Here is a 57,671-nt window from a genome sequence, read left to right on the forward strand (position 1 = left end):
CTCCGGGCGCGGTGTCCGCCAGCGCGCTGGACCGGACCGCAACCAACCGCGCGGCGTCCGGCGGACTCAGCACGCCCGCGACGACGGCGGCGGCGTATTCGCCCAGACTGTGGCCGATGACGCCGTCGGGCTCGATGCCGTAGTGACGCAGCGTCGCCGCGGTCGCGAGCGACACCGCGAACAGGGCGGGCTGTCCATAGCGCACGCGGTCGAGGTCGTGCCGCGCGGCGCGGCCGGTGACGATCTCGCGAATGTCGTAGTCCAGCAACGACCGCATCGCTTCGGCGCATTCGTCGATCCGGGCGGCGAACACGGGCTCGTCGCGGTAGAGCCCGGCCCCCATACCCGAATACTGAGCACCGGCGCCCGGAAACGCGAAGACGATGTCCGGGCGCTGCGACGGTACCCGTCCGGCGGCGACGGGCCGTGGCTGCGGATCATCGCCCGACAACAGTGCGGTGGCACGCCACCCGGACTCCGGATGTGGCCCCCGCGAAACCGTGTAGGCATGGTCGGCTCCGGTTTCGGCCGTCATATCGTCGGCCTGCGCGATCTGTTCCCGGCAACCGGCTTCCGTGACCGCCGAGACCAAGAGCAGTTGCGTGCGCGGATCGGGGTCGCTCGACTCGCTGCGCACGGGGGCTTGTTCCAGCACCACATGGCAATTGGCGCCGCCGATACCGAACGAGCTCACCCCGGCGATCCGGGTGCCGTCGCGTTCGGGCCAGTCCCGGGTGTGCTCGACGACCTCGAACAGGCCGCGGTGGCGCTCCAGATCCGGATGGGCCGGACGCGCGTGCAGCGTCGCCGGAATGCGCCGATAATGAAGGGCGAGTGCGGCTTTGATCAGCGAGGCGATACCTGCCGCGCTGTTGGTGTGGCCGATGTTGCTCTTGACCGATCCCAGCGCGATCGGCTGCGGAGCCGTTCGGTCGGCGAACACCGCGGCCAGCGCCGACAGCTCGATCTGATCACCCAGTGCGGTCGCCGTGCCGTGCGCCTCGATCAGGTCGACCGCGTCGATCCCGACATCGGCGACCGCCAGCGCCTCGGCGATCGCTCGCGCCTGCCCGGCCGCCGACGGCGCGGTGAATCCGGCCTTGCCGCCGCCGTCGTGGTTGACCGCGCTGCCGCGCACGATCGCGTAGACCGGATCGCCGTCGGCGAGCGCGTCCGCGAGCCGCCGCAGCACCACCACGCCCACGCCCTGACTGTGCACCATGCCGGTGCCGTCCGCGCCGAACGCCCGCGTGCGGCCGTCCGCGGAGAAGACCGCATCGGGCACATGCAGGTAACCGCGTCCTTGGGGCACGATCAACGACGCGCCCCCGGCGAGGGCGGCATCGCATTCCTCTGACAACAGCGCCTGGGCGGCGAGGTGTACCGCGACCAGCGAGGTCGCGCAGGCGGCCTGTACCGCCACCGCAGGGCCGGTGAGGTCGAGCCGGTAGGCGATCTGCTGCGGGAAATAGTCGGTGAGCGTGCCCGTCTCCGCCTGCAACCGGCCGATCGGATCCCGTTCGGCGTTCGAGCGATACGCGGCGAGGTTGTGTTCCAGATAGTCACTGCGCGAGGCCCCGGTGAAAACGCCGGCCGTGCCGAGGCCCGCGCCCGCGCGGTATCCCGCGTCGCCGAGCGCGTCCCAAGAGCATTCCAGCAGCAACCGCAGCTGTGGATCCATCAATTCGGCATCTCGTGCCGTGATGCCGAAATGCTCGGGTTCGAAACGGTCCTGGCCGTCGATGACCGCGCCGACGGGCACGTAATTGCGGTGCGCGCGCAGTTCGTCGGACACGCCGCGAGCGGCGAGCTCCGAGTCCTCGAACCGGGTGAGGCCTTCGCGGCCCGAGGCGATCAGGTCCCAGTAAGAGGCCAGATCCGGTGCGCCCGGAAACCGGCACGCCATTCCGATGACGGCGACGGCGTTGTCTTCGTTCACGATTCGATCTCCACTTCCGAGTCCACCGTCAGTTGTCCGCGCATCATTGCCAGCACCGGGCACGAGGACTCTACGAGCCGATGCAGGTCCCGATATCGGGCCGGTGCGTCCGGGCCGTCGATCCGGACCCGCACACCGATGCGCCCCGGCTGGGCCGCGTCCGTGAGCCCGAACACGGGACCGAGATCCACCTGGGCGGTAACGTCCACCGACAGCGAATGGATGGCGATGCCCAGCCGCGCCGCGTGGAAGCGGTAGGTGACCGCCTGACAGGTGCCCAGCGCGGCCAAGGCCGTTCCGATCGGGTCCGGACCTGCGTCACCGCCCCCGGCCGCCACGGGTTCGTCGACCACGAGGCTGTGGCGGCCGATGCGCACCCGCATCTCGGTCGGCGTGCCCGAGCGGTGTTCGGTACGCACGGTGAACCGCTGTCTGCGGTCGGTCGCGCGGCTCGCCGCGGACCGCAACCGGAATACCGTGTCAGCGAACGACATCCGCGAGCCTCGCTTTCGATCGATGCGCCCGCCGACGGCGTCCGCGCGCCGCGGCGCCGGTGAGATCGATCGGCACGGCACCGGATCGGGTCGCCGACGGGTCCGGTGCAGCGCGGTCGGCGATCCAGTCCGCCAGTCGCCGCACGGTGCCGAGCCGGAAGATGTCCGGGACCGTGAGCGCCGGGGTGAGATGCCGCAGTCTGCGATGGGCCCGAACCAGGGTCAGGGAGGTCGCGCCGAGATCGTGGAACGGAGTGGTCACCGCGATGCCGGGGCCGAGCAGATCGCTGAACACCTCGACGATCACTGCCTCCACGCGCGTACGGGCGGCCGTCGCGGTCGCGGCCGGGGCAGTGAGGACGAGTTCGGCCGCGTCGCCGAAGTGCGTTTCGGTGGTGAGCCCGGCGGCCGTGGCCGAGGCGTGCAGTCGGCCGATCCACTCCGCGGCGTGGTCCGTGGCGGCGCCATCGACGGGTTCCGCACGCAGCGTCAGCGTCAACCCGAGCGCTTCGGCGTGCCGCGCCGCGTGCAGCAGCCAGTCGTCGACCGGTGTCGGCGCCTGCTCCCGGTGCGGAGCTCCGGCCGGCGCGGCTGTGTCCTCGTCGGCCGCGACGACGGGTGATCGCAGCGGATATGTTGCTGGAGCGCGCTTTTCGGACCCGGGCCGATCATCGTCGGTAACGGTTGCCGCTCGACCGTCTTCGGCAGGTATCCAGGACGCCGCAGTGGTCGCGTCGCGACGGAACGGGTTCGGCAGCCGGGCATGGTCGACCTTGCCGTTGGACGTCAACGGCAAGGCGTCCAACGGCACCCACCGGGAAGGCACCATGTATTGCGGCAGGTGCCGCGCCGCGTGGTCGGCGAGTCCCGTGGTGTCGACCGGTGCGTCGCCGCCGGTGACGTACGCTACGAGCTGCGGCCGGTCATCCGCCCCCGGCACCGCCGCCGCCACACAGCGGCGCACGCCCGGATGCCGGGCCAGCACGGCCTCGATCTCGCCCAGTTCGATACGGTGGCCGCGCACCTTGACCTGCCGGTCGACGCGGCCGAGGAACTCGATGGTGCCATCGGGACGCCACTTGCCCAGGTCGCCGGTGCGATACAGCCGCAGGCCCAGCCGGTCGTGGCGGATGAAACGACGCGCGGTCTGCTCGTCGTCCCCGACATACCCACGCGCCAGACCGGCTCCTCCGATGTGCAGTTCACCGGGCACGCCGACCGGACAGGGCCGGCCCTCCTCGTCGAGCACGAGGAAGAACTGCGCGCGCAGCGCCGTGCCGTAGGGGATGCTGGTCCACTCGGGCCGCACCTGCCGGATCGGGTGGCAGATCGACCAGATGGCGGCCTCGGTCGCGCCGCCCAGACTGATGACGCGCACATGCTCGCCGATCACCGAGCGGAGCCGGTCGGGCAGCGACAGCGGAATCCAGTCACCGGACAACAGGAATACCCGCAACGAGCGCAGCCGCGCCGCGGCCGCCACATCCGCCTCGGCGTATTCGACGAGCATCTCGGCGAGCGCGGGCGCGGTGTTCCACACCGTGACCTGGTGCGCGGCGACGAGTTCGCACCAGTGCCCCGGGTCGCGCAGCCGCTCGGCTTCGGGCACGACCAGCGCCCCGCCCGCGCCGAGGACGCCGAAGATGTCGTACACGGACAGATCGAAACTCAGCGCCGAGAGGGCCAGGACCCGGTCGCTCGGGCCGACGCCGAAGCGGTCGTTAATGTCGTCGATGGTCGTGCGCGCGGCGCGATGTTCGATCGCGACGCCCTTCGGCTCACCGGTCGATCCGGAGGTGAAGATGACGTAGGCCAGAGCGTCGTCCGCGGCCGCGATCGGCTGATCCACCGTCACCGCGCCGGACGCGGCCTCCAGCGGATGCGCGGTGACGTTCCCGGGCAGTTCGACGCCGGGCGCGGCCACGGCATGGGTGATTCCGGCACGGCGACAGACCGAGGCGATCCTCGCCGCGGGCCACTCGGGCTCGACCGGCACGAATGCGGCTCCCGCCCAGAGCACTCCGTAGACGGCGACGATCTGTGCTGCCGACTTCGGGGCGAGGACCGCGACACGGTCGTCCGGACGGACCCCGGCCGCGATCAGCCGCCCGGCGAGCGCGCGCGCCCGCGCGGACACCTCGCCGTGCGTCAGCGTCTCCCGGCTGGACAGCACCGCCGCCGCCGCGGGCCGCGCCGCCGACTGCTCGCGTTGCGGGTCGATGAGCAGCCCGGCGCCGAGCCCGGGTGCGAGCGGCTGCGTCTGCTCGAAATGCGGATTCCAACCCAGGTCGACGGCTTCCCACGCCCGGTCGTCCTCCGCCAGGTGACGCAACAGGCGGGCATGGGCGCCGAGCATCCGGGCCACGAAGTCGGCCGGGAAGGCCGCTTCGACCGCGTCCCAGGCCAGCCGGAGCCCGCCCGCCTCGTCCCAGACGATGTGGTCGAGGGTCACCTGCGGCGTCTGCGACACGCCGAAGATCTCGTCGCCCAGCCACCCCGCCGCCGCACGGTCGGCCTGGCCCAGCCCGACGCCGCTGGTGAAGACCACCGGGTAGCGCGGGGCCAGGTCGGGGAACTGCTCGCGCTGGACCTCGACACCGCTGTAGGAACGGTGCTCCAGATCGGCCCAGAACCGCGCGTTCACGCGACGGGCGAAATCGGTGAAGCTGTGCCATGAATCCGGGTCCGGCGACGGCATCTCGACCAGCGCGGTAGTGCTGAAATCCCCGACCACCCCGTCGATATCCACGTTGTCGGGACGATCGAAGAGGGTCGCGTTGAGGCAGAACGCGTCGGTGGCGCCCCAGCGGGACAGGGTCAGACCGAAGGCGGCGAGCAGCACGGCGGTGGGACTGAGCCCACGCCGCGCCGCGTGGGCGGTGAGCGCCGACCAGTGAGCTGGACTCAGCCGTTCCTCATGGCGGCGGAAACGTGCGGTGCGAATCGTTTCCGGCGCGGCGGCGTAGGGCAACCGAGGACCGGGCGGCAGCGCGGCCAGTCGCTGTCGCCAGTACGCCTTGTCTCGCTCTCGTCGCTCTGTTTCGGCTGTGCGGCGTGCGCGCAGCACGCGAAGGAACGTGGTGGAAGGTTTGTGCACCGCGGCGCCGGGATCGGCGACGAACAGCCCCCACTCACGCATGAGCTGGATCCAGCTCGCCATGTCCAGCATCATGATGTCGAAGCCGACGAACAGCCGCATCGCACCGGACGGCAGGAGCGCGGCGTGGATGTCGAACAACGGTCCGGTCGTGGCATCGCGCACCTGATGCGACTTCTCCTGCCGCAGCCGCGCCAGTTCGGCGGCGGCGTCGCTTCCGGGATCCCGCAGATCGGTGATCCCGATGCGGTAGGGATCTCCCGCCGGTAGCACCCGTTGCCTGCCGTCGTCGGTGACGACGGCGCGCAGCATGTCGTGCCGCGCGACGACTTTGTGCCACGCCGCCTCGAGGGCGGCGACCTCCGACCACGCGTCCGCCGCCACGAGCCGCTCCGGATCGCGGTCGAACTCGAAGTAGTAGAACGTGGCCACCCCGCCCAGTGGCATCCCTTCCTCGCGGCCGACCCAGTAGGACGCCTGGATCGGAGTGAGCTCCTCCTCGTCGACGGCGTCGGGCACGTCGGCGGTCGACGGCTCCGGATCGGCACCGGGCGCGGGATCGTCTGGCCGGCCGCGATTCTCGACTTCGGCGGTCAGGGTTTCGATCGTGGCTCCGACGAAGGAGGCGAGCGGAACGCGGACTCCGGTGCGTTCGGCCAGGCGCACATGCAGACGGGCGGCGAGGAACGAATCCAATCCGAGCTCCTGCAACGGGCGCCGCGCCTCGATCTCGCGCGCGTCGATTCCCAGAACCGTTGCAGCGCAACGGCGAACTTCATCCACGGTGGTCGCCATCTCCAGCCCTTGCTCGGCAAATCCGACGCGCCTACACTAACCAGTAATGACAATCTTTTTCAACAATGCGTTGGACTGCTACCGGTTGCTGGGGCGGTCGGGACTGCGCGTATCACCGATGGCGTTGGGCACGTTGACCTTCGGATCCGCCTGGGGTTGGGGAGCGGACAAAGGGGAAGCCCGCCGAATCTTCGACGCGTATGTCACCCGCGGCGGCAACTTCTTCGACACCGCGGGCAACTACACCGGCGGCACCGCCGAGGAGTGGCTCGGCGAGTTCGCCGCGACCGACCGGGACACCCTCGTCCTCGCGACCAAGTACTCCGCGCTGCGGCGGCTCACCGACCCGAACTCCGGCGGCAACCATCGCAAGAACATGATCGCCTCGGTCGAGGCGAGCCTGCGCCGCCTGCACACCGACTACCTCGACCTGCTCTATCTGCACCTGTGGGACGACCTGACACCGGTCGAGGAAATCCTGCGCGCCATGGACGATCTGGTGCGCGCGGGCAAAGTGCTCTACGTCGGCATCTCGAACACCCCCGCCTGGCAGATCGCCCGCATGCAAACCATCGCCGATCTGCGCGGCTGGACACCGATGATCGCCGTTCAGCTCGAATACAACGTGGCCGAGCGCACCGCCGAGCACGACATGCTGCCGATGGCACGGGAACTCGGCCTCGGCGTCGTCGCCTGGTCGCCGCTGGCGGGTGGCGTCCTCACCGGCAAGTACACCCGCGCCGACCTGCCGTCGGAGGCACGCAAGCCGACGCTGGGCACCTCCCGCAAGGACCTGATCCTCGCCGGGGAGGGTCTCACCGAACGAAGCCTGGCCATAGCCGACTGCGTGCGCCGCGTCGCCCGAGAACTAGGCCGCTCACCGGCGCAGGTGGCCCTCGCGTGGACGCTGCGGCAACCCGATGTCACCGCGCCCGTTCTCGGCGCACGCACCCTCGTGCAACTCGAGGACAATCTCGGCGCGCTGACCGTCCAGTTCGACGACCACCATCTCGACCGGCTCCGGGAAGCATCCGCCATCACCGCCGGCTATCCGCACAACGTGCTCGCGCGCCCCATGGCGCGCCGGACCCTCGTCGGAGACATGCGCGTCGAAGCGCGCTCCAGGTCCTGACGCCGTGCACCGACACCCCCGAGGAAACGATCTTGGCTCTCTTCGACCTGTTCATCGACCGCCTGCTGCGCCGACCGCGAGGGCCGCTGGCCCGGCGGATGTGGCGGGACATGAAGTCCCACCACGACATCTTCCGGGACACGCTGGCGGCGCTGCACCTCACCGCCGACGACCGGCTTCTCGAAATCGGCTGTGGCGGTGGCACCTTCGCCGCACGAGCGCTGGAGTCGGGCTGCCGGGCGATTGCGGTGGACCACAGCGCCGACATGGTGGCACTCACAAAGTCGGCGAACGCGGATGCCGTGCGCGAGGGCCGGCTCGAGGTCGTCGAGGCGGCCGCCGAATCGTTGCCGCTGCCGGACCGGCACTTCACCTGCGCCACCGCGATGAACGTGCTGTTCTTCGTCTCCGTTCCCGCCACGCTCGCCGAACTGCATCGCGTGCTCGCGCCCGGCGGACGCCTCGTCCTGCACACCGTCGCACCCCAACCGCCGCGCTCGGTCATGCCCGCGCCGCTGACGGGACGCGTGCGCTTGCACTCCGACGCCGAACTCGTCGCCATGCTTGAGACGGCAGGCTTCCATCAGCCGCGCGTCGAGCGGGTCAACGACGCCTTCCAACTTCTCACGGCATCACGGCCCAGCTGAACAAACGCTTCAGCAGGCGTCGACCGATCCGTCCGCCACTGGCAGACAGCTTGGGTGCGAGGAGGTTGGGGCACTCTGGCCTGTCCATTGTGGGTCTCCTCGCCAGTTGTTGCTCGACTCTCCGACACGCGGTACCTACGACCAGGAACGATTTCCCTGACAGAGCTGAATGAACAACAGATGAATTTCGCGAGAGAACAGACGTCGTTGGTGCCGCAGCCGACCACCGCCACATGCCACGCCTGGCCGGTGTCGCCGGCACGGACATCGGTGAGTACGTCAGCTGAGGTCGCTCCACCGTGGGCGTAGTTCGCCGATTCGATATCGACTGATGGATATTGGGCTTGCAGCGCGACGGTGGTGGCGTGGGAGAAGCCGCGGTGGCGCCACTGGGTGATCTCGACCATGCTTCCGACCTGAGGGAGGTCTGCGGGGTCGACGAGGCGCGGATTGTGCGCTTCGTAGGCTTCGATCAGGCTGTCGCCCCACCACGCGATCCGCACCGATCCGCGCGGCCTGTCCGCGCAGCCGGATGATCCAGAAGACGGTGAAGTCCGGTGTCCTGCGTTCACAGTGCGGGCCTGCGGCGGGCGACTACCAGTGATTTCTCCGACATCGTCTCCTCGTGGGTGTGGTGGCCGACCGAGGGTCCATGGTAGGTCGGTCGGGACACCCCCGACACCAACTGCGGGGGACGAAGTGCGATTGCGGGGATTGTGCCGAACTCGCCTTGCCTCGCGCTGCGCAGCGGCATGATGTCTTCCGATTGGAAATCGAGGTAGGGGGCGATGAGTGAGCGGGTATTCCGAGGACGATCCGCGGCTGGTGTGACACCGCTGCAGGTGCAGGCGGCTCGTGCTCTGGATGAGCTCTGTCGAGGAGGTACACGACCTGCTGCGCCGAGTTGCCGACGGTAGCGCCATCCCCGCGGAGCGTGCTCGAGTGGCCCGGTGGGGGCACGCTGCGGTCAGCATCGTGCACTCGGTCCGCAACATCATTCGCAACAATGTCGGCGGCCGCGACGAAGACACCTTGCGCCAGATCTGCTGGGAACACCATGCAGCAAACGGCTGACCGGGTTGCCCACACCGACCTTCCGAAGTTGGCGACTTCATCGAAGGATCAGGCCAAGTTCTTCGAGCAGATGCTCGGCGACTTCGATGCCGGCGGTCCCGACGCCTACGCCTACTTCCGGATGCCGAGCACGTTCACCCACGCCAGCGCCTCGCTCATCGACCGATACCTCGACACGACGCTAATCCCGAGATCCCCTTCGTACTTCGGGTGGAGTCGAAGGACCCGTTTCCCCCGACCGTGTGCGTCAACCTGGTCGGCTGCTGCCTGGTGTGGGCGGGATCCGCGGCCCGCCACGTCCAGAAGGACCCACGCGAACGCCGTAACGAGCTCCGCGCCGCCGCGAACAAGCTCGGCACCGTCGCTGACATCAAACTGAACCACAAGGCCCACCTTCGGCCACGGCCCCGCTGACCCTGCGATGGCGCCGAGCCGCATACTGGCCGCGCGCCATCCACTAGCCCCTGAACACGACACCGCAGGCTCAGGCGTCACGACCGAACCTGCGGCGTTACGGCCAGTGCCCGAACTCGACGCTTCAGACCCCGACCTCACCCAGCACGCCGCAGCGACGACGCGAAGCGGCCCCGTTATCCGGGGCCAGCGAGGAGGTGGCCCATGGCGGCGACCGTGACCCGGATCCACCCGGATCCACACCACCGCGCCCCGCACTCTGCGCGGCTCGGCCAAGGCCTTCTTGCACACCCTCCAGGCCACTCACCCCATCATCGTCACTGCCGTCCTGCGCAGCGTCATCCGTCGCGCCGGTCGGGATGCCCTACGTGCACACTGGCCTGGCACCGACGACGGATTCACGACGCTCGCACGGGTCACCGGTGTCCCGCTTCATCGAAGTTGAGGCACCGCAGGGCTCAGACCTGCGGTGCCTCAACTTGAGTGAGACATGCGGAGTGTCGCTGTCTCATCCAACGTGAGGTGTAGCCGACTTTGTCGCTAAAGACGCGCAGTAGGTTGACCTGGCACCCCGATTCCGCAGTGGGGTGTTATCCGGGCAGTGTGATAGTGGGGGAGTACCCCGGAATGCCCAGGTGGTCGTACACGATGGTGGTTGGCAGTAGATTCCAGTCGTGCCCAAGGAACAGGGCGATGCCAGCGGGTGACGACACAAACAGGTGTACCCGTCCCGCGCGCATCTTTTTAGCTGCGGCCCGGACATGGTCGCGAGCACGCCTTACCCAGTCCGCAGACCATCCAGGCCCAGGCACCGACGTCTTGCTGGGGCCACCGGACGTGGACAGCGACAGGATTCGTCCGATCGGAATGCCCGAGGATTCGATGTAATCACAGACGTCATCTGTCGGGTCGTTTGTGAGAGCGATTGCAACCGCAAGATCAGAACCGTCGCCGACGTGGCGGTCGGCTACGACCTCGGCGGCGGCGGTTTCACGGCTGACATCGGTTGCCCATACGACATCTCGTTGGTCGGTCGATAGTACCCAGCCTCCGACATCTGGGAACGTCCGGCCCACGGCGAAGTACATTGGTAGCCGCATGTGTGCTGCAATGAAGAGCTTGCGACTCTTGAAGCCCTCGAGATCCTTCTTGGCGGCTTTCAACTTCGGCATGACCACGCCCTCCCAGGCAGCGGGGTCCAACAACTCCCGCCGCTGGAACGGGTCTACATCCGGGTAGAGTTCGATGATGTCGACCTCGGCGTTCGGTCGGTGGGGCAATGTTGCACGATCGATCGCGTGGATAGCGAGGACAAGCTCGCTACCTCGGGCGAGTAATCCCTTGGCGGCAACCTCAGCCCGGATATCGTTCGTCGTGCGAACGCCAGCGCCCGACGTGACCCACCCACGGACCATTTCGCGACCACGGGACACAGCGTCATCGTCATCACGAAGACCCGCGTTTCGCATCAGCACGGCCGTCCTTGAGGCCCACGAAGCGTCAGACTCGCCACGAACGAATTCGACCGCCCCGAGGAAATCCTTGAGCTCGTTCAGGGTCACCCGTAGATGTTTTGCCCAGGCAGCCAGCTGAACTCCGCCTTTGCTTCGCGGTGTAAGCGCGTCGAGCTTCGTCCGGGCGATCTTTTCGGTGAGATTGTCGATGAGCTTGAGGACGGGATCATTGTGGTCGTAATTCTTGTTCGACAGAAGCCGCAACACGAATGGCTCCCCCTTGGCGGTCACATCCACCCAGGTGCGATGGAAATGCTGTAGGGGGCTCTTGCCTTTCGGTGTTCGTGCCGTCACGAGCCAGTCGGCATCGATGACCGCTCCGCGGTCGACGCCGGACTTCACTTGAACATAGAGGTGCGGACGGCCTGAAGTTGTTGTCGAACGCACCACGATGTCGTCAAACGCGCCACCGTCTGCGTCCTCGATGCTGACTGACTCGACCTCCGGGTCGGTCAGTATGCGGCTGGCGTAGAACAAGCCGACGATGTGCTGATAGTCGTCTCCGCGGATGGCGGCGCCTCTGGCGGGAATCGTCGTCATGACGCGGCTCGATCATCGAACGGGGGCGTCGGCTTCAAGTCTTCGGCGGTGGCGAGCAACAGGTCTGCTGTGATCGCGGTGTCGGGGTAGGCCGCCAGTATGACCGACGGAACCAAGCGCTGGGTGATGTCGGAATAGGTATATCCCGGCCGACGATCCTCTCGCTCGCCGGTCGCGAGGACCAATTTGTCGATCGTTTCATTCGTCAGGTCGAATCCGGCGAACGCATTCAGGAGCACTTCTCGACGCTGTCGATCGTTCGGGCGGACGAACTCGAAAATAACCGCAGCGCGACGTTTAACAGCTGGGTCCAATGCCGCGAGGCGGTTGGTGCACATCACCACCAGCAGCGGAATTCCGGTACCCGCGATGTCATCGATACCGGCAAGAAATGCATTCACACCTGCCCGGTCTTCGTGGTGCATTTGGGTCGCTTCACGTGACTGAACGAGCGCGTCGGCCTCGTCAATCACCAGGACGGTGACCCCGCGGAGCGTGCCGTTGGCGGAGCGGCCGAGCCTTGCCTCTGCGATGACCTGGGCGAATGCCTCCCCGACTAGGGCCGTCATTTCGCCGACGTGACCGGTGCCGCGAGTAGTCAACTTGAGCCGGAAGAGGGTGACCTCGATGTCCAGTTCTTCGGCTAGATCGCAACCGAAGCTCTCCGCCAGCGCCGATTTTCCGGACCCGACGTCCCCAGCGAACAGGATCAACGGTGCGCGGTCGCGCAACAATGTGAACGCTTGGTCATCGACGGCGACGTTCGGGTGATGTCTGGCTGCCCAGCGGGTCAGCACCGCCGGATCGGCGAGAACGGCGGCTTCCTTGCGGAGCCGGGTCTTGACCTCGTCGAGGCCGACAAGACGTGCGTAGCGCTCCTTGCGGATCTCGTCGGGAAGGGTGATTACGGGATGGAACAACTCTTTGTCGATTGACACTAATCGTTCTCCAGAGTCGGAATTGGCACCGACGAGATGGTGGCGGCGCCGAAATCGATAGGTTGACTGGTCAGATTGCGCAGTAGATATAGCGATTGAGGCCGACACCGTTGCGCGAATACTGCGAACTGCTCCCGTAACTGCCTGCTGTCGCCGACGGCTCTGGCGCCCCCGAGCGCTGGAATGGTAGCTTCTTTTTGAATGTATCCCGCTCCGCAGATGGCAGCGCGGAGAATTCTTCATTCTGCTTCAAATAGCTGTAGAAACTGTAGCCAGCCACGTCTACCGCGCTCGGTAGGCCGCCCGGAGGCTCATCGCGAAGCTGGCCTCCTGCGGCTGCGGTATATCGTAACCGCAGAATCCATCGGTCGCCATCCTTGAAACCGAAGTCCACCGTGTCGAGGTAGCCAGCCTTCAGGTACTGGGCGGTCTCCTCGATGTACTGGTCGATCATGGACAGTTCCGGCTTGCCGTAGCGGGCGTTGAGGTTACGGAGGTTGGCGCCGAGTTTGCTGGCGACGTAGCGGGCGTCGGTGATCGTGAAGCTGGAGCTGCGAGTAGTCGAAGTAGTCATGTCAGACCACCGAGAAGGTCGGGCCGAACACCGTGCGCCAGGCATCAACCGCCTCGCCTTTGAACGGTGCCGTTCCTGCCCAGGTGATCTGTTCCAATGCCTGCGCGCACCGCTCGACCAGTCGCTGCCGATCGGCGTCCGTATAAGACTTGGTGACGTTGTTGAGTGGGTTCACCGGATCCCACACCTGCACCGGTGCGTCGGACTGGCCGACGTCGCTGGCGGAGTAGTAGTCGGTGAACATGATCGGCTTCCTCAACTCGGTGGTGACGATGTAGCCGAAGAATTGTTCGAAGGCTCGCGGGTAGTCTTTGATCGCGAATCCTTCACCGTTCCAGCCGTTGTCCCACAAGTGCGCGACGATGAGTTCGGCGAGGAAACTTTTGAACCGCAGCTCCGGCCCAACGGCCTCGGCTTCCTTCGTGGCCCGGCTGATGAACTTCTTCACCAGCCGGATGAACTCCTTGTACTCGGAACCCACCTGGTTCTTGCGTTTGTTCAGGAACTCCAGGTGCTGGGTCACCGAGGTGAGGACCTTCTCGCCTGACGGGGTGATCAGGTGGCCGCGGTCGTTGGCCTCCCCTTCGTATAGCACGGGCGCGACATCGATCTTCAAGCCGCTGCCGTGCATCGTGATACCGACGGCGTGATGAGAGATTTGGAAATCGTCGGCGTCCTTTGTGTCGCCGTAGACCTCGATGCATCGGTCACGCAGCCATTCCAGCAGCTTCGATTCCTCGGGGTCGATCCCACCGACCGCGGACGCGCGGACATAGGCGGCGACATCGGTGTCTGAGCCAGCGCGGATCGCGGTGTGCTTTGCGACGCTTCCCGACTCGCGCATCTTCACCAAGTCGTAGTCGGGGTGCTCGGCGATGTAGTTCTCCAAGCGCGAGCGCAGGTGAGCGACCTGGGTCCGCCTCGCCTTCGCCTTGTCACTTGGGACGTTGACCTTGGCTTGGGCGTACTTCGCCAAGTCGGCGTGACGCACATGATCGTGCACTGATCTCCTTCGGTCGATGAGGGCGTGCAGCGAACTCGACACAGGAGTCGGCGAGACCGATCTCGACCTAGGAACGCATGGCAACATTCCGTGTGCGCGAAATGATGCACGCACACGGAATGCACCCTATGCTGGTACGCGACCAAGCAGTACCACGTAGGCCCTGAGATCAGACATCACGTTGACTCGGGGCCTACGTCTTGTCCGGACTCTTGGAGGTCGGGCTGGACCTCCTCGCACAGCATACCGCCACCCACCGACAACTATTGGCGCTCGCGGGCCGCGAGTGCCAGTCTTGCGAATACCTGCTGGTACGACCTGCGTGTCCACTCAGCTACCCCAGGACAACGACTCTCGGAGCACTTCCTTGCGGTCGCACTTCCAGCGCAGAAGTGCGTCGAACATCCCGTCCGGTCGGTCGCCGCCAGTGACGGTGGCTACCACCCTGCTAAGCGCTTGGTTCCAGTTCGCTGGACTGTCAAACGCCCATTGAATCCACCTGACGTCGGCAAGTAAGGCGACGAGCTGGACGGTTTCGGGGTATTGAGCGACGTGCAGGTGTGACGCTGCGGTCGTTGGGAATCCAGTCTGGTGACCGAGAAGCCGATTCAGGCGACAGGCGGTCGCGGGGAGAACTCCGGCGACGGTGCCAGAAGTCGATGATGTGAGTGGCGTCCGGATAGGCGTTCTTGACCTGGTCGGAGCCGTGCAGGCGCGCGAGGCGGCGGTGCGGCGGTGCGGCGGTTGGCTGCGACAACTTCGGGCACGGTTTCCAACCGAATTTATTTGTCGCAGTGTCCGATCCAGCGGCGGTGACGTCGACACATCACGTCCTCACACCCTCGGCGCAGTCTCTACAGCTCCGGCAGATCGTTCGTGCCGTAGACCCCGAAGTTCTCACCCCGCAAGTACGCGGCATGCTGAGCGTCGGCGCGTGCCGCGACCTCAGCAGCTGCGGCGGCCCGCTCCCGCGCCACCTGCCACCGCAGCAACCCGGCGCACGCCGCCATGACAACGGCGCCTGCGATCGAGGCGGGGAAGTTCTCGCTGGCGTTGTTGACGAGGCCTCCGATCAGCAGGCACAGACCGACCGCGATCCCGATGCCCGCCGACAGCTTCGGGTACGTGCGGACTAGTTTGATCAGTTCCCGCACCCACTGCGGCCGGGCGTCCGGGTTCGCCCACCAATACAGCACGAAGAACGGCCACCCGAACAGGAACAGCAGTACCTGCCCGATGGTCGGCTCAGCACGGGCAGCCTGCGGAACGCCTCGCACCGGGGCCGCTGTTCGCCTGCGGGGCCTACCATTTCGCCGTCGACGGGACTTTCTGGACTGCACCATCGAATGCTATTCCCGACCGGCCTGGGACGCGTCGCGTTTCAACGGTCCTCTGCGGTGCCGAACCGGTTCAGAACAGGCAGGGAAAGGGCGCCGCGTCACTTCATCAGCTCACCTATTCGGATGGCCCGGACACGCGCGTCCAAGATGATGAGCGTCGAAGCAGTGATGCGGGAACGGTGGAAGCTACCTGCACACCGGTGGGGCGCTCGTAGATGACGGTCGAGTCCGTCGCGATCAGCCAACGCCCACCCGCGATCGGCGTAGCAGAGGTCTCCACGTAGATTTCGGCTACTGCCCGCACGTAGCTCGCGCGTGAGGGCACGCGCGCGCATTCGCGGACCGTGCCGGTCCAGGAGTGCGCGCGAGGGCCGGACGACTCGAGTGATGCGCAACCCCTAAGATTCTCGGAGACAGTCACGGCGCGCGTACTGCGCGCGGTCGGTCCCGGGGCGGCGGAGGCAACCGTCGGCGCGGGGGATAGCACCGGCGTCGCCGAGTCGATCACAACGAATTCGGCTGGCCGGGGACTGCGGGATGCCAGGGCGGTACCCCCGCTTGAGTTGAGTTGTTGTCCACTTCCCTGATTGCGGTGTTGCACACCTGGCGTGCGAATGGGATTCGTCTGTGTGGATGCGGTGGTGTGCGTTACATGCCTACCGGTGTGTCCGTCGTGTTGGGTGAGCCATTGCTTCCATGCCGTGCGGTCGCGTCGGTGGCAGGCCCGGCGTCGGATGCGCTGCTGGTGAAGGCCGTGCGCGTGGGCGATGTCATCGAGGCTGGTTGGTCCAGGTTGCAGGTGGCCGTGGGTGTGTTTGACGAGTCCGGCGGTGGTCAGGACGGCCAGGGCGTTGTAACCCGCGCTGGGACTGACCGATGCTGCGGCGAACACATCGGCGGGGGTGGCGAGCCCGTCGTGGGTGACGAGTTCGTAAACGCGGCGGCAATGCAGCCCCAGGACGCTCCAGGCAGGATGGACAGGTTCGACCCGCGCGCGACTCAGCTGGGCCGGGTTCGGGCGGATAGGTTGATGGCCGTGGTGCGGGATGACCAAGGCGTAGCGGTCGGCAGCGAGTCGGCGGCCGGGCCGGGTGCGCAGGATCGGTGCGCCGGGCATGTCGCGTAGCTCCCGCAGCACGCCCCATACGGTGGATTCGGGAAGGTCACCAGCCGCCAGTGCTAGTGACCGGCCCCCGAACTCGACGACGGGCACCCCGCGCGCGACCTGCCCTCCGACTGCGGAAGCCCACGCCAAGGCCTGCAGCACCGCCAACACCGTCCACCGCCGCGGGGACCGAGGCCATTGCGCGTGCACCCACACCGTCGCGGCCGCCAGCCACCGCTGCTGCAGACGCGCCGCCGACCGGAGCCGTGGTGTACCCCCTGTGTCTTTTTTCTTGTGCGCCACGGACAGGAATTCGGGGACGACGCGTTCGGCCCACCGGCAGGCGGAGAGCCAGTCACGGCGCATCGCGGCGTCGGCGCCTCGGCCGTAGCGGCGGTAGGCGTCGGCGAACCCGCGCCAGCTGCCACCAGCGCCAGGCAGTTGCGCGCGCACGTCGAGGTAGGAGTAGCCGCGCACGACCGCGGCGGCGAGCACGGATTGACGTGCCGCGGAGCGATCCAACCGGCCCGCGCGGGTCGTCCACCGGCCGTCGGCGGGGGCGGCGCCGTCGCGCGCGAAGCTGTGGATGGTGGGGGAGAGCGGGCTACGGCGGCGGTATTGTGCGCGCAGCCGCGCACGCTCACCCTCGCCTTCCCACAACTGCACCTCGCGCGTGATGTCGTCGGCCGCGCGCGGCGCGCGCGGGATCGCGCATGCCCCGCACGCGGTGGCCGTCTCGTGCGCGGTCCCCGCCACCAGGTGCCGCAAACGCGCGACGAACCCCGGTGCGGATCGGGTGGTGAAGGCGTCGAGAGCATCGTCGAGGCTGCCGCCGAGACTGCGGAATCCGCCTTGCTTGCAGCGCGATCCGGGTGGAGTGATGCAGCCGGTCGCGGGGTTGAGCATCGGTGTGATGTCCAAGCTGGGCAGCCGCGCGGCCAGTGCGCGCACAAGGGATTCGGCTTGTATGAGGTCGAGGGTGTCACCGAGGGGCAGCGGGATGAGGATGTGGCGGCCGCCGCTAGTGGAGCAGTCGGTGATCGCGCGGCCCCCGGCTGCCCGAACCCATCCCAGGCAACGCTCGACATCGCGAGCAACCGCCACGGTGCCGCCACGGGCGCTGTCGAAATCCAATGCGAGCAGACGCGTCCGGCCGTCCCGATAGATCGGCACCGCCGCGGGCTGGTCAGGCAGTTTACGGGTCAGTGTTCGGGCGCGGTCGTTGTACCCGTCAAGGCTCGAGTTCCACAAACGCATCGAGCGGCGGGCAGCCAGTAGGGGTGCGAGTCGAGCGAACGCTTCGTGCGCGGCCGCCGCCTCGTCGTCCGTCGTCGGCGCGGCGGTGTTTTCGGTAGTTGGGGGTAGCTGCGGGAGTGGCCGGTGGGCGATGGTCGCTGTGCCGTTGGCGGCATTTGATGCCGTGGCAGGGCGTGCGCTACCCTCGGAGGTGCCTTTCATGCGCAACCTTGGGGTTGTGTTTCAGAAGTGCCCTCAGTTGCAGCTGGGGGCCTTCGTCATATCTGGAGTTGTAGTGAGCTGAGGTTCACGAGAGCGCGGGGTGCGCGGCTTAGCGTGCGACTAACGCGCGCACCCCGGCCGTCGCTTCAGACGGAGGTGACCGCAGGCCCCACCCCCTGCCTGGATCCGATGCGGAAGCCCATCGACTCCGCGCGACCCCCGATGCGATCGGCCGTCGAGCGCGTCCATTTGACCTTCGTGATCTGACTCAGTTCGGTCGCGATTGCGTTGGCGTTCACCCCACGCTCAGCAAGCCGCAGGAGCTCCTCGAGCTCTGTCTCTGGCTTCTGAGTCAATCTGCCGCGCACCAACTCCCGTGCGATGCGACAGCATTGGTCAGGCTCCGACACGTCGATCAGCACCCGTTCCGGAATCGCCACCCGCTGCTGCTGCAGCGCCTGGTGGTGAGGCGGCGCTTGGACCGAACCCGCGGAAGGTTCGATGGTCGACGCCACCAGTGCAGGAGATGCAGTGGTCTGCGCCATGACCGAAGCGGGGGAGTCGTCCACATGCAGAAGACCAATGGCCTGATCGGCGCCATGATCGCCGTCCGCGCGATCTGTGGAGCCCGACGTATCGTCGAGGACGCCGGTTGGGCTGACCATGTTGATGAGCCGCGCGTAGCGGGCAGCCAGCCAGGCATGCAACCACATCAGGACAACCACCATCACCGGTGCGACCGCATACTCGCCGCCGCGGCCGAAGTCTCCCGCCGCGAGATGAGGACCACTGTTGAGGCCGACTGTCGCGGTCAACAGGCAGGCCTCGAACAGCAGAATCCTGCGGCGCTCGGCCGTCACACCCAGCCGTGCAGCGGTCGCGGCCTGTGCCATCACTTCCAGGATCGGCACCGAGATCATCCCTCGATGCCGAACGGCAGCAGCCGCAACAGCCACCACGACGCGCCTGCTGGTCCGCCCTCGGGCGCGAGGTTGCGTCCGACGTTCACCGCCGACCACACCAGCCCGACCACGATGACCGCCGGCAGCCGCAACGACGACCACGTCGCGCGACGGTGCAGCATGCCCTCCAACGCATCCGGACTGGTGGCACGACGGCGCTCGGCTCGAGCACGCGCATGCCACCGCAGCTCCTGCTGCTCGCTGGCGCGGATCCGCTCTGCGGTGCGTCGCGAGCGATTCCTTGATGCACGCTCCCGGCGGACCTGGCTCTGGCGATCGCGCCGGTCCCGCGCCCGAATCCATCGGTGAAGTCTCTGCTCGGCGTCAAGTTCGCTCTTGTCGATCGCCTCGTACAGTGCCGGATCTCGCAGAGACGGCAGGCACGCGTTCGCCGCCGTAAGGTGCCGCGCAAGCTCATCCGGATCCAGCGCATCAGCGCGCCGCCCGCGCGGGCGCGGCAGCCACGAACCGCGCCGGCGCTTCCACGTCGGCGCGTCCGCTGACCTGATAGTCGGATCCGTTGGATCCGGAACGGGAGTCATCTCGGGAGGTCCTCCGTGGACGGGGGCAGGAGATTCGGGACCAGAGGGTGCGGCTCCCCGGTCAAGACCGACAGTGCATAGGCCACCTCTTCCCGGGTCGCGCGGGTGTAGATCGAGGTGGCACCGTTGCTGGCGGTATCGGTGTGCCCGGCATATGCCTTCGCGACAGCGTGCCCGAAATTGCGCTCCACCCATGTCAAGGTGGTGTGACGCAGCCAGTGGCACGTGATTCCTTGCTGTTTGACCCATGGAAGCTGCTCACCGATCTGACGCCACATGATGTGAAATCGTCTTTCGCTGATCGGATCGCCATTCTTGTACCGAAATAGTCTTTCGTCAGCTTTGTTGGTGATCAGTCTGCCATTTTGTGCTCGCCGGTTCCGGTCAGTCCGCAAGCGAGCGCGGGATGCGTAATGCTCCACTAGTGCTCGCATAAGGGTTGGTGACACAGGCTGCCAACGCTCGGTGTTACCTTTCTCGCGCAGCCGAACGAGGCATTGGTCCGGATCCAGATCTTGCGGCCGCAAGGCCAGGATGCCGCCCCGCCGGCAGGCGGTTTCGGTGCACATTCGGAGGATCAGTGTGGTGAGTTCAGGTTCATCGCCGTACTCGGCCACGACACGGTTGATCTCCGAGAGGCGGTCGGTCGATATGGCCCCCCGGCTCGAAGAGCGCATCCTTGGCTTGACCAATCGGGCTGCGGGATTGTCCGTAGAACGGATCAGATTGTCCTCGACTGCGTGTCGGTATAGGTAGCGGAGGGCGCTTATTGCCATTCTTGCGATGCCGTATCCGTCGCGATCGGTGCACCGGATGTTGCGTTGCGCCCGAAAGTCGCCGATGAGTTGTTTGAATTCTGTGACAGTTGGCTCATCGAGTCGGCGATCCGGCCATGCCTCGACGATTCTCTTCCAATAGGACATGTAGTTTTTGCGGGTCACGCCGGGTGGCATGGCCGCATAGACGACTGATACATACTCGGCAAAAGTCGGTATGGTTCGTTTCGGCTCAGCCGACATGAGGTCTTCGAGACTTACTCCCAGTCGTTCGAGGAGCAATTGGGCGGTCTGCACTTCGACGCTCGAGGCTGACGGTGTCATCGGCCGCCCCCCGCGGGAGGCGCTGTCTGCCGTTGCCGCGTGATCATCTGATCGACAGCGCCAGGGCCGAACATGAGGAGAATGCCTTCTGCGAGGTGCGCCGCCAAGAGGATCCGATCGGAGGTGTGGAAACCGGCCTTGCGACGGAATCGGGCTGGCATCCGGAGGTCGCCAGCGGCCGTAATCCACAGTTCGGGATCCCCGAAGCTCCCGACGATGACCATCGCGCCCTCGAGCGCATACCCGAGCCGCCTGCCGGGGCGCCAACCAAGAGCAGGTAGAAGTCTCTTCTCGATCACCCTGCCTCCGGCGTCCACACGGCGAACGCTGCAAAGCCACTGCGGCTCATGCCGAGACGGGTGCTGATAGATCGTCGTCAGCGGACGATCATTCCGGTAATTGATCAGTACGGGAGCTGCGTCAAGCCGCGGACTTCCACCGGGCAAGATCGGCGGCAGGATATCGCTCATGCCGACCACCTCCCACGAGCGGACCGCGGACCACAGGTGAACAGCCCTGGGTACAAGGTGTCAGATCCGTTGTAGAGCGCCTGCCAGGTTGCGAGTTCGCTACGGAAAGATGCCCTAACATACGCAAGACGACCTCGCCACCGAAGTCACGGAAGGACTCCGCGGCGTCTTGGTCGCCCGCGACGAAGGTTTCCGCACCCGCCGACAGGTCCGCGCCGGCGCAGAAGGCGCGTCCGGCGCCCGTGATGATCACCGCGCGGATCCGATCGTCGCGGTCGCAGCTGTCGAGGGCCTCGATCAACTCCGCGCCCATCGCGGTGGTGAACGCGTTGAGCTGCCGCGGGCGGTCGAGGGTGATGGTGGCGATGGCGTCGGAGACGTCCAGGCGAATATCGGCCATAACCGACAGCTTGCCATCACGCCGACATCGGCGCTCTTACAGGGGGTTCGCGCGCCACCGGGCGACCGCCGCAGAGATTCGAATGAGAATGACTGTTTACTTAATGTGCTTCGTCCGGTTAGCCTGTCGCCGTGTCTCGATTGGTCACGGCACTGGCTTCCCGTGCCGGGGAGGCGGTGCAGGCCAGTCGGACGGCGTTTCGCGCCGTCGTTCGGCAACCCGGAGAAGAGGAGTGGGATGGAGATCAGCAACTCGGTCGCTGCGGTGACCGGTGGTGCGTCGGGACTCGGCTTGGCGACCGTGCGGGAGTTGCACGGCAAGGGTGCGAAGGTCGTGATCATCGACCTGCCGTCGTCTTCCGGCGAGGCCGTCGCCAAGGAACTCGGCGACGGTGTGGTCTTCGCGGCCGCGGACGTCACGAACGAGGAGCAGGTCACGGCGGCCCTCGACGCCGCGCAGGAGCTGGGTGACCTGCGGATCGCGGTGAACTGCGCGGGTATCGGCAATGCCATCAAGACGGTGGGCAAGAACGGGGCGTTCCCGCTGGCGGACTTCACCAAGGTGGTGAACGTCAACCTGATCGGCACCTTCAACGTGATCCGGCTGGCCGCAGAACGGATCGCGAAGACCGACCCGGTGGGCGAAGAGCGCGGCGTCATCATCAACACCGCCTCGGTGGCGGCCTTCGACGGCCAGATCGGGCAAGCGGCCTACTCGGCGTCCAAGGGCGGAATCGTCGGCCTGACCCTGCCGGTGGCGCGGGACCTGGCGGCGATCAAGATCCGGGTGGTGACCATCGCGCCGGGCCTGTTCCACACTCCGCTGTTCGCCACGCTGCCGGACGAGGCCATCGCGTCCTTGGGCGCGCAGGTTCCGCACCCCTCGCGGCTCGGCGACCCCGCCGAATACGCCGCGCTCGCGCGCCACATCGTGGAGAACCCGATGCTCAACGGCGAGACCATCCGTCTCGACGGCGCCATCCGGATGGCGCCGCGCTGACGTAGTCCCGAATGGACTCCGGTGAGGGCGGCGCGGGTATCGAAACAACCCGCGCCACCCTCACCTGCGTCAGGACCGGCTGTAGGCGGGCAGCACCCAGCGCCGAGCGGAGACCTAGCGGGTTCGTCTGGGGCCGGGTGCGAGACGGATGCCGACGACGGTGATGACCGTGACCACGAGCACCGTCATCAATTTCATCAGATTCCAGGCGCCCGGATCGTAAGTCGGTTCGACGGCTGGTAGATCCTTTCCCCGTGGCCGGTTCGGTGGGACGGCGCGCGGCTCGGGCAGGGGACGCTCGGCCTGTGGCTGCGTCGGTGCGGGGGCCGTCGCGGGAGACGGAAGGATGGGAAATACGGGGGCAGGCGGGCCGAGTTGGAGGGGGCTCATGGGCGCTGGTGGGGTGGTGGGAAGCAGCAGCAGACAGGTCAGTACTGCGCTGCCGGTGGCGGCACTGCCGACGGCGGCACTGCCCGCACCGGATCCGCTCGACCCGGGGCCGATGAGACCAGGTAGGAGCGAGCCGAAGCCGCTGCCGGTCCCGAGTCCGAGCAGCAACAGGGCGCTCCCCGTCACGGCGCTGCCGGTACATGCCGCTTGGACGCTGCCCGTGTCGACTCCCGGTGCCGCGGCGGGATGGTCTGTGACATCAGGGTGAGTCGCCGCGTCCGCCGTGTGGGACGCGCCGCCGAGTTCCGCAGCGCCGATGGCGAGCGGACCACCGCGAGCGCCACCGGTCCCGGCGCTGCCGGTGGGGACGAGGCCGGCGCTGCCGGAAGGCAGCCGAATCGGGCCCAGGCTCAGGGACCCGCCGGAAGTCTCGTCCTCGGCAGCGGGACCGGCGCTGCCGAATGATGTGGCGGGCCCGAGGCTCGAACCACCGCCAGGGAAGGCGCTCACCGGTTCGGAGCCGGCAGCCGTGCCCGAACTCCCGGTGGCGAGCTCGCCGAAGGAGGGCCACGACGGCGCCTCCGCCCAGGCCTGCGACGGTTGGGCCGCGAGTGCCGCGATGGTCAGGGGCAGCATCGCGGTGGCCAATCCTCTTGCCAACTTCGGTGTTCTCGATGCGTCTCGGTTGCGTCGCATGTGCAGTCGCCTCGTCGTAGTCGGAACCGGCCGGAAGATCACGTCGTGTGCTGGTACCGGGACAGGGCGAGTTCGAAGGCCTCCTTCGGGACCACGTTCCCGCCGGAGAACGGTTCGTCGAGGTTGTAGATCGCCCGGATCACCACCCCGACGATGGCGCCGAGCAGCGCGGTCGTCACGACGGTGCGCTTGGTGACCTGGACGCCGGAGAGGACCACGCTGAACAGCAGCAGGACCGTGCAGATCCACATGGCCAGGTAGAGGAAGCCGGGAACTCGGTAACCGGCGTCCAGCGCGCGATCGGCGCGTGCCTGCGCCACCGCGTCGAGGCTGGTCAGCGCATTGGTACGGAGTGTGTCGATCTCGGTATCCGCCGCGTTCACCGAGGCCACCGCGTCGCGCAGGCGGTCGAGGGTGTCCTGGGTGGATTGACTGAGATGACCGTCGTCGGCCATGACGGTCCATTCCTCGGTGAGAACCTGCTGGGTGTAGTCGCGTACCAGACCCTGGATACGCGCGTGGTCGGGTTCGGGCATCCCGTGCGCGGACCAGTAGGTGTCGATGAGCGCCTTGGCTTCGGCGATGGTGTGATTGCGCGCGTTGTCGTACTGCTGCCAGGCGATCACCACGATGAACGCCACCACCGCCATGAAGATCGTGTTGATCAGGTTGAGCACCAGCGCGCCGACGGTGTCGTCGTCGGTGTGCCGCCATGCTGTCGGATGTAGACGGTCCCCGGCCACGAAGACGGCCACCGCGACGAGCGCGGTGAGAGCGGGCACGAGAAACTCGAAGGCCATGCGGGAACTCCATTCTCTGTGAGTGGTTCTCGCGACCGCCGCCTCGGCGACTACCGCAGGCATGTCGCACCACGGGCTCGGCGACCGAGCGGGTTGCGGGCATGCGCCGTATCCGAGATCGATCGGCGCCTGCCCTCATCGGTACCGAGGCGACCTGGTTTTCCCGAGCGGATCGTGCTCGGACCGGAAAGCTCTCAGCGCTGCCGGCCGGCCATCACAAGCTCCCGCGAGCCGGTCGAGACGCTCAGCGGGTCTCGGCTACCAGGCGAGCCGGATTCGTTGCGAACAGGCGTTTCGATGGTCATGCGTGGCCCTCACCCCCGAGATGGATACCGAGACGATCGACGATCATGCTGTCGACAGTCTGCGTTCGTTCGGATCTGGTCAGTGGTGCACAGCAAAGCGATAACACGACGCCGCTACGAGCCGGGCGTCGAATCGTCCTATCCGGCAAGTCGGTTCGGACGACACCGATAGTAGACCGCGAATCCGTCCGCGCGGGGCGAAATTTCGTTATGCCTCACCACATGCCCTTAGGGACGCGGCGAGGAATGGCGCGGTCGGTCACTCTGACGCCTGCGGCTCCGTGCGCCGGATCGGTCTCGAGCGGGGAGTTGCTGCCGCACCGCCGGGGACGCGTGACCCGCGGCTCCGCCGACCGCGGGACACTGCCGGCAACACCCGGTATCGGCTGCGGGCCGGACTCGAAGCGACGAAAATCGTGACCGTTGCGCCGGTCCCGATGCGGCGTTCGGTCCGCCGGGCCGGTCTGTCGCAATCGGGTCCAGGATTCCGGCTTCGCGCAGCGTATGAAGCTAAGACGTTGGCCCACAACGTATCTGGTTCACCGGCAAGTCCGATCGGCGGAGGCCGGACCATTCGCCGCGACGCCGGACCAGCTTCGAAAACTGTCATCCGCTGGTCGATAGCGTGGGAACATGAGCAGGTGCGAGATTCGTGCGCATCCATGTACGCTTGCACAGCTAACGATCGGCGTAACGGGAATGCCCCTGGGTCGCGGATCTCGCATCCAGACAACAGAAGAGCCACAGATGACCAGATACGCGCATTATGTCGGCAGCCTGCCTGCCGAGCTGATGACGGGTGATCGTGCCGTCATGCAATGGTTTGCCGACCACAGCGAGGGACGGCCGGTGACCGCCGTACCTTGCGATCTCGATCCGGACTGGATTCTCGACTATCTGCGCACGCGCAAGCGGCATGCCGACGTCTTCGAGATCGTGCACCCGGGAGACTACACCGACTACAGCGATTTCCCCAGCTACGGGCTGAAATCCGGGGCGACGTTGCAGCCGCGGCACGTTTCGATGGACCGGGTCGAGCGGATCGGCCAGGTCGTGGAGACGTTCGAGTCGCTGCGCAGCGACCGCCCGGAGCTGGCCGGGACGAAAGTCCAGATCAGCCAACCCAGTCCGCTGGATCTGGCGATGTTCGTCTTCGCGGGCGCCGCGGTCTCCGGCGGGCTTCCCGTATGGCCTGCCGTGCGGCGCTCCGGACTCGTGGTCGGCGCGCTTCGGCAGCTGCCGGTGTTCACCGAAGCGGTGGTGCAGGAGATGACCGAGATCGTCGAACGGCACGGTGACCGTGTCGTCTGGCAACTGGAGTCGCCGATCGCGCTGCTGAGTATGGTCAAGGCCGAGCGACTACGGTCCCAGTGGGCATTCGCACCACTCGTCGCAGGACAACTCGCGGGTTTCCTCGGCCGGATGCACGAAATCGGCGCGGAAGCGATCGTGCACCTGTGCTATGGCGATTATCAGCACAAGAGCCTGCTCACCCCGCGCAGCCTTGCCCCGGCGGTGAAGTTGCTCGGCCGCACCGCACGGTTGCTGCGCGAACAAGGCACACCGCTACCCCCGGTGCACATCCCGTGCGCCTACGGTGCCGAGCCCGCGCCGCTCGACCCCCGGTTCTACGCACCGCTGCGCAAGCTCGATCCCGACTGGAATGTGATCGCCGGTGTCGTGTCTCCGGATTCCGACGAGGACAGCGCCCGGGCGCTGGCTCTCTTCGAACAGGCCGCCGGACGTGAGGCCTACGGTGTCGCCACTGCCTGCGGACTCGGCCGATGCACCGTCGACGCCGCGCGGCACGCGGTCGCGACCACGGTTGCCTTGGCCGGTGGCGGCGCCGCACCCGAACAGTGAGCTGCCCTGAGGTAGCCGGTGGCATGTAACCGTCGGTGGCGAGGGGCGATCGCCACGCGCCGAGCGCGAGTGCGAGCCGGTGCGCGAGGACGTCTCGTGCACCGCCGTCCGGCGCGATTTCGTGGTGTGACGCGGTGAATCCCGTTGTCCGGACCTACCTCTCGGAGTGCGCCGGTGCGCCTTCGTCAGCGGCGGGATCGGAGCGTTGCTATGTTGCTAGCGTAAGCGGGTCTCCGAGTTCTGGACGACAGGTCTTGGAAGGCACGCGTACCCGCTCACAGATCACCTTCGTCGAATAGCTGTTCCATTACCTGGAGTCACGTTCTTGACCACACCACAGTCCCCGATGGCCGCGCCGCACACCACTGGAGCCGGAGCGTGCCCCGTCCAGCACGGACCCATGACGGAAGCGGACGCTCCACGCATCCCGATGTACACGAAAGAGTTCGTCGCGGACCCGCACCGCGCCTACCGCGAGATGCGTCACAAGCACGGCACGCTGGTCCCGATCGAGCTGGCGCCCGGTGTGCCCGCCACCCTGGTGATCGGCTACCAGACCGCGGTGCGAATCCTCAGCGATCCCGATCATTTCCCGGCCGATCCGCGCACCTGGCAGAAGACCATTCCCGAGGACTCGCCCGTGCGGCCGATGATGGAGTGGTATCCCGCCGCGCGATACAACACCGGACTCGCCCATGATCGCTATCGGCATGCTTCGGTCGACGCCATCGACGGCATCGATTTGTTCGATGTGCCTGCCATGGTCGAGCACATCGCCGTCCCCTTGATCAATACCTTCTGCGCGACCGGCTCCGCCGATCTGGTCACCCAGTACGCGTTTCCGCTCGTCCTGGAAGTGCTCAACCAGATGGTCGGCTGCCCGGCGGAGATCGGCGAGCGGGTGGCGACCGGTATGGCCGCGCGCTTCGACACCGTCCGCGGGCCGGAGGGCATGAAGATGCTCAAGGACGCGCTGATGCAGCTGATCCGGCTCAAGCGCCAGCAGCCCGGCGACGACGTCACCTCGCGGCTGGCGCATCACACGACCGAACTCGACGACATCGAGATCTTCGCCCAGCTCATGAGCTTCTACGGGGCCGGATTCGAGGCCCAGCGCAATCTGCTCACCAACGCCGTGTTGCTGATGATCACCGACGACCGGTTCCGCTTCGGCGACGTCCTCGGACGGAACCTGTCCACCACCGACGCGCTCGACGAGGTGTTGTTCAACGACCCGCCGATGGCGAACTTCTGCACGACGTACCCGCGGCAGCCGATCATGGTCGACGGCGTCTGGTTGCCCGCGGACCAGCCGGTCGTCATCAGCCTCGCCGGATGCAACAACGATCCCCAGATCCGCGGGACCGACGAACCCGGTGGCAGCAGGATCGGCAATCGTTCCCATCTGGCGTGGAGCGCGGGCCCGCACGCCTGCCCGGCCAAATCGGTCGCCTACATGACGGTGCAGAACGCCATCGATCAGCTGTTCGACGCTCTGCCGGAAATTCAATTGGGCAAGGCGAAGGCCGAACTGCAATGGCGGCCGGGGCCGTTCCACCGGGCACTGATGGCTTTGCCGGTCGTCTTCCCCAAGTCCGCGCCGGTCCACATCGGATAGGCGCGGGCAGCCAGGTCGTCGGCGAAGAACGCGCGTATGGCGGCAACGGACGTGCCGCGACCGGTTCGGGTCCATACTGCTGCTCGGCGGTGAAAGCGGCTGACGTACACGGCGTATCGCCGAAGCGGCGGGCGCGGACGTCGGCGTGTGGTGAGTCGTCGGCACGGGGGCGGGACGGTACGCCGCCGATGGTCAGCGGAATGGGCGACAGCGAGTTGCCCGCTCGGCGCGTCCATCTGAACGACCGTATGCGGGAACAACAACCGGTGGTATGCGACCAAATCTCGTACCGCCAGCGCAGGTCCCAGCTGTTCGGCACGCTGTCGCACGTCTTTCCAGGTCGTGGGTGTCGCCGGGGCGCTGGAATTTTCGCCTCCGCGGTCGCGGGGCGGCCGCTTGGTCGTCGGCTCGCCAGAACAGTCGCTGCCTACGTCGTCGCCTCGAACGAATTGAGCATCGTCGCCGAGCTCTTGGAACAGAACGACACCGAAGCCGCTTGGGCCGACGCTTTATCCGGACGCCGAGGAAGCGATCAGCCGTGGGCACACAATCTGGCGAGACTCGCACGGCGATGCGGTTGAAACGATCGGACATCGGATGATTCGGCGTGGCTGCCGGATATGCCAGGCGTGGGGGCTTACCATGATCGAGCTGTGTGACGTGGCGGCGTCGCATGGCCAACGGGGAAGCGGCCCGTCCGGCGTGTTTCGTGGCGCCGGGCGGGCCGTTGCGTTTCAGGGGTGCCGCCCGCGTTTGCCGACGAGCGGCGCGGGTAGGCAACGACGAATGGCATAAGGTCAGGAGGTCGGAGTATGGCATCGAACAATGGGATCGGGCAGTTGCGTAGCGTCGTGCTGGATTGCCCCGAACCGCGCAAACTCGCCAGGTTCTATCAAGAGCTGCTCGGGGGAGACCTGCTCGCGGACGATGACGACGATTGGGTGGTACTGGTCGAGGCTTCGGGTCGGCGCATCGCATTCCAAACGGCACCCGATTACCAACCGCCGCGGTTTCCCGATCCCGAGGGCTCGCAGCAAGTACATTTCGACGTCTTGGTGAAGGATATCGAGCGCGCGGAGCCTGCGGCGCTCGCACTGGGCGCGACACTCGTGCAGGACGAAACCGATGGCGCGTTCCGCGTCTATGCCGATCCGGCGGGACACACGTTCTGCCTGGTGTGGCTCCCGGACGAGTAAGAACCGGCGCGCACGCGGCCCGGCCTGCCGCGCCGGCAGCGATCCGCGATCTGCCGCGGATGCCGCTGTCCGGTGGCGGCCGGGCCACGGCGATCACCCGTCATTCGGGCGGAGCCGGGTGCCGGATCTCGTCGCCCACCGAACCGCCCGCGACGTCGGCCGCCACGCCGATCTCCTCCTCGTAGCGGCGTGCGGCGAGTACTTGGTCGCGGTCGTCGGTGATGTCCTGGAGCTTTCGTTCGCCCTCGCTTCCGGTCGCCTCGGTGTCGGAGACCCGGTCGGGATCGGTGTCGGGTTCTTCCTCGGCGAGCCGGTCTCCGATCGATCGAGGATGAGCTTGCTCCCATTGGGTCACGCCGTACTTCGTGACGCCGCTCCAGTGCTCCGGCGGGTCCATTCCGGCCTCGAGCGGGTCGGAACGCAGCCGGTCCTCGTCCAGGTCCTCGGCGCTGTTGAGGGCCGCCGGATCGGTTTCGACCGAGTCGGGCGTGCCGGTGTCCTGCGGCGGGTCGTATGTCTCGTGCGGTTCGGTCATCGCTGCCTCCTCTGTTGCATCCAGCGACTTCCCGCAACGGTGGTCGGCAAACCCCCGGGAAACGATGGACCCGGTTGCGACCTCTGCGCAGGCGCCCGCGATCGAGGTCGGTGTGGCAGTACCGTCACCGTCGGGTGAACACGCCGAGATGTTCGGTGTCGTAGTACTCGAGGGTGAGTTTGTCGCCGTCGAAGGTGGCCTGGGAGATCGATCCGTGATTGGCGTTCTCGCCGGAAGGCGTGAAGACGAAAGTGTCGCCGTTCCAGTGCCGCAAGGGGAAGGTCATGTTGTTCGGGCCAAGGGTGAGCGTCAGGAGTTGATCGGTGGCGCTGATCGTCGCAGGTCCGTAGTAGGCATTGTCGTAGGTACCCGCGTACGCCGCAGGCGGTCGCGCGGGAGCCGGGTCGGCCGGCGGCTGTTTGCCCGCCAGCGCCCCTGTCGGCGCGCCGAGCGGCTGGAACGCCGTTCGGTAGAGACTGCGCCAGTCCTGCTGGACCTTCCCGAACTGGACCAGGTCGGCGAACTCCGCGTTCAGTGTCTCCGGCACGCCGATCGGCGCGGCGTTGGTGAGCGTCACGATGCCCACGTCGGCGGAGGGGATCAGGGTGAAGGCGGTGGCCGCGCCGAGACCGAACGCTCCCGAGTGGCCGAGCACGACGCGGCCCGCGGCGGAATCGCTCACGTTGAAGCCGAATCCGTAGAACCCGGCCCGAGCGTCCGGCGTTTTCGGTGGCGCCGAGACCGCCTGTGGGGAGATGGCCGGCAGCAGATCCTCCGCCGGCACCAGCACCGATCCGCCCACGGACCCGTCCGCGAGCACCATCGTCATCCATTTGGCCATGTCGGCCACCGAGGAGCTGACCCCTCCAGCCGGTGACTGCGCGTCCGGTTGACGCTGTGGGTTCGCCGGCTCGTACTTCCCGTCGATCAGCACGTGCCCCTCCGCCCGGTTCGCGCGGGACACGAAGTCGGCGTAGCGGGAACTGGTCGATTTCATGCCGAGTGGACCGTAGATCGTCCGCTGGGACAACGTCTCCCAGTCGGTCCCCGCCGCGGCGGCCACGGCGTCGGCGGCGGCGGTCAGCCCGAAATTGGTGTACTCGTAGGAAGTGCGGAAGGGGCCCAGCGGCAACAGCCGAAGCCGGTCGAGAATCTGGCCGCGGTCGTAGCCGAGGTCCTCCAGCAGGTCGCCGGCGTGATCGGGCAGCCCGGAGCGGTGCGCGTACAGGTCGCCGATCGTGGCATGCTCGGTGACGTAGGGATCGGCGAGGGCGAACGACGGCAGCAGCCGATGGACCGGAGTGTCCCATTCGACGCCACCCGCGGCGATCCGGCGGGCGACGACCGTCGCCCCGACCGGCTTGGACAGTGACGCCAGCTGGAAGACCGTATCCGGGTCGACCTTCTCCTTGGTGACGATGTTGCGAACGCCGAATCCCTTGCTGTACACGACCTTTCCGCCGTGTACCACGGCAATCGCCATGCCGGGAACGCCGGAGGAGGCGAACAGGTCATCCGCGAGGCCGTCCAGCTCGCCCACGGCATCATCGATCCGACCGTCCGGTATCGGCACACCGGCGATCCGGTTGGGCACCACCGCGGAACTGGACGGCGCTCCCACCTGCGTGGAGTCCGCTTCGTCGCCGCCGCATCCCGTTGTCGCGAGCAGGAGGGCCGTCGCCATCGCCGTAGGTCCGAGTAACGCGCGCCGCAGTGTGCTCACGGATCGCCTCCTGGCTGTCGCAGCGACAAAAGACCAGATAAAGGCTAGTTGAGGCGGGGTTGCTGCGCGGCCGGTTCGGGTTTTCGCGGCGGCGGGTCACGAGCGCACCCGCCGCCGTCTGATCAAATCCGGCGGCGGGGTTATCCGGCGGCGGGTGTCTCCCGGATCTCCACGCTCGGAAGGACCAGCGCCGCAGGCGAATTCGCTGGAACCGCCGGATGCGCCGGTGCGATGGGGGCGATGCGCCGGTATCCCGTGCCCACCGGTGGACGGGTGTCCACCTCACCCTTGTTCGGCCAGTACGCCGCCGCCCGCTCGGCCTGCGCGGTAATGGTCAGGGAGGGGTTGACGCCCAGGTTCGCCGAGACCGCCGCGCCATCGACCACGCTGAGCGTGGGGTAGCCGTACACGCGGTGGTAGGCGTCGATCACGCCGTGCTCGGCGTCGGCGCCGATCACCGCGCCGCCCAGGAAATGGGCCGTCAGCGGGATGTTGAAGATCTCGCCCCAGCTGCCGCCCGCGATGCCGCCGATCTTCTCCGCGACCCGTCTGGTGACGTCGTTGCCCACCGGGATCCAGGTCGGATTGGGTTCGCCGTGGCCCTGCTTGCTGGTCAGCTTGCGGCCGAAGAGGCCGCGTTTGGTGTAGGTGGTGATCGAATTGTCCAGGTGCTGCATGACCAGCGAGATGATGGTCCGTTCGCTCCAATTCTTCGTGCTCAGGAAGCTGAGCAGGTTCATCGGGTGCCGCAGCACCATGCCGAGGAAGCGCAGCCAGCGCGGGATCCGGCCACCGCCGTCCACCATGAGCGTCTGGAGCAGGCCCATGGAGTTCGAGCCCTTGCCGTAGCGGACCGGCTCGATGTGCGTGTCTGGGGTGGGATGGATGGACGAGGTGATCGCCACGCCTTTGGTGAAGTCGGTGCCGGGTCGCACCTTCTTCGTCGCGGCGCCGACGATCGACTCCGAGTTGGTGCGGGTGAGCACGCCGAGGCGATCGGACAGGTCCGGCAGCACGCCCTTGTCCCGCATGGCGAACAGCAGCTTCTGGGTGCCGCGGGTGCCCGCCGCGAGCACGACGTGCGCGGCGGTGAGCGTCCGGGGCTGCTTGCGAATCCAGGCGCCGGTACGGGCGGTGGACACGTCCCAGGTGCCGTCCGGGTGCGGACGCAGCTCGGTGACCGTCGTCATCGGGATGACTTCGGCGCCCGCCTGCTCGGCCAGATAGAGGTAGTTCTTCACGAGTGTGTTCTTCGCGCCGTACTTGCAGCCCACCATGCAGTCGCCGCACTCGACGCACCCGGTGCGCTCCGGCCCGACGCCGCCGAAATACGGGTCCGGCACGGTCTTGCCCGGTTCGCCGAAGAACACACCGACCGGCGTCTGCACGAACGTGTCGCCGACGCCCATGTCGTCGGCGACGGCCTTGAAGACCTCGTCGGCGGGCGTCATGTGCGGATTGCGTACCACGCCGAGCATTTGCTGCGCCCGTTCGTAGTACGGGGTGAGCTCGTCGCGCCAGTCGGTGATGTCACGCCACTGCGGATCGCGGAAGAACGGCTCCGGCGGCACGTACAAGGTGTTCGCGTAATTCAGTGAACCGCCTCCCACGCCCGCGCCGCCGAGGATGAGGACGTTGCGCAGCGGATGGATGCGCTGGATTCCGTAGCAGCCGAGCGCGGGCGCCCAGAGGAACTTCTTCAGCTCCCAGCTGGTCTTGGGCAGTTCGTCGTCGGCGAAGCGCTGGCCCGCCTCCAGTACGCCGACCTTGTAACCCTTCTCCACCAGCCGAAGCGCGGTGACGCTGCCGCCGAACCCGGAACCGACGATCAGCACGTCGAAATCCGTCGTCCGCTGGTCCATGTGGAACTCCTCGATCGTGTCGCCAGTGACTCGGCTAACACTACTCCCGGGTAAGTAACGGTTCGCAAGTCGGCTGGAAGCGGCCGATCGCTCCGGTAATCGAGTTCCCCGGCGGTTGCCCGCCCCGTTTCAGAGCGATGCTCTCAATAGTTGACAACGCTCTCTGAAACGCGCATCGTTTCTGGTGTGCCGACGACACCTCGCGCCCGCGCCAGGGCCCAGACCATGAACGACATCGTCCGGATCGGGCGCGAACACCTGGCGACGGAGGGCGCCGCCGCCCTGTCGCTGCGCGCGGTCGCCCGTGACCTCGGCGTGGTCTCCTCGGCCGTCTACCGGTATGTCCGCAGTCGCGACGAGCTGCTCACCCTGCTCGTCGTGGACGGTTACAACGCCCTCGGCGACGCGGTCGACGAGGCGCTGGCCGAGGGCGGAGACGATCCGATCGAAGGGCTGCGGGTGCTCGGGCGCACGGTGCGGAGTTGGGCGCTGGCCGAACCCGCCCGCTACGGATTGCTCTTCGGCACGCCGGTTCCCGGCTACGACGCACCCGCCACCGAGACCACCGCACCGGGTACTCGCGTGATCGCCGCACTGCTGACCCTGTTCGCTCGCGCCCATAGCGCCGGACGACTCGCCGCGCCCGGCACCGAGCCGCGGATATCCGCCCCTCTGGCGGGCAGCTTCGCGCTGATCCGGAACGGGTTCCAGCTCGAGGTGCCCGACTGGCTGGTCGTCCGCGGCGTGACGTTCTGGGTGGGCCTGTTCGGGGCGGTGAGCGCGGACGTCTTCGACATGTACGGCACCGACACCTTCGCCGACCGCGACGAGTTGTTCGAACTCCAGCTCGACGGACTGCTGGACATGCTCGGTCACCGCGGGTGATTCGCCGCCGGGACGGGGCAGCCTGTCACCGCTCGTCGCACGGTGTGCTGCGATGGAACTCGTGACGACGCCCGGCGAACAGTTTCCCGCACACGACGCGATCTCATGGGCGCACCGGATGGGTGCGCGCATGCCACTGGTGAACGCGCCGATGGGCGGGGTGGCAGGCGGACGGCTCGCCGCGGCGGTGACCGCGGCCGGTGGCCTCGGCATGATCGGGATGGGCAGTGCCGGATCGGTCCGGGCGCTGGAGCGAGAATTGCCGCACGTCCGCGGCATCGACGGCCCGTTCGGCATCGGTCTGGTCGATTGGGTGGTCGCCAAGGAGCCGCGACTGCTGGAAGTCGCGATCGAGGCCCGTCCCGCACTCATCTCGGTGAGCTTCGGGGAGGACCTCGACTGGGCCGCCCGCGTCGCGGACGCGGGGATCGTCCCGGCCACCCAGATCTACAGCGGCGAGGAGGCGCGGCGTGCGCAAGGGGCCGGTGTCGGGGTCCTCGTGGCTCGCGGCGTGGAGGGTGGTGGGCACGGCGCCGTGAACGCGTCACTGCTGCCGCTGCTGGCGGAAGTACTGGACGCCGCGTCGGTCCCGGTGCTCGCGGCGGGCGGCATCGGCGCACCGCGAGACCTCGCCGCCGTGCTGCGGGCCGGGGCCTGCGGCGCATGGCTCGGCACCTGCCTGGCGGCCTGCTCGGAATCGCTCCTGTCGGATGCGGGCCGCCGCGCTCTGATCGATGCGCGCGGCGACGATACGGTGCTCAGCCGGGCATACGACGTCGGAATGGGATTGCCATGGCCCGCACGGTTTCCCGCGCGGGTGCTGCGCACCGGATTCACCGACCGGTGGACCGGACGAGAGGAAGAACTCGCCGTGGATGCGGCGGCCAAGCGCGCGCTCACCACGGCGCTCGCCGCTGACGATCCGGCCGTCACGCCGATCGACGCGGGGGAGGGCGTCGGCCTGGTCACGTCCGTGGAACCTGCCGCGCGAGTGCTGGAGCGGCTGTGGACTGGGGCGACCGGATCTGTGGCCAGCTGAGCGGTTCACTCCTCGCTGCTGGTTCGCTCACCGAGATAGCGCATCAGCGCGGGATCGGAAGAGACCAGCCGGTCGACCTCCTCACCGCCCGTGCACTGGTAGAGGGCGACGGTGACCGAATCGGCTCGGCGTCCGGCGACCCGCCAAATTCCGCCCGAATCGGTCCAGCGCCGCAGGATTGCGATGGGGTCGTCGGTCATCGTCCACCTCCAGTCGATGGTGTACCTCGTGGTGTCATCGGGGCACGGTGACCGGGTCGGAGCAGCTGGCGGGCACGTCGACGAAGGAACAATCCTTCGGCGCACGGGTCGGCCGGTAATCGGGCGCGACGCCGCCGGCTCGGGTGATGTCCGTGTACGCCGACACCGCGTCCGTCGGCTCGCGCGTCAGCGCCGGGTCGGTCAGGACATCGACGGTGTACAAGCCGAAGCGCGGTGTATAGGAACCCCACTCGTAGTTGTCGGTGAGGCTCCAATAGTTGTAGCCGATCAGGTTCATGCCGTCGGCCTTGGCGCGCTGGAGCCAGTAGACGGTGTCGCGGAGCGAGTCGGCGCGGCTGTATCCGTCCGCGCGGGGCAGGCCGTTCTCGGTGGGCATCCCGTTCTCGACGATGTAGAGCGGCTTGCCAGGGAACTGACGCGCATAGTGTTGCAGCGCGTAATAGATGCCTTCCGGCTGCAGCGGGTTCTTCCACAGCTCCGTGAAACTCGATGCGGCGGTGAGGCTGTCGGGGGAGAGGCCGTAGTAGTAGTCGATGCCTATGTAGTCGAGTTCGGTGCCGATCCTGTCCACCAGCGGCTTGTTCACCACGTCCTCGCCACCCGGGATGTAGGCGACATTGCTGGTCACCATGGCGCCCGGCTGAACCCGGTGGATGTAGTCGTAGATGCTGTCGTGCGCCTGGGCGATCCGGTCCTGCATCGCAGGCGCGGCGGTGGGCGGCAATCCGCCGTGACGCAGTTCGTTCACCAAGTAGAAGGTCGGCTCGTTGAACGTGACCCACAAGGGCTGGTACGGCGCATAGCGATCGACGACCGCGCGTGCGTTGGCCAGCCAGTCCTCGACGATGCCCGGGTTGTTCCAGCCCCCGCGGTCGACCGCCCAGCCCGGGTAGACCCAGTGGTCGATGGTGATCATGGGGCGCATCCCCGCGGCCGTGATCGCGGCGACCACATCGTCGTAGAACTTCAGCCCTTCGGGGTCCCACTTGCCCGGCTGGGGCTGGAGGCGGGCCCACTCGACGCCGATGCGATACACCTTCACGCCCAGAGCGGCGGCGAGGGCGATGTCCGAGCGGTAGCGCGTGTAGAAGTCGATCGAATCACGATATGGATCAGTCGTTTTCCCGGAAGCGACGTAGCGGGACCAGTTGCTGTCCGGGGCGTGGCCTTCCGATTGATATCCCGACGAGGCGACGCCCCACAGGAAATCGGGGCCCATCGGTGTGACCACAGCGGGTGGCGCGGGACGGGCGGCTGCCGGAGCAGCGCCTCCGAGCAGTACCGCGGCGACGGCCGCCAAGGCGACCGAGACGTGGCGGCGGGATGAACGCATCGAACTCCTGTTCCGAGATAGGGGTGGCCCACGTGGACCTCCGGCACGCGGACCGGGGCGGGGAGGACGGCACGGGGGACAGGGTAACTGGTCACTTGTCCGTTTTCTCGAAGTCGGGGAGGGCGGTTCTCCGAGAACCTGCGCTGGACGCAGCTCGTAAGCGAGATGTCACAACGGGTTTCAAGGCAAATTTTATGTTGTTACGTAGATATGCGCATCTAAATATGTATTCCAATCGGACTTCAAGCCCCAACTTGCAGCCCCAACAGAACAGAGCAAAGAAGCCGAGGGGCTGTGAGATGTCCCTCGACCCAGGACCGCGTGACCTGCTCGGAAGCGAGAGCGTGTCAGGATTCCTCTATGGCGAATCCGTTGCCGCGAGTAGCTCGACGGCTCGCCCAGCAGCGCTGGGCGATGCGGTCGGCGCCGGTCGTGCTACGACTCGAACGCTTGATCCGCCGGATGAGCGGCGGGCGAAAGGGTGTACTGGATGTGGCGGGGCTGCCGTCCATCGAAGTCACTGTGCCGGGCCGGAAGACGGGGATCCCGCGGACTACCTCGTTGCTGTACGTTCCGCACGGCGCGGACTTCCTCGTCCTCGGCTCGAATTGGGGAAGTCCGCAACATCCGGCATGGTCGGCGAATCTGCGTGCCGCGCAGACTGCCTCGGTCCGGCACAAAGGCGAGCGATTCTTGGTCGCCGTGCGTGAGATCAGCGGCGTGGAGCGCAAGCCCGTGTGGGATCTGGCGGTCGAGTTCTGGCCCGGCTACGCCATGGAGTACGAGCTCTCCGGCGGGCGAGAGTTCCGTATCTTCGAACTGCGCCGCATATCCCGCTGAGGCAGCGTGGATCGCGAGACGAGCGGCGCTCCGGTGTCGGTGGGGCCGGTTACGGTAGGGCGGTGACCACGCATCTGACCCACTGGGGCGCGTTCGAGGCGGACAGCGACGGTGAACGGCTCACAGAGGTCCGGCCGTGGCGTGGTGACCCGGAGCCGATGCCGCTGATCGGCAACGTCGCTTCGGCGCAGCATCACCCCACTCGTATCGCTCGGCCGTATGTCCGGCAGGGTTGGCTGGACAACGGACCGGGGCCGGGTCCGCGCGGTTCGGAAGCTTTCGTTCCGGTGTCGTGGGAGCGGGCGTTGGACCTGCTGGCCGGCGAGCTCGGCCGGGTCTACGGGCGGTACGGGGCGGAGGCGGTCTACGGCGGTTCGTACGGCTGGGCCAGCGCGGGGCGCTTCCATCACGCGCAGAGCCAATTGCACCGCTTCCTCAACTGTCTGGGCGGCTATGTCCGGCACGTGAACAGTTACAGCCTGGGGACTTCGACGGTTTTCCTGCCGTACGTCATCGGTGGCATCGGCTGGTTGACACAACAGGCGACAGCGAAGGCGGTGCTGGCCGAGCACTCCGAACTCGTGGTGGCTTTCGGTGGTCTGTCGCCGAAGAACTCGGCAGTGTCACCGGGTGGCGTCTCCCGGCACAACGCGCGGGGCTGGATCTCCGCGGCACGGGCCCGGGGCTGCCGATTCGTGTCGATCAGTCCGTTGCGCGACGACACCCCGCCGGAGAGCGAGGCCGAATGGATCGCGCCGCTGCCGGGTACCGATGTGGCGATGATGCTCGCGCTGGCTCAGGTGCTGGACGCGGAAGGCCTGGCGGACAAGGAGTTTCTGCGCCGCTACACAGTCGGTTACGACCGGTTCGCTGCGTATCTCCGAGGCGCGGTGGACGGAGTGGTGAAGGATCCGGACTGGGCCGCGGCGATCACCGGCGTGCGGGCCGAGCGTATCCGGATGCTGGCGCACGAGATGGCCGCGGCTCGGACTCTGGTGACGGTGAGTTGGTCGCTGCAGCGGGCGCGACATGGTGAGCAGCCGCTGTGGGCGGGTGTGGTGCTCGCGGCGATGCTGGGGCAGATCGGACTGCCCGGGGGTGGGTTCGGGCATGGTTACGGATCGGCCGCGGGCGTCGGGGAGCCGGCGCGTGGGCCGGTGCCGCGACTTCCGCAGGGGCGCAACGGTATCGATTCCTTCATTCCGGTCGCGCGGATCGCGGACATGCTGCTGAACCCGGGCGCGCCGTATCGGTACAACGGTCAGGAACTGGTGTATCCGACTGTGCGATTGGTGTATTGGTGTGGCGGCAACCCGTTCCATCACCACCAGGACCTGGCTCGGTTGCGGGCGGCGTTCGAACGTACGGACACGGTCGTGGTGCACGATGCGTTCTGGACGGCTACCGCGCGGCATGCCGACATCGTGCTGCCGTCGACGATGTCCATCGAGCGCGACGACTACGGCGCCGGGGAAGGTGACCGGTCGTTCTTTCCGATGCCGGCACTGACCCGTCCGGCTGCCGAGGCGCGCGATGATTATCGGATCTTCGCCGAGACGGCCGATCGGCTCGGGGTCGGCAAGGAGTTCACCGAAGGACGCTCGGTCGGCGAATGGCTGCGGCATCTGTACGAGCGGTGGCGAACCGAGCAGTCTGGTGCGGGATACGAATTCCCGGATTTCGACACGTTCTGGTCCGGCGAAGCGCTCGAGCTTCCGGTGCCGGACCCACGGCAAGTGCTGGCCGCCGACTTTCGCGCCGACCCGGACCGTCACCCGCTCAGCACGCCCAGCGGGAAGATCGAGATCTTCTCGGCGACCATCGACGGCTTCGGGTACGCCGATTGTCCGCCGCATCCGGTGTGGCTGGAGCCGGAGGAGTGGCTCGGCGGCCCGGCGGCGGAGCGGTTTCCCTTGCAGTTGGTGGCGAATCAGCCGCGGACGAAGTTGCACAGTCAGCTCGACGTGGGCGCCTACAGCCGGTCGGTGAAGATTTCCGGGCGGGAACCGATCCGGATGCATCCGGCGGACGCCGAGGCTCGTGGCCTGCGTGCCGGTGGCATCGTGCGAGTGTTCAACGAGCGGGGTAGTTGTCTGGCCGGGCTGGTGGTCGATGACGGGGTGCGGACCGGTGTCGTGCAGTTGTCCACCGGTGCGTGGTACGACCCCGACCCGGCGGATCCGACGTTCTGCCGCCACGGTAATCCGAACGTGCTCGTCGCCGATCGCCCGTCCTCCACGCTCAGCCAGGGGTGCGCCGGGCAGCTCACGCTGGTGGAGGTAGAGCGCTATGTCGGCCCGCTCACGGACGTGGATGTGATCCGCCCACCGGAGACGATGGGCGCGAGTGCGTTCTGAGATCGCGGAGGATGGCGGAGGCTGCTGGTGCGCTGCACAGGACGGGTGGCGGTGGTGGCGATGAGTTCGGCGGTGTCGACGATGGATGGTTGTCGATGGAGGTCATGGTGGAGCTGGATCTCGCGGCGTTGCGCGCGTTCGTCGCGGTAGTTGAGGAGGAGCAGTTCGGTCACGCCGCCGTTGTGCTCGGCATCAGCCAGCAGGCGGTGTCCAAGCGCATCGCGAAACTGGAATCGCAGCTGGGTGTGGAGCTTTTCGACCGTGGACGCGGCGGCAGTGCGCCGACCGCCGCTGGTATGCGGCTGTTGCCGCACGCGCGGTCGCTGCTCGTGGGTGCCGAGGCGGCGGTGCGGGCCGTGCGGGAACAGGTGCGGCCGTTGCGGGTCGCGGTGTTGGGCAAGCGGATGGCCGCGACCGAGTTGATGGAGTTCTATCTCGCGCGTCATCCGCGCTGCGACACCGAGGTCGTGCTGTCGAACATGATCACGACCTCACGGGAGGCGCTGCGCAGTGGTCTCGTCGATGCGGCCTTGGCCCGCGCGCACGGCGGCCCGGTGGAGCTGTCCGGCGACATCGTTGCTGCACCCGCCTATCTGGAACCGCTGTATCTGCTCGTGGGTAAGGACCACCCGTTCGCGGGCCGGTCGACGATCGCGTTGCGGGAGATCGCGGGGCATCCGGTGTGGGTGCCCGGTGCGGCCGTGCCGTCGGAGTGGGCCGATTTCTATCGAGAACTCAGTGCGTTCAGCGGGATTCCGGTCGACACCAGCGGGCCGCTGGAGGGTATGGCGGGGATCGTCGAACGCATCGCGGATTCGTCGACGCTGGCGACCTTCAGCGGTGACAGTGGGCAGACGCCGTGGCATCCGAACGTGCGGCGGCTGATGATCGTCGATCCCACGCCGGCCTATCCGTTGGCGCTGTTGTGGTCGGCGGGCAACCGGCATCCGGGTCTGCGGCATCTGGTCGAGCACGTCGCGGGGAATTACAACCGGGACACCGCCGCAGTCTGCTGGGTTCCCGAACCCGATCGGGCGCTGTTCGGCGTGCCCGGCGCGCTGGCCGATCCGTCGTGTCGGCCCGTGCCTCTACTATTCCCCGGGTGACCGGATACGACCCGCTCGACGCGTTCGAGCATCTCGACACCTCGACGTTGCCGCCGCGCCAGCAGCGGATTCTCGCCACGATTCGGGACTGGGTGCTGCGGTACGGGTATCCGCCGAATACGCGCGAGATCGGTGACGCGGTGGGTCTGCGGTCGGCGTCGTCGGTGTCGAAGCATCTGAAGAGCCTGGAGGAGCGTGGTTTTCTGCGCCGCAGCCGGACGGTGTCGCGTCCGATCGACGTGCGGATGTTCCTGCAGGCTCCGGTGCGGCGGGAGACGGCGGAGGATTCGGTGACGGTGCCGGTGGTCGGCGATATCGCCGCGGGCGCTCCGATTCTCGCCGAGGAGCACGCGGACGACACGATGACGCTGCCGCGGGAGCTCGTCGGGCGGGGCACGGTGTTCGGGTTGCGGGTGCGTGGTGATTCGATGATCGATGCGGCCATCTGTGACGGCGACATTGTGGTGGTGCGCAAGCAGCACGAGGCGCACTCCGGGGAGATCGTGGCGGCGATGATCGACGGGGAAGCGACGGTGAAGGTGTACCGGCGGCGTAACGGTCACGTGTACCTGGAGCCGCGCAATCCGGCCTACGAGGTGATCGACGGTGACGAAGCCGTGGTGCTCGGCAAGGTCGTGTCGGTGATGCGGCGGGTCTGACCTCGGCGAACCCGGTGTCGTCGCCGCGGCGTCCCGCCGTACCCTGAACGGCATGTCGGAATTGACGCGGACGCCTCCCGGCGCCGGATTCGAGCGGCTGGTGCGCTTGCTCGATGGGCGCCGGGTCGTCGCGTTGACCGGTGCCGGGATCTCGACCGACAGCGGGATCCCGGACTACCGTGGTCCGTCCTCGCCGCCGCGCAACCCGATGACCTTTCAGCAGTTCGTCGGCGATCCGGTGTTCCGGCAGCGGTACTGGGCGCGTAATCACGTCGGCTGGCGGCGGATGGACGGGTCGCGTCCCAATCCCGGGCATCGAGCGCTGGCGCGGCTGGAGCGCATGGGCGTGGTGACCGGGCTGATCACCCAGAACGTGGACCTGCTGCACACGAAGGCGGGGCATCGGCGGGTGATCGACCTGCACGGCACCTACGCGCGGGTGCGCTGTTTGCGCTGCGGGTTCCTGATTTCCCGGATGTCGCTGGCCGACCGGCTGGAGGCGGTCAATCCCGGCTTCGCGGAGGCTGCGACCACCGATGGGCTCGAGGTGGCACCCGACGCCGACGCGGTGGTGGCCGACACCGGTGGCTTCCGGATGGTGGACTGCGCGGACTGTGGCGGCATGCTCAAGCCGGACATCGTGTATTTCGGGGAGAACGTGCCCAAGGAGCGGGTGGCCGCGGCCTACGAGCTCGTCGACGCCGCGGATGCGCTGCTGGTGGCCGGGTCGTCGCTGACCGTGATGTCGGGTCTGCGTTTCGTGCGTCACGCGGCCAAGCGCGGTCGTGCTGTCGTCATTGTCAATCGCGGCCGCACGCGTGGCGACGAGCTGGCCGCGCTGACGCTGGACGCGGGGTGTTCGGCGGTGCTGCCCGCGCTCGCCGATCGCCTGGAGGGGACGCGCATTCCTGCCACGGCTGAATCAGCCTGGCCTGCATAGTGCCGATCGGCTCGCCCGGTCAACACGCGGACAACGGCGTTTCACCCTGTGTGGTTTCGGGCCTGAGCCCGGTCGACGCTGGGTCCGCGTCGTTTCTACGGCAACCGCGGTGCAGCGCAGTAACGGTCACCTGTTCTGTGGTTGTCGACCGAGGGGACGTTTCCCGCGGCGTGGCGGTGCTATTCCGGGAAGGGCTGAACAAGTGCCCTGCTAGGGGTTTCGAGTAGACAGTTCGAGGAGGATCTCGTGGCCGAGAAGAGCTATCGTTCCGCCGACACCGGTGAATATGTGAGCGAGGAGACCGCGGCGGAGAACCCGAAGACGACCCTCGGCGAGGACGAGCCGCACGACGGTGACAACCGGCGTGACCGCTCGGCGATCACCGGGCACTTCGTCAAGCCCGACACCAGCCGCCGCCACCCCGACACCACCGTCACCGAGAACGGGTGACACCGGACGTCGTGACAGGGGTGCGGCCGGACGCGCGTAGCGCCGATTCGCTCACCCCGGCGAAGTTCTGGCCGTGAGGTCGGTCCCGCCCGCTCAGGGTCGCATCGCGCCTGATGGAGGCCGGTGCGGTAGGAGTGGGCGTATCCCGCACCGGTTCAGGATCGCGTTGATCGCAATCGTTCTGTGAACCGTCTGCACACCTTACTGTTCCGGACAGTACTTCTCGTGTGAGGACCGTGTCAGATGACGTTGCAGTTGGATCCGACCACATCTGCGCCACCTTCCGCCCCGGCCGAGGCGGCCACCGAAAGCCCGGTGTCGTTCACTCGCAGGCTGATCGGCCTGGCCCGGGCCTCGTCCGGGTTGATTCTGGCGGTGATCGTCTGGCAGCTGGGCGCCCGGTCCTGGCTCGGCGCGACCACTCCGGCGCCGACCGAGGTGCTCGAGGCCGGGTGGGAGCTGATCGAGTCCGGTGAGCTGTGGCAGCATCTGGCCGCCTCCGGGCGTCGGGTGGCGGTCGGGTTGGCGATCGGCATCGGCATCGGTCTGGTGTGCGGGGTGGCGGCCGGGTTGTTCCGCGTCGCCGAGGACCTGGTGAACGGCCCGCTGCAGGCGTTGCGGATGTTGCCGACGCTGGCGCTGGTACCGGTGTTCATCATCTGGTTCGGTATCGGTGATTCGTTCAAGATCGCGTTGATCATCGTCGCGCCGATCTTCCCGATCTATCTGAACGTGCTGGCCGGGATCCGGGGTGTGGACCGGCGGCTGGTGGAGGCGGCGGAGTCGCTGGGCCTCAACCGGTTCGAGTTGACCACGAAGATCATCCTGCCCGGCGCGTTGCCGCAGATCTTGGTCGGTTTGCGCCAGGCACTCGGCATCGGCTGGCTCACCTTGGTGGTCGCGGAGATGCAGACCACGCCGGTCGGTCTCGGGTTCCTGATGAACGACGCCAAGGAGTTCCTGCGGACCGATCAGATCTTCCTGGTCCTGGTGATCTACGCGGTGCTCGGGCTGCTCACCGATCTGTTCGTGCGCGTGCTGGAACACCGGTTGCTGGCCTGGCGCACCGGATACGAGGGGAAGTAGATGACCGCCACCATCGAGACCGGTGTTCGCATTCGCGGGGCGGTGCGTGCCTTCGGCGGCCGCACGGTACTGCGCGGGGTCGACCTGGATATCGCGCCGGGGGAATTCGTTGCTCTGCTCGGGGCCAGCGGATCCGGTAAGAGTACGCTGCTGCGCGGAATCGGCGGGTTGGACCGTGGCTTCAGTGGGTCGTTCGACGTGCCTGCTTCCAAGGCGATCGTGTTTCAGGAACACCGGCTGATTCCGTGGATCAGCGTGTGGCGCAATGTCGTTCTCGGCGTCGACAGGGCAGGCAGGGCGCTGGCGCTGACGGCGCTGGAGGAAGTGGGGCTCACCGCGAAGGCGGATGCGTGGCCCGCGACGCTGTCCGGCGGGGAAGCGCAGCGGGTGGCGCTGGCCAGGGCGCTTGTCCGCAATCCGGAACTGTTGCTGCTGGACGAGCCGTTCGGCGCCCTCGACGCGCTGACCCGGTTGAAAGTGCAGGCTCTGGTGGCTCGCCTGTGGACGCTGCACCGGCAGTCGGTGCTGCTGGTGACCCACGATGTGGAAGAGGCACTGCTGCTGGCCGACCGGGCGCTCGTGCTGCGCGACGGCCGCATCGCCGAATCCTTCGACATCACCGTCGCCCGCCCCCGGTCGGTGGTCGACCCCGAATTCTCCGCACTCCGCCGCCGATTGCTGCTCGCACTCGGCGTGAATCCCGAGGCACCGACAGGAGCAGACGCATGAGTGAACCGTTGCAGATCAGTACGGACGTCTTGGTGATCGGCGGCGGGCCCGCTGCCTGCTGGGCGGCGATCCATGCCCGTGAAGCCGGCGCCGAGGTGACGCTGGTGGACAAGGGCTACTGCGGGACCAGCGGCGCCACCGCTCCGTCCGGCACCGGCGTGTGGTACGTGGCGCCGGAGGCCACCGCGCGGGCGAACGCCAAGGCCAGCCGGGAAGCGCTGGGCGGGCATCTGGCCGACCACTACTGGATGGACCGTGTGCTCGATCAGACCTACGCGAATATGAATCGGCTCGCGGTGGAGGGACGGTATCCGTTCCCCGTGGATTCCGGCACCGGTGAGCAGATCCGCACCGGGGTGCAGGGCCCGGAGTACATGCGCCGGATGCGGGCGTGGGTGAAACGTGCCGGGGTGCGTATCCTCGACCATTCGCCGGCGCTGGAGCTGCTGGTCGACGACGACGGCGTGGTGCGCGGCGCGGCGGGCTACCAGCGCCAGGCCGACCGGGACTACCGCATCGTGGCCGGTGCGGTGGTGCTGGCGACCGGCGGTTGTGCGTTCCTGTCCCGGGCGCTGGGCACCAACGTCGACACCGGTGACGGCGCGTTGATGGCGGCCGAGGTGGGCGCTCGGTTCTCGGGCATGGAATTTTCCAACGCTTACGCGATCGTGCCGAAGGGATCGACGATCACCAAGACCGCCTACTACGGTTACGCGACCTTCTTCCACGAGGATGGGCGGGTGCTCGAGGGCGCGGGCTCGACCAAGGGCCGTTCGGTGATCGCGCGGACGCTGTTGCACGAGAAGGTGTTCGCGCAGCTCGATCGTGCCGACGCGGTGGTGCAGGCGCAGATGCGGCTGGGACAGCCCAACTTCTTCCTGCAGTTCGATCGGCGCGGTATCGACCCGTTCACCGACCGGTTCGAGGTGGATCTGCTCGCCGAGGGCACCGTCCGCGGCACCGGTGGCATCGATGTCGTCGACGACGACTGCGCCACCACGGTTCCGGGTTTGTACGCGGCGGGTGACGCGGCGACGAGGGAACGGATCTGCGGCGGTTTCACCGGTGGGGGCAGCCACAATTCGGCGTGGGCGATGTCGTCGGGCAGTTGGGCAGGCCGCGGCGCGGCGCTGTTCGCGTTGCGGGCCGGCCGGGCCGGGAGTGCCGATGTGCGTGGCGCCGGGCGCACGGGGTTGCGGCCGGAGCATGCCGAGTCGGTCCGAGCGGCGGATGTGGTGGAAGCCGTGCAGCAAGAGGTGATCCCGTTCGAGAAGAACTACTTGCGCCATGGTGACCGGATCGGGCCTGCGCTGGAGCGGCTGGACAGCGTGTGGGAGGACGCCACCCGGGGCCTGGGCGGCGGAACCGGAGACGAGCGGGTGCGGGCCCGGCAGGCCGCGGCCATGACTGCGGTGGGACGGCTGATGTACCGTTCGACGCTGGCGCGCACGGAGACGCGCGGGATGAGCAAACGGGCCGACCATCCGGATCTGGATCCGAAGCAGCACCACCACATCCTGTCCGGCGGGCTCGACGAGGTGTGGACGGCGACGTCCGCGGCGACCACCACCCTGGCGGTGGCGTGATGATCGAGATCCTGCGCGCGGGTGACTGCATCGCCTGCGACAAATGCGTCGACGTGTGCCCCACGAATGTCTTCGACCGTACCGACGGCGGAATCCCGGTCATCGCACGGCAATCCGATTGCCAGACCTGTTTCATGTGCGAGGCCTACTGCCCCACGGACGCGCTGTACGTCGACCCGGAGGCGACGCCGCTGGCCGATCACGACACCGTGAGCGGCGAGCACATCGGCCGCTACCGCAAGGAGATCGGCTGGGGCCGCGGCCGCAAACCCGGCAGTCTCGTCGCGGTGGGGCCGCGTCTGCCGCACGGCACTCCGCCGCCGCGGTTGTCGGAACTCTGAAGAACGAAAGCGAATCATGCGCAAACTTCGGCTGATCGTGCCCGCTGTCGTGTCCGCCCTGCTGCTGGCTCTCACCGGCTGCGGGTCGGACGACGCGGGCTCGGCGACCCGCGCCGAGATCAAGATCCTTCGCATCGGCACCATCGGCACCGGCAACGTGCTGACCGGACCGGTCGGCTTCGCCCATCAGCGCGGGGCGCTGCTGCCCGCGCTGAAGCCGCTGGGGGTGGACGCCATCGAGGTCTACAGCTTCCCCAACGGCCCGGATTTGAATCAGGCGCTGGTCGGCGGCCGCCTCGACGTCGCGACCTACGGTGACACGCCCGCCTTGGTCGCGCGCGGCAGCGGGTTGAAGACGCGGTTGCTCGCCATCGCGGCGGTGAACTACAACGCGGGTGTGGTGGCCAAGGATCCGGCGATCCGGACCTTGAAGGATCTGGCGGGCAAGAAGGTCGGCGTACAGTCCGGTTCCTATATCGACCGCTATCTGCAGGGAGCGCTGAAGGCCGAGGGGATCCAGGCGCAGTTGGTGCATCTGCTGGCGACCGACGCGGAGGCGCCGCTCAACGGCGGGGACATCGCGGCGGTCGCGTTGCCGGATGTGAACCCGTCGTCGTTCTTCCACGCGTTCCTGGCCAAGGGCTTCCACCAGGTCGACTCCATTCACGACAACCACCCCGAGCTGGCGGGGACCAGTTCCTCGGTCAGCAGCCAGGACTTCCTCGACAGCCACCCCCAATTCGGTAGAGCGTGGCAGTCGGTGATCGTCGAGGCCAACCGGTATGCCAAAGAGCATTGGGACGACTACGTGAACTACGAGGTGTCCCAGTCCAAATCGCCGGAAGCGGTGGTGCGTGCCACCGCACGCGAAAGCTACATCCCCGACGAGATCTTCGCGCCGCTGGGCATCCAGTTGCTGACGGGAACCAAGCAGTTCCTGGTGGACCAGAAGAAGATCCGGGAGGATTTCGGTTTGGAGAAGTGGTTCTACCGGCCCGAGCAGAGCTAGCCCGGCAGGCGCTTCGACGCCCCGGTGGTCCGGTGGTGCCGGATCGCCGGGACCAACCATCGGGAGGGAGTTCATGGCGGAGATCGCCGAGTGGGCGCGGCAGCGGTCGTGGGGTGTGCGGCTGGAGTGGGGTGTGATGGGCGCGGCGGCGCTGGCGTCGGAGTGCGCGTGTGTGGTGGTGGTCGACGTTCTGTCGTTCACGACGTCGGTGTCGGTCGCGGTGGAAGCGGGGACGCGGGTGCTGCCCTACCCGTGGCGGGACGGCGCTGCCGCGGAGTTCGCCGCGCGGCACGGCGCGGAGTTGGCGGTGGGTCGGCGAGCGGTGTCGGAGCGGCAGCCGTGGTCGTTGTCTCCGGCGGCGTTGCGGCGCGCGCCGGTCGCCGAGCGGCTCGTGCTGCCCTCGCCCAACGGTTCTGCCATCTCCGCGGCGGTCAGTGGTGTGCCGGTGGTAGCCGCGTGCTTGCGTAACGCGGGTGCGGTCGCTGCTTGGATCGCCGGGCGGGGATGGGGAAACGCGCGGCAGCCGGTCGCTGTGATCGCGGCCGGTGAGCACTGGCCGGGCCGTGACGAACTGCGGCCCGCCGTGGAGGACTGGCTCGGTGCGGGGGCGGTCGCCGCGGCACTGGCGCGCTGTGGAGCGGGGCCGCTGTCTCCGGAAGCGTATGCGGCCGCAGCGGCGCACGACGGGATCGCCGACGTCGCGGCGCTGATCCGGGATTGTGCTTCCGGCCGGGAGCTGTCCGAGGGCGGGTTCGCGCAGGATGTCGCGGTGGCCACCGAACTCGGATGCAGCGCGGTGGTGCCGGTGCTGATCGACGGATCGTTCGTCGACGCGGCACGGTAACGGTGAAGCGTGGCGGGGGGCTAGGGGTGGGGCCCGATCAGCCCGATCGCGGATTCGACCGCCACGTCGATGATGTCGGCGATGTCGTCGCCGTCTTCCACGGTGGTGGCGATGAGTTCCCGGAAGCCACCGAAGAGGATGGTGGCCACCTGGCGGGATGGCGGGCGCAGGCCTGCGGCCGCGAATTCCGGTGTGTCGGCGAGTTTTTGGATGAGTGTCACGAACGCTTCGCCGACCTCGCGCTGCAACTGCCGGGTGTCGTCACCGAGGGCGGGAACGACACGGATCCAGCTGAGGGTCAGGGAGGGTTCGTGTTGTGCGGTGTGTATCCACGCTTCGATGGCTTGGCGAACCTGGGTGCGCCAGGGCATGTGCGGGTCGACTGCGGCATCGATCCGCTGGATCATGTCCTTGTGGTGCTCGCTGAGCAGGGCGATGAAGCAGTCCTGTTTGCTGGTGAAGTGCTCGTAGAAGGTGCGGCGCGAGGTGCGGGCGTGCCGGACCACGTCGGCGACGGTCGTGTCCTGGTAGCCGCGTTCGCGCACGGCGGCGGCCATGGCGTCGAGCAGGCGGCGGCGGAACCCCGAATCCGGGCCGTTGTCGGCGGAGGTGCGGGGTACGGGCGCGGCGCGGGTCACGAGAATCAGGTTAGTTACTCCTTTCCGTTCGTCGCTTCCGGCCCGAGCCCGCGGCCGGATGTCAGGGCGTGGATTGCCCGGAATCGTGTCCCGATGCCACCGCGTGGTCCTCGCCGGACGGTGTGCCGCCACGGGTGAAGCGGATGGTGCCGTCGTCGATGCGGCCGTAGCGGAGGGTGAGCACGTCGTGGGCATAGCTCATGCCCAGCCGCCACGGAGCCCGGGAGCCCGCTTTGGGGAATCGGTCGATGTCGCGCAGGACGTAACCGGCCTGGAAGTCCAGCAGCGGCGTGGGTGTCACGGCGGGGTCGGGCCAAGGGGTGGTCTGCCGGTAGCCGCCCGCGTCCATGTGCCGCAGCAGTCGGCAGACGAATTCGCTGACCAGATCGGCTTTCAGTGTCCAGGACGCGTTGGTGTAGCCGATGGTGAACGCGAAGTTCGGCACGCCGCTGAGCATCATGCCCTTGTAGGCCATCGTTTGCGGCAGCTGCACCTCGTGCCCGTCCACGGTGAGGCGGATTCCGCCGAGCGCGAGCAGTCGCAGGCCGGTCGCGGTCACCACCACGTCGGCGTCGAGTTCACGTCCGGAGGCCAGGCGCAGCCCGTTCGCGGTGAACCGGTCGATACGATCGGTGACCACCGTGGCGCGTCCGTCGCGGATCGCGCGGAACAGGTCGCCGTCGGGGACCAGGCACAGCCGCTGGTCCCACGGTTGGTAGACGGGTTTGAAGTGGGTGTCGACGTCATAGCCCGCGGGCAGTTGCTTGACGGTCAGGTTGCGGATGAACTTGCGCATCCGCTGGGGCTGTCGTCTGCTCAGCTGGTAGATCAGCGTGCTGACCAGCACGTTCTTCCACCGGACCACGGTGTAGGCCCGTTTCGGTCCCAGTAGTGCGCGCAGCCGGTTGGCCAGGGCGTCGCGCGCGGGCACCGGGAGGATGTAGGTCGGGGAGCGTTGCAGCATCGTCACGTGCGCGGCGGTGTCGGTCAGTGCGGGTACCAGGGTGACCGCGGTGGCGCCGCTGCCGATGACGACCACGCGTTTGCCCGCGTGATCGAGGTCGGTGGGCCAGTGCTGCGGGTGCACCAGCCGTCCGCGGAAGTCGCCGATTCCGGCGAACTGCGGGGTGTAGCCCTCGTCGTAGTGGTAGTAGCCGCTGCATACGAGCAGGAAGTCGCAGGTGAGTTCGCGGGTGGCTCCGTCGTGTTCGGCCAGCACCTTCCAGCGGGCTTCTGCGCTGGACCAGGACGCTTCGGTCACCCGGTGCCGGTACCGGATGAACCGGTCGATGCCGGCGTCGGTGGCCGTCTGGCGGATGTAGCGCAGGATCGCGGGACCGTCGGCGATGGCTTCTGCTTGTGTCCACGGGCGGAACCGATACCCGAGGGTGTGCATGTCGGAGTCGGAGCGCACTCCGGGGTAGCGGAACAGGTCCCAGGTGCCGCCGAGGGTGTCGCGCGCTTCGAGGATGGCGTAGGTGCGGTGCGGGAAGGCGGCCTGCAGGTGGTGGGCCGCGCCGATACCGGACAGGCCGGCGCCGATGATGAGGACGTCGAGGTGTTCGCTCATGCCCGCGCCCCTTTCGGCTCCCGGCTGCGCAGGCTGCGCTCGAGCAGCGCGACCACACCGTAGTAGTGGGTGGGTGTCACCCGCGCCAAGGCGTCGAACAGGTAGGCGTCGGGGCCGACGAGGATGCGGGCCTTGCCGTGTTCGACTCCGCGGCGGATGATTTCGGCCGCCTTCTGCGGCGTGGTCAGCGCCAGCGTCTCGAATTCCGCCGCCATCTGCTCGTGCGTCCGGCCCCGGCCCTCGGGGTCCTTGCGGACGCGGGCGTTGCGGGCGATGTTGGTCCTGATGCCGCCCGGGTGGACGTTCACCGCCGACACGCCGGTGCCGCGCAGTTCCTGGCGCAGGGCGTCGGTGAACCCCCGGACGGCGAATTTGGCCGCGCAGTAGGCGCTTTGATTGGGCATCCCGAGCAGCCCGAACACGCTGGAGGTGTTGACGATCACGCCGTGGTCCTGCTCGACGAGGATGGGCAGGAAGGCGCGGGTGCCGTTGACGACTCCGTCGAAGTTGATGCGCCGCAACCATTCGTCGTCTTCGGCGACGGCGTCGAGCACCGAGGAGGAGACCGCGACACCGGCGTTGTTGAAGACCGCGGCCAGCGGCGCGGGCAGCCAGTCGCGGACTTCGTCGGCGAAGGCGCGCTGGTCGGCGGCGTCGCGCACGTCCAGGACGCGGGTGAGCACCGGCCCGGTCAGCGACGCGGCCGTCTCCTTCAACCCGGCGTGGTCGATGTCGGCGATCGCGACGGGGGAGCCGGTGCGCGACAGTGATCGCGCGAGGCTGCGGCCGATCCCGGACGCCGCGCCGGTGATCATGACCGGGTGGCCGGACAGCGGCCTACGGGTTCGGGGCATCGGCGGTCCTGCTTTCGGAAGTGCGAATGTGTTCGTGGATGAGGTCGGCGAGCACCGGCCACAGCGGGGCGGGCAGGTCGTGGCCCATCCCCGCCACGGTGTGGTGGCGAGCGCCCGCGATCGCGCGAGCTGTGGCGGTGGCGCCGGTGGGGGCGACCATTCGGTCGCGGTCGCCGTGCAGCACCAGGGTCGGGGCGGTGACCGCGCGCAGCTCGCGGGTCCGGTCCCCGGATTTGAGGATGCCGGCCAGTTGCCGGCCGACGCCCGCTGCGGGCAGGGGATCACGGTCCCAGGCCCGGGTGGCTCGCGCTCGCACCGCGGACTCGTCGAACGGGTATCCGGCCGAGCGGATGTGCCGGTACATGCGCACGCTGCGATCGATGTGCTCGTCGCGGGTGCGTGCGGGCCGGGCGAACATCAACCGCCAGGTCGACCAGGCCGGGCGGCCGACGCGCGCGGCGCCGGTGGTGGACATGATCGAGGTCAGCGAGGCGACTCGGGCGCGATGGCGGGCGGCGACGGTCTGGGCGATCATTGCGCCCATCGACATGCCCACCAGATGCGCCGAGGGCAACTCGAGCGCGTCGAGCAACCCGACGGTGTCGGCGGCCAGATCGGCCAGCGTGTACTGATCGCGGTGCCAGCGCCGCCGCAGCATCTCGACCGGAGCCGGTGGCGGGAAATGCGCATGTGTGGAGCGGCCGGCGTCGCGGTTGTCGAAACGGGTGACCTGGCAGCCGCGCGCCACCAGGAGCTCGCACAACCCGTCGGGCCATTCGTGTCCCTGCTGACCCAATCCGGCGATCAGCAGCAGCGGGGTGCCTGCGCCGCGCTGCTCGTAGGCGAGGGTGATGCCGTGACCGACGTCGGCGAACTGCTCGCTCATACCGCCGCCTCGGCGGTGCGGTCGAGCGCGTGCCCGCCGCGGGACGGCGTGCGCCGGTGGACCACGGCGCGGCCCTTCTTCGCCGGAACGAGAGCGACGCCGCGGAAATGCGTGCGTTCGTCGCGGGCGTCGGTGGGTTCGAGGGTGAAATCACGCAGCAGCGTGCGCAGGACGATGTTCATCTCCATCGTGGCGAACGCGGCGCCGATGCAGCGGCGGCTGCCGCCGCCGAACGGGATCCAGCTGAAGGTGCCCGGACGGACACCGACGAACCGGTCGGGGTCGAAGGCGCGGGCGTTGGGGAAAAGTTCCTCGTTGTCGTGCATCAGCCGGATGTTGGCCACGACCTTCTGCCCCTTGGGCAGGGTCCAGCGGCCCAGTTGCAGGGTTTCGGCCCGGACCTGGCGGAATGTCGCGTCGATGACCGGCCGCACACGCTGCACCTCCAGCAGCGTCGCCTCGCGCAGCTGCGATCCGCCCGCGTCGGCTTCGGCGGCCAAGCGGCGCAGGACATCCGGGTGTCTGCGCAGCCGTTCGATCGTCCACGACAGCGTCGTCGCGGTGGTTTCGTGCCCGGCGGTGAGCAGGGTCAGCAGTTCGTCGGCGATCTCACCGCGGGACATGGCCGAGCCGTCGTCGTAGCGTGCTTGCAGCATCATCGCCAGCACGTCGTCGCGCTCGTCGATCCGGTCGCTCGCGGCGCGGTCGATGAGTCGGCCGACGATCTCGTCGTAGCGGCGCCGGTAGGCCGCGAAGCGGGCCCACGGGCCGAACCTGCCCAGTGCCCGCTGGGGAACCGGGACCGCGGCGAGGGCGGAGGCGACCAGGACGAGTTTGGGCAGCAGTCGGCGCAGTTCCTCGAATTCCGCGCCCTCGGCGCCGAAGACCGCGCGCAGGATCACGTTCAGCGTGATCCGCATCATCGAGTCCATCGTGGCGAACTCGCGCCCGGACGGCCATGATGCCATCTCGCGGACGGCTTCGGCTTCGACGAGCGATTCGTACACCGCCAGCCTGCGGCCGTGGAACGGCGGGGTGAGCAGTTTGCGCTGCTTGCGGTGGTCGGCGCCGGTCAGTGCGAACAGCGAACCGGGGCCGAGGAATTGGCCGAGGTTGACGTCGATGTTGTCGACGAGGTCGGCGCTCGCGGTGAAGAGGGCTTTGATCTCGGTGGGATCGGCGAGCACGACCGACCGGCCGAATCGGGGCATCTGGACGGTGAAGGCCGATCCGTAACGGTCGTGCATGCGCCGCCAGGTCCGGGTGCGCCCGGCCAGGATCTGCAGGTTCTGCACGATCGGCGGGGTGGATGGCCCGTCGGGAAGTCGCACAGCGGGCATGCGCCCACCTCCTCGTGTGGTACTTCGATGTACCACTCGTACGGTACGCGCACGTACCAACTGTGGCAAGGATTACACAACGCCGATTCGCGCCGTCGCCGCGATCTCGTCAGGAGACGTCCCACAACGCGGCGCTGTGGACGGCGAGCAGTGCGCCGATGCGGTCGAGCGCTTCGGCGGCGGGCAACACCGCGAGGCGACGACCGTCACGCAACCGCAACGCCACACCGTCGGCGGCGACCTCCTCGGCGCCGATGATCGCCTGATACGGCACCAGTCGGTGCTCGCGGATGCGAGCGGCGAGGCTGCCGCGATCCGGCGGCGAGGACGCCACGCGCAGCCCGCGGTCGCGGCAGCGGCGCTCGAACCGCGCGGCAGCGGCGTGCTGGGCCTCGGTCACCGGCAGCACGACCACCTGGGTCGGCGCCAGCCATGCCGGGAACCGGCCGCCGTGACATTCGATCAGATGGGCCACCGCACGCTCCACGCTGCCGATGATGCTGCGGTGCACCATGACCGGCCGGTGCGCGACGCCGTCGGCGCCGGTGTAGCGCAGGTCGAACTGCTCGGGTTGATGGAAATCGACCTGCACGGTGGACAGGGTCGACTCCCGCCCCGCGCTGTCACGCACCTGCACATCGATCTTCGGGCCATAGAACGCCGCCTCGCCTTCCACCGCGTCGTAACCCAGACCGCGGTCGTCCAGCGCGGCGGTCAGCACGGCGATCGACCGCTCCCACAATCCCGCGGCGGCAACGTATTTCCCGCCGGGACCGGGTAGCGACAACCGGTAGCGGGCGGCCCGGATGTCCAGCGCGGCATAGGCGTCGGCGATCATCGCCAGCGCCCCGGCGACCTCGGTGGCGGCCTGCTCAGGGGTGCAGAAGATGTGCGCGTCGTTGAGCTGGATCCCGCGCACCCGGGTCAATCCGCCCAGCACGCCGGACAGTTCCGAGCGATACATGCCGCCCGATTCGGCGATCCGCAACGGCAATTCGCGATAGCTGTGCGCCCGGGATCGGAACATCAGCGCGTGATGGGGGCACAGGCTCGGGCGCAGCACCACTTGCTCACCGCCGAGATCCATCGGCGGGAACATCTCGTCGCGGTAATGCCGCCAGTGGCCGGACACTTCGTAGAGTTCACGTTTGCCCAGCACCGGCGAATACACGTGGTGGTAGCCGGCGCGGCGTTCGGCGGCGCGCAGGTAGTCCTCGAGCGCCTGGCGCACGGCCGCGCCGTCCGGCAGCCAGAACGGCAGTCCCGCGCCGATGAGCGGGTCGGTGTCGAACAGATTCAGCGCACGGCCGAGGGTGCGGTGGTCGGGCATGGTGGTCTCCTCGTCGACAGGGGGCGAGTGACCACGAGACGAAACCCCGGGGCACACGCCCCGGGGCTGGAATGAACGTGGATCAGCGCGCCGGGACGAATTCCGGCGTCGTCGTCACAGCAGCGCGCTCCACGCCAGCGACGGTAGCAGAGGCATCCGCGCTCGCGCACGGGAGTTTCCGAAGCGCCCACCGTCGCGACGACTGTGACGCATAATCGATTTCGACTGGCACGCAATGACATCGGGGGTCGATGGGGACGCGCAGAGCGGTGCTGCAAGCGGGAATGGTCCTTCCGCTGGCCGCCGCGTGCGCGCCGGAGCTGCTGCTGGGCAGCTCGGACGCGGTGCGTGTCGGTGTGTCCTGGAGCGGGCAGGAGCTCGCCGCCTTCCACGCCGTTCTGGACGGGTTGGACCTCGGCTTCGAGGTCGAGGTCATCCCGCTCGGCGACAACACCGACACCGCGTTCACCGCCGGTGGCCGCTCCGCGCCGGACGTGGTGTTGCTTCCGCAGGCCGGGCGGGTCCGCGAACTCGCCGAACGAGGCAAGCTGCGGCCCGTCGCCGAGACGGTGTGGGCCGACGAACTCGGCACCCGCTACGCCCAGCCCTGGCAACTGTTGCTGCGCTCCGACGACCGGCTCTACGGTGTGCCGTTCAAAGCCGCGGACAAATCGCTGGTTTGGTTCGACCGGCAACAGTTCGACACCTACGGCTTGGGTGAGCCGGCGGCATGGACCCTCGGCGGCTGGGTCGACCGGATGGAGGTGCTCGCGCAGACGCCGATCCGCCTGCTGGCACTGGCCGCCGCCGACGGCTGGGTGCTCACCGATTTCTTCGAAAACGTCCTGCTCGCCGAATCACCGCGGATCTACGACGATTTGGCCGCCAAGGACGATCGGGAATGGGACAACCCGGCGGTGCGGGCGGCGTTCGGGCACCTGGGGATCCTGTGGGGGCAGCGGCACGCGTTTCCCGGCGGCGTGGGCGTCGCGTCGACCAGGCAGTTCTCCGACGCTGTCCGGGAAGTGTTCCAGCACCGCCGTGCCGCGGCGGTCGTCGCCCCCGACTTCGCCGAACCGATCGTGCGCAGCGCGGTCCACGCGTCCGGGCGAGCGATCGACGACGCGGTCGGAGTGGTCCCCTTTCCGCCGGTGACCACCGCGTCGGGGCGGCCGAAGATCGTCGGAGGCGACGTGATCGTGGTGACCGAGCAGGCGAACCCGCTCGCGGACGAACTGGTCGAGAAACTGGCCGCCGCCCGCGCCCCCCTGCCGTGGATCGAGCGCTACGGCGGCTTCCTCGCCCCCAACCTGCGCACCGAGGCCGCCTACTCGCCGCTGCTGGCGCCCTCGGCCCGTGAGCTCGCCACACGCAGCACCTTCGATCTGTCCGACCGGATCGGGCCGGTGGGCGGCCGGGAAGGACTGTGGCGGGTGCTGACGGAGTTCCTCATCGCGATCGGCGACGGTGGGCAGGCACGAGCGACCGCCGCCACCGACCGCGCGATCGCCGCGCTGGACGACGTCGAACAGCGGCTGCGATGACGCCGCCGCAGGATTTCGAGGTCAACGGTCTGCGCATCGAGCTGGCCACCCGCCGCATGCGCGGGCCGCTGGTCGCCGGCGGCAGGCCCCGGCGCTGGCTGGGCTGGGTGGCGGGACTGCCCGCGACGGTGCTCACGGTGGCGCTGTTGGTGCTACCGGCCGGGTGGACCGTGCTGATCGCCGCCCGGACCAGCCCGGCATCGGTGCTCGCGTGCGCGCTCACCGCGGCCGGTGCGCTACTGCCCGCCGCGCTGCGCAGGCGGATGGGCGTGCCGTGGATACGGATCCTGGTCTGGCCGTTGTCCATCGGCGCGGTGACCGGCGGGCTGTCGCTGCTGGCTGGCACGATGACCGCCGACGGCCGCGGCGCGTACCTGCGGACACTGCTGTGGGTGGCGTTCGGGATCGGGCTGCTGGTCGTGGCGCTGGCGATCGCCTGGTGGGGGCGGGCGGCGCGCTGGCTGTGGCTGCCGCTGATCGTGCCGTTCGGAGTGTCGGCGTTCGTGTCCGGGGTGGCGTTCCGGGTGATCTTCGGCAACGGCGCCCGATGGCTGGACAT

At 67.8% G+C, this 57,671-nt stretch carries 52 protein-coding genes (1 of these 52 running past the window's edge); 23 read left to right on the forward strand and 29 right to left on the reverse strand.

The annotated features are described in order from the left end of the window. The 3 genes from ON21_RS12450 to ON21_RS12460 form a co-directional block, all read right to left on the reverse strand. Positions 1-1,939, reverse strand: a 1,939-nt coding sequence (locus ON21_RS12450) for a type I polyketide synthase (RefSeq protein ID WP_157170811.1), incomplete at its 3' end; no start/stop codon positions are given. Continuing rightward, positions 1,936-2,433 carry an OsmC family protein gene (locus tag ON21_RS12455; protein ID WP_051020723.1) on the reverse strand — a complete coding sequence of 166 codons (498 nt, stop codon included), beginning with the start codon at positions 2,431-2,433 and terminating at the stop codon, positions 1,936-1,938. The genes ON21_RS12455 and ON21_RS12450, both read right to left, overlap by 4 nt. Continuing rightward, the gene (locus ON21_RS12460) at positions 2,420-6,325 is read right to left on the reverse strand and encodes a non-ribosomal peptide synthetase (RefSeq protein WP_051020724.1); all 3,906 of its coding nucleotides are present in this window, start codon (positions 6,323-6,325) and stop codon (positions 2,420-2,422) included. Before ON21_RS12460 ends, ON21_RS12455 begins: the two co-directional genes overlap by 14 nt. 46 nt (positions 6,326-6,371) lie before the next feature. Between ON21_RS12460 and ON21_RS12465 the strand changes: the two genes are divergently transcribed. Beyond that, a complete protein-coding gene (locus ON21_RS12465) occupies positions 6,372-7,457 on the forward strand; it encodes an aldo/keto reductase (protein ID WP_039797998.1) in 1,086 nt (361 codons plus the stop codon). A 32-nt stretch (positions 7,458-7,489) separates the two neighbouring features. Further along, positions 7,490-8,104: a class I SAM-dependent methyltransferase gene (locus ON21_RS35805; RefSeq protein WP_051020725.1), complete on the forward strand. Its 615-nt coding sequence runs from the start codon at positions 7,490-7,492 to the stop codon at positions 8,102-8,104. On the opposite strand, the gene ON21_RS38375 is transcribed toward ON21_RS35805, so the two are convergent. Further along, positions 8,041-8,607 (reverse strand): SGNH/GDSL hydrolase family protein, encoded by a 567-nt coding sequence (locus ON21_RS38375; protein WP_157170812.1) that lies wholly within the window; start codon positions 8,605-8,607, stop codon positions 8,041-8,043. The two genes, ON21_RS35805 and ON21_RS38375, sit on opposite strands and share 64 nt — an antisense overlap. A 361-nt stretch (positions 8,608-8,968) precedes the next feature. On the opposite strand from ON21_RS38375, the gene ON21_RS38380 reads away from it, so the two are divergent. Continuing rightward, entirely contained in the window at positions 8,969-9,178 is a 210-nt protein-coding gene (locus tag ON21_RS38380; protein ID WP_157170813.1) for a hypothetical protein, read from the forward strand. Between the two features lie 111 nt (positions 9,179-9,289). Here the strand turns inward: ON21_RS38380 and ON21_RS12475 are convergent, their stop codons facing one another. From ON21_RS12475 to ON21_RS40975, 12 genes are all read right to left on the reverse strand, one after another. Then, a complete protein-coding gene (locus tag ON21_RS12475; protein ID WP_157170814.1) occupies positions 9,290-9,562 on the reverse strand; it encodes a hypothetical protein in 273 nt (90 codons plus the stop codon). Between the two features lie 620 nt (positions 9,563-10,182). Continuing rightward, positions 10,183-11,646 carry an SAVED domain-containing protein gene (locus ON21_RS12480; RefSeq protein WP_039798000.1) on the reverse strand — a complete coding sequence of 488 codons (1,464 nt, stop codon included), beginning with the start codon at positions 11,644-11,646 and terminating at the stop codon, positions 10,183-10,185. After that, the gene (locus ON21_RS12485; RefSeq protein WP_039798001.1) at positions 11,643-12,584 is read right to left on the reverse strand and encodes an AAA family ATPase; all 942 of its coding nucleotides are present in this window, start codon (positions 12,582-12,584) and stop codon (positions 11,643-11,645) included. Before ON21_RS12485 ends, ON21_RS12480 begins: the two co-directional genes overlap by 4 nt. Positions 12,585-12,654: 70 nt before the next feature. Continuing rightward, positions 12,655-13,158: an HORMA-1 domain-containing protein gene (locus tag ON21_RS12490; RefSeq protein WP_039798002.1), complete on the reverse strand. Its 504-nt coding sequence runs from the start codon at positions 13,156-13,158 to the stop codon at positions 12,655-12,657. Position 13,159: 1 nt separating this feature from the next. After that, complete coding sequence (locus ON21_RS12495) at positions 13,160-14,161, reverse strand: CBASS oligonucleotide cyclase (protein WP_039798003.1); 1,002 nt, start codon at positions 14,159-14,161, stop codon at positions 13,160-13,162. 854 nt (positions 14,162-15,015) lie between these two features. Then, positions 15,016-15,438: a hypothetical protein gene (locus ON21_RS12500; RefSeq protein ID WP_039798004.1), complete on the reverse strand. Its 423-nt coding sequence runs from the start codon at positions 15,436-15,438 to the stop codon at positions 15,016-15,018. A 178-nt stretch (positions 15,439-15,616) separates the two neighbouring features. Then, positions 15,617-18,064, reverse strand: a complete 2,448-nt coding sequence (locus tag ON21_RS12505) for a hypothetical protein (protein WP_157170816.1) — start codon at positions 18,062-18,064, stop codon at positions 15,617-15,619. 146 nt (positions 18,065-18,210) lie between these two features. Further along, complete coding sequence (locus ON21_RS12510; protein WP_157170817.1) at positions 18,211-18,975, reverse strand: hypothetical protein; 765 nt, start codon at positions 18,973-18,975, stop codon at positions 18,211-18,213. 5 nt (positions 18,976-18,980) lie between these two features. Beyond that, positions 18,981-19,568, reverse strand: coding sequence for a hypothetical protein (locus ON21_RS38385; protein ID WP_157170818.1), 588 nt, complete (start codon positions 19,566-19,568; stop codon positions 18,981-18,983). After that, positions 19,565-20,668, reverse strand: a complete 1,104-nt coding sequence (locus ON21_RS36960) for a tyrosine-type recombinase/integrase (RefSeq protein ID WP_083880571.1) — start codon at positions 20,666-20,668, stop codon at positions 19,565-19,567. The genes ON21_RS38385 and ON21_RS36960 overlap by 4 nt, the downstream gene beginning before the upstream one ends. After that, positions 20,665-21,138 (reverse strand): hypothetical protein, encoded by a 474-nt coding sequence (locus ON21_RS39260; protein WP_169332693.1) that lies wholly within the window; start codon positions 21,136-21,138, stop codon positions 20,665-20,667. The genes ON21_RS36960 and ON21_RS39260 overlap by 4 nt, the downstream gene beginning before the upstream one ends. Then, positions 21,089-21,538: an enoyl-CoA hydratase-related protein gene (locus ON21_RS40975; RefSeq protein ID WP_039798007.1), complete on the reverse strand. Its 450-nt coding sequence runs from the start codon at positions 21,536-21,538 to the stop codon at positions 21,089-21,091. The genes ON21_RS39260 and ON21_RS40975 overlap by 50 nt, the downstream gene beginning before the upstream one ends. A 237-nt stretch (positions 21,539-21,775) precedes the next feature. Here ON21_RS40975 and ON21_RS12530 point away from each other — a divergent pair, with 237 nt between their 5' ends. Next, the gene (locus ON21_RS12530) at positions 21,776-22,537 is read left to right on the forward strand and encodes a 3-hydroxyacyl-CoA dehydrogenase (RefSeq protein WP_039798008.1); all 762 of its coding nucleotides are present in this window, start codon (positions 21,776-21,778) and stop codon (positions 22,535-22,537) included. Between the two features lie 114 nt (positions 22,538-22,651). On the opposite strand, the gene ON21_RS12535 is transcribed toward ON21_RS12530, so the two are convergent. Together ON21_RS12535 and ON21_RS12540 are read right to left on the reverse strand one after the other, a co-directional pair. Next, complete coding sequence (locus tag ON21_RS12535) at positions 22,652-23,563, reverse strand: hypothetical protein (RefSeq protein ID WP_157170819.1); 912 nt, start codon at positions 23,561-23,563, stop codon at positions 22,652-22,654. A 98-nt stretch (positions 23,564-23,661) separates the two neighbouring features. Further along, positions 23,662-24,423 (reverse strand): bestrophin-like domain, encoded by a 762-nt coding sequence (locus ON21_RS12540; RefSeq protein WP_039798010.1) that lies wholly within the window; start codon positions 24,421-24,423, stop codon positions 23,662-23,664. Between the two features lie 1,052 nt (positions 24,424-25,475). On the opposite strand from ON21_RS12540, the gene ON21_RS12545 reads away from it, so the two are divergent. From ON21_RS12545 to ON21_RS12555, 3 genes are all read left to right on the forward strand, one after another. After that, on the forward strand, positions 25,476-26,591 hold the full coding sequence (locus ON21_RS12545) for a hypothetical protein (RefSeq protein WP_039798011.1): 1,116 nt from the start codon (positions 25,476-25,478) through the stop codon (positions 26,589-26,591). Between the two features lie 346 nt (positions 26,592-26,937). After that, positions 26,938-28,209 carry a cytochrome P450 family protein gene (locus ON21_RS12550; protein ID WP_039798012.1) on the forward strand — a complete coding sequence of 424 codons (1,272 nt, stop codon included), beginning with the start codon at positions 26,938-26,940 and terminating at the stop codon, positions 28,207-28,209. Positions 28,210-29,021: 812 nt separating this feature from the next. Continuing rightward, positions 29,022-29,405 carry a VOC family protein gene (locus ON21_RS12555; protein WP_039798013.1) on the forward strand — a complete coding sequence of 128 codons (384 nt, stop codon included), beginning with the start codon at positions 29,022-29,024 and terminating at the stop codon, positions 29,403-29,405. A 100-nt stretch (positions 29,406-29,505) separates the two neighbouring features. Here ON21_RS12555 and ON21_RS12560 read toward each other — a convergent pair whose 3' ends face one another. The 3 genes from ON21_RS12560 to ON21_RS12570 all read right to left on the reverse strand — a co-directional run bounded on the left by ON21_RS12560 (position 29,506) and on the right by ON21_RS12570 (position 33,525). Continuing rightward, positions 29,506-29,940 (reverse strand): hypothetical protein, encoded by a 435-nt coding sequence (locus ON21_RS12560; RefSeq protein ID WP_039798014.1) that lies wholly within the window; start codon positions 29,938-29,940, stop codon positions 29,506-29,508. Between the two features lie 124 nt (positions 29,941-30,064). After that, complete coding sequence (locus ON21_RS12565; RefSeq protein WP_051020727.1) at positions 30,065-31,624, reverse strand: serine hydrolase; 1,560 nt, start codon at positions 31,622-31,624, stop codon at positions 30,065-30,067. A gap of 179 nt (positions 31,625-31,803) precedes the next feature. Continuing rightward, a complete protein-coding gene (locus ON21_RS12570) occupies positions 31,804-33,525 on the reverse strand; it encodes a GMC oxidoreductase (protein WP_039798016.1) in 1,722 nt (573 codons plus the stop codon). Positions 33,526-33,711: 186 nt separating this feature from the next. Between ON21_RS12570 and ON21_RS12575 the strand changes: the two genes are divergently transcribed. After that, positions 33,712-34,410: a TetR/AcrR family transcriptional regulator gene (locus tag ON21_RS12575; RefSeq protein WP_039798017.1), complete on the forward strand. Its 699-nt coding sequence runs from the start codon at positions 33,712-33,714 to the stop codon at positions 34,408-34,410. A gap of 52 nt (positions 34,411-34,462) precedes the next feature. After that, positions 34,463-35,449: an NAD(P)H-dependent flavin oxidoreductase gene (locus tag ON21_RS12580; RefSeq protein WP_051020728.1), complete on the forward strand. Its 987-nt coding sequence runs from the start codon at positions 34,463-34,465 to the stop codon at positions 35,447-35,449. Positions 35,450-35,454: 5 nt separating this feature from the next. Here ON21_RS12580 and ON21_RS12585 read toward each other — a convergent pair whose 3' ends face one another. Then, entirely contained in the window at positions 35,455-35,649 is a 195-nt protein-coding gene (locus tag ON21_RS12585; RefSeq protein WP_039798018.1) for a hypothetical protein, read from the reverse strand. Between the two features lie 34 nt (positions 35,650-35,683). Then, a complete protein-coding gene (locus tag ON21_RS12590; RefSeq protein WP_039798019.1) occupies positions 35,684-37,003 on the reverse strand; it encodes a family 1 glycosylhydrolase in 1,320 nt (439 codons plus the stop codon). Positions 37,004-37,363: 360 nt separating this feature from the next. Between ON21_RS12590 and ON21_RS12595 the strand changes: the two genes are divergently transcribed. The 12 genes from ON21_RS12595 (at position 37,364) to ON21_RS12650 (ending at position 48,950) form a co-directional block, all read left to right on the forward strand. After that, a complete protein-coding gene (locus tag ON21_RS12595; RefSeq protein WP_039798020.1) occupies positions 37,364-37,843 on the forward strand; it encodes a nitroreductase family deazaflavin-dependent oxidoreductase in 480 nt (159 codons plus the stop codon). Positions 37,844-37,905: 62 nt separating this feature from the next. After that, positions 37,906-40,200, forward strand: a complete 2,295-nt coding sequence (locus ON21_RS12600; protein ID WP_039798021.1) for a molybdopterin-dependent oxidoreductase — start codon at positions 37,906-37,908, stop codon at positions 40,198-40,200. Between the two features lie 95 nt (positions 40,201-40,295). Continuing rightward, the gene (locus ON21_RS12605) at positions 40,296-41,306 is read left to right on the forward strand and encodes a LysR family transcriptional regulator (RefSeq protein WP_063821058.1); all 1,011 of its coding nucleotides are present in this window, start codon (positions 40,296-40,298) and stop codon (positions 41,304-41,306) included. Continuing rightward, on the forward strand, positions 41,303-41,965 hold the full coding sequence (lexA, locus tag ON21_RS12610; RefSeq protein ID WP_039798022.1) for a transcriptional repressor LexA: 663 nt from the start codon (positions 41,303-41,305) through the stop codon (positions 41,963-41,965). Before ON21_RS12605 ends, lexA begins: the two co-directional genes overlap by 4 nt. A 52-nt stretch (positions 41,966-42,017) precedes the next feature. Further along, positions 42,018-42,905: a Sir2 family NAD-dependent protein deacetylase gene (locus tag ON21_RS12615; RefSeq protein ID WP_051020729.1), complete on the forward strand. Its 888-nt coding sequence runs from the start codon at positions 42,018-42,020 to the stop codon at positions 42,903-42,905. A 246-nt stretch (positions 42,906-43,151) separates the two neighbouring features. Next, positions 43,152-43,355, forward strand: coding sequence for a hypothetical protein (locus ON21_RS12620; protein ID WP_039798023.1), 204 nt, complete (start codon positions 43,152-43,154; stop codon positions 43,353-43,355). A 243-nt stretch (positions 43,356-43,598) separates the two neighbouring features. Next, on the forward strand, positions 43,599-44,441 hold the full coding sequence (locus ON21_RS12625; protein WP_039798024.1) for an ABC transporter permease: 843 nt from the start codon (positions 43,599-43,601) through the stop codon (positions 44,439-44,441). Continuing rightward, positions 44,442-45,170, forward strand: coding sequence for an ABC transporter ATP-binding protein (locus ON21_RS12630; RefSeq protein WP_039798025.1), 729 nt, complete (start codon positions 44,442-44,444; stop codon positions 45,168-45,170). Then, complete coding sequence (locus ON21_RS12635; RefSeq protein ID WP_039798026.1) at positions 45,167-46,756, forward strand: FAD-dependent oxidoreductase; 1,590 nt, start codon at positions 45,167-45,169, stop codon at positions 46,754-46,756. The genes ON21_RS12630 and ON21_RS12635 overlap by 4 nt, the downstream gene beginning before the upstream one ends. Next, a complete protein-coding gene (locus tag ON21_RS12640; protein ID WP_039798053.1) occupies positions 46,756-47,097 on the forward strand; it encodes a 4Fe-4S dicluster domain-containing protein in 342 nt (113 codons plus the stop codon). Before ON21_RS12635 ends, ON21_RS12640 begins: the two co-directional genes overlap by 1 nt. A gap of 16 nt (positions 47,098-47,113) precedes the next feature. Next, a complete protein-coding gene (locus tag ON21_RS12645; protein WP_039798027.1) occupies positions 47,114-48,106 on the forward strand; it encodes an ABC transporter substrate-binding protein in 993 nt (330 codons plus the stop codon). A gap of 73 nt (positions 48,107-48,179) precedes the next feature. Further along, on the forward strand, positions 48,180-48,950 hold the full coding sequence (locus tag ON21_RS12650) for a 2-phosphosulfolactate phosphatase (RefSeq protein ID WP_051020730.1): 771 nt from the start codon (positions 48,180-48,182) through the stop codon (positions 48,948-48,950). A gap of 20 nt (positions 48,951-48,970) precedes the next feature. Here ON21_RS12650 and ON21_RS12655 read toward each other — a convergent pair whose 3' ends face one another. From ON21_RS12655 to thrS, 6 genes are all read right to left on the reverse strand, one after another. Next, positions 48,971-49,588, reverse strand: a complete 618-nt coding sequence (locus tag ON21_RS12655; protein WP_245562569.1) for a TetR/AcrR family transcriptional regulator — start codon at positions 49,586-49,588, stop codon at positions 48,971-48,973. Between the two features lie 61 nt (positions 49,589-49,649). Next, a complete protein-coding gene (locus ON21_RS12660; RefSeq protein ID WP_039798028.1) occupies positions 49,650-51,158 on the reverse strand; it encodes a flavin-containing monooxygenase in 1,509 nt (502 codons plus the stop codon). Continuing rightward, complete coding sequence (locus tag ON21_RS12665) at positions 51,155-52,012, reverse strand: SDR family NAD(P)-dependent oxidoreductase (RefSeq protein WP_039798029.1); 858 nt, start codon at positions 52,010-52,012, stop codon at positions 51,155-51,157. Before ON21_RS12665 ends, ON21_RS12660 begins: the two co-directional genes overlap by 4 nt. Then, positions 51,996-52,898 (reverse strand): alpha/beta fold hydrolase, encoded by a 903-nt coding sequence (locus ON21_RS12670; protein ID WP_039798030.1) that lies wholly within the window; start codon positions 52,896-52,898, stop codon positions 51,996-51,998. Before ON21_RS12670 ends, ON21_RS12665 begins: the two co-directional genes overlap by 17 nt. Further along, positions 52,895-54,238, reverse strand: coding sequence for a cytochrome P450 (locus ON21_RS12675; protein WP_039798031.1), 1,344 nt, complete (start codon positions 54,236-54,238; stop codon positions 52,895-52,897). Before ON21_RS12675 ends, ON21_RS12670 begins: the two co-directional genes overlap by 4 nt. Positions 54,239-54,347: 109 nt before the next feature. After that, on the reverse strand, positions 54,348-55,568 hold the full coding sequence (gene thrS / locus ON21_RS12680; RefSeq protein ID WP_039798032.1) for a threonine--tRNA ligase: 1,221 nt from the start codon (positions 55,566-55,568) through the stop codon (positions 54,348-54,350). Positions 55,569-55,819: 251 nt separating this feature from the next. Between thrS and ON21_RS12685 the strand changes: the two genes are divergently transcribed. Together ON21_RS12685 and ON21_RS12690 are read left to right on the forward strand one after the other, a co-directional pair. After that, entirely contained in the window at positions 55,820-57,112 is a 1,293-nt protein-coding gene (locus tag ON21_RS12685) for an ABC transporter substrate-binding protein (RefSeq protein WP_039798033.1), read from the forward strand. Continuing rightward, a protein-coding gene (locus tag ON21_RS12690; RefSeq protein ID WP_039798034.1) for a hypothetical protein crosses the window boundary here: on the forward strand, positions 57,109-57,671 show its beginning. The gene runs 1,252 nt beyond the window's last position; 563 of the gene's 1,815 nt are visible here — the first part of the coding sequence; it begins with the start codon at positions 57,109-57,111; the stop codon falls past the right edge of the window. Before ON21_RS12685 ends, ON21_RS12690 begins: the two co-directional genes overlap by 4 nt.

It is taken from the genome of Nocardia araoensis NBRC 100135 (assembly GCF_000308435.1).
GTDB classification, from domain to species: domain Bacteria; phylum Actinomycetota; class Actinomycetes; order Mycobacteriales; family Mycobacteriaceae; genus Nocardia; species Nocardia araoensis.

Excerpts from the sequence above, each read along its gene's own strand:
- ON21_RS12455 (WP_051020723.1), bottom strand. The coding sequence starts at position 2,433 with ATGTCGTTCGCTGACACGGTATTCCGGTTGCGGTCCGCGGCGAGCCGC.
- ON21_RS12460 (WP_051020724.1), bottom strand. The coding sequence starts at position 6,325 with ATGGCGACCACCGTGGATGAAGTTCGCCGTTGCGCTGCAACGGTTCTG.
- ON21_RS12465 (WP_039797998.1), top strand. The coding sequence starts at position 6,372 with ATGACAATCTTTTTCAACAATGCGTTGGACTGCTACCGGTTGCTGGGG.
- ON21_RS38380 (WP_157170813.1), top strand. The coding sequence starts at position 8,969 with ATGAGCTCTGTCGAGGAGGTACACGACCTGCTGCGCCGAGTTGCCGAC.
- ON21_RS12480 (WP_039798000.1), bottom strand. The coding sequence starts at position 11,646 with ATGACGACGATTCCCGCCAGAGGCGCCGCCATCCGCGGAGACGACTAT.
- ON21_RS12490 (WP_039798002.1), bottom strand. The coding sequence starts at position 13,158 with ATGACTACTTCGACTACTCGCAGCTCCAGCTTCACGATCACCGACGCC.
- ON21_RS12505 (WP_157170816.1), bottom strand. The coding sequence starts at position 18,064 with ATGAAAGGCACCTCCGAGGGTAGCGCACGCCCTGCCACGGCATCAAAT.
- ON21_RS38385 (WP_157170818.1), bottom strand. The coding sequence starts at position 19,568 with ATGACTCCCGTTCCGGATCCAACGGATCCGACTATCAGGTCAGCGGAC.
- ON21_RS36960 (WP_083880571.1), bottom strand. The coding sequence starts at position 20,668 with ATGACACCGTCAGCCTCGAGCGTCGAAGTGCAGACCGCCCAATTGCTC.
- ON21_RS39260 (WP_169332693.1), bottom strand. The coding sequence starts at position 21,138 with ATGAGCGATATCCTGCCGCCGATCTTGCCCGGTGGAAGTCCGCGGCTT.
- ON21_RS40975 (WP_039798007.1), bottom strand. The coding sequence starts at position 21,538 with ATGGCCGATATTCGCCTGGACGTCTCCGACGCCATCGCCACCATCACC.
- ON21_RS12530 (WP_039798008.1), top strand. The coding sequence starts at position 21,776 with ATGGAGATCAGCAACTCGGTCGCTGCGGTGACCGGTGGTGCGTCGGGA.
- ON21_RS12535 (WP_157170819.1), bottom strand. The coding sequence starts at position 23,563 with ATGCTGCCCCTGACCATCGCGGCACTCGCGGCCCAACCGTCGCAGGCC.
- ON21_RS12540 (WP_039798010.1), bottom strand. The coding sequence starts at position 24,423 with ATGGCCTTCGAGTTTCTCGTGCCCGCTCTCACCGCGCTCGTCGCGGTG.
- ON21_RS12545 (WP_039798011.1), top strand. The coding sequence starts at position 25,476 with ATGACCAGATACGCGCATTATGTCGGCAGCCTGCCTGCCGAGCTGATG.
- ON21_RS12550 (WP_039798012.1), top strand. The coding sequence starts at position 26,938 with ATGGCCGCGCCGCACACCACTGGAGCCGGAGCGTGCCCCGTCCAGCAC.
- ON21_RS12555 (WP_039798013.1), top strand. The coding sequence starts at position 29,022 with ATGGCATCGAACAATGGGATCGGGCAGTTGCGTAGCGTCGTGCTGGAT.
- ON21_RS12560 (WP_039798014.1), bottom strand. The coding sequence starts at position 29,940 with ATGACCGAACCGCACGAGACATACGACCCGCCGCAGGACACCGGCACG.
- ON21_RS12565 (WP_051020727.1), bottom strand. The coding sequence starts at position 31,624 with ATGGCGACGGCCCTCCTGCTCGCGACAACGGGATGCGGCGGCGACGAA.
- ON21_RS12570 (WP_039798016.1), bottom strand. The coding sequence starts at position 33,525 with ATGGACCAGCGGACGACGGATTTCGACGTGCTGATCGTCGGTTCCGGG.
- ON21_RS12580 (WP_051020728.1), top strand. The coding sequence starts at position 34,463 with ATGGAACTCGTGACGACGCCCGGCGAACAGTTTCCCGCACACGACGCG.
- ON21_RS12585 (WP_039798018.1), bottom strand. The coding sequence starts at position 35,649 with ATGACCGACGACCCCATCGCAATCCTGCGGCGCTGGACCGATTCGGGC.
- ON21_RS12590 (WP_039798019.1), bottom strand. The coding sequence starts at position 37,003 with ATGCGTTCATCCCGCCGCCACGTCTCGGTCGCCTTGGCGGCCGTCGCC.
- ON21_RS12595 (WP_039798020.1), top strand. The coding sequence starts at position 37,364 with ATGGCGAATCCGTTGCCGCGAGTAGCTCGACGGCTCGCCCAGCAGCGC.
- ON21_RS12605 (WP_063821058.1), top strand. The coding sequence starts at position 40,296 with ATGGAGGTCATGGTGGAGCTGGATCTCGCGGCGTTGCGCGCGTTCGTC.
- ON21_RS12615 (WP_051020729.1), top strand. The coding sequence starts at position 42,018 with ATGTCGGAATTGACGCGGACGCCTCCCGGCGCCGGATTCGAGCGGCTG.
- ON21_RS12625 (WP_039798024.1), top strand. The coding sequence starts at position 43,599 with ATGACGTTGCAGTTGGATCCGACCACATCTGCGCCACCTTCCGCCCCG.
- ON21_RS12630 (WP_039798025.1), top strand. The coding sequence starts at position 44,442 with ATGACCGCCACCATCGAGACCGGTGTTCGCATTCGCGGGGCGGTGCGT.
- ON21_RS12635 (WP_039798026.1), top strand. The coding sequence starts at position 45,167 with ATGAGTGAACCGTTGCAGATCAGTACGGACGTCTTGGTGATCGGCGGC.
- ON21_RS12640 (WP_039798053.1), top strand. The coding sequence starts at position 46,756 with ATGATCGAGATCCTGCGCGCGGGTGACTGCATCGCCTGCGACAAATGC.
- ON21_RS12645 (WP_039798027.1), top strand. The coding sequence starts at position 47,114 with ATGCGCAAACTTCGGCTGATCGTGCCCGCTGTCGTGTCCGCCCTGCTG.
- ON21_RS12650 (WP_051020730.1), top strand. The coding sequence starts at position 48,180 with ATGGCGGAGATCGCCGAGTGGGCGCGGCAGCGGTCGTGGGGTGTGCGG.
- ON21_RS12660 (WP_039798028.1), bottom strand. The coding sequence starts at position 51,158 with ATGAGCGAACACCTCGACGTCCTCATCATCGGCGCCGGCCTGTCCGGT.
- ON21_RS12665 (WP_039798029.1), bottom strand. The coding sequence starts at position 52,012 with ATGCCCCGAACCCGTAGGCCGCTGTCCGGCCACCCGGTCATGATCACC.
- ON21_RS12670 (WP_039798030.1), bottom strand. The coding sequence starts at position 52,898 with ATGAGCGAGCAGTTCGCCGACGTCGGTCACGGCATCACCCTCGCCTAC.
- ON21_RS12675 (WP_039798031.1), bottom strand. The coding sequence starts at position 54,238 with ATGCCCGCTGTGCGACTTCCCGACGGGCCATCCACCCCGCCGATCGTG.
- thrS (WP_039798032.1), bottom strand. The coding sequence starts at position 55,568 with ATGCCCGACCACCGCACCCTCGGCCGTGCGCTGAATCTGTTCGACACC.
- ON21_RS12685 (WP_039798033.1), top strand. The coding sequence starts at position 55,820 with ATGGGGACGCGCAGAGCGGTGCTGCAAGCGGGAATGGTCCTTCCGCTG.